Annotated in this window: 53 protein-coding genes (1 of these 53 running past the window's edge); 22 read left to right on the top strand and 31 right to left on the bottom strand. The window is 66.8% G+C overall.

The genetic code is table 11. The annotated features are described in order from the left end of the window. On the top strand, positions 1-59 hold the 3' end of the coding sequence (locus tag ACQ3HB_RS17835) for a D-alanyl-D-alanine carboxypeptidase family protein (protein ID WP_430921868.1). 1,222 nt of this gene lie to the left of the window's left edge; the window shows 59 of its 1,281 coding nt (coding positions 1,223-1,281); its start codon lies beyond the left edge, outside the window; the stop codon is at positions 57-59. 90 nt (positions 60-149) lie between these two features. Here the strand turns inward: ACQ3HB_RS17835 and ACQ3HB_RS17830 are convergent, their stop codons facing one another. After that, positions 150-809: a GntR family transcriptional regulator gene (locus ACQ3HB_RS17830; protein WP_430921866.1), complete on the bottom strand. Its 660-nt coding sequence runs from the start codon at positions 807-809 to the stop codon at positions 150-152. A 229-nt stretch (positions 810-1,038) separates the two neighbouring features. Between ACQ3HB_RS17830 and ACQ3HB_RS17825 the strand changes: the two genes are divergently transcribed. Beyond that, complete coding sequence (locus tag ACQ3HB_RS17825) at positions 1,039-2,283, top strand: sensor histidine kinase (RefSeq protein ID WP_430921864.1); 1,245 nt, start codon at positions 1,039-1,041, stop codon at positions 2,281-2,283. Between the two features lie 18 nt (positions 2,284-2,301). On the opposite strand, the gene ACQ3HB_RS17820 is transcribed toward ACQ3HB_RS17825, so the two are convergent. The 4 genes from ACQ3HB_RS17820 to galE form a co-directional block, all read right to left on the bottom strand. Next, positions 2,302-2,817, bottom strand: coding sequence for a GNAT family N-acetyltransferase (locus ACQ3HB_RS17820; protein ID WP_430921863.1), 516 nt, complete (start codon positions 2,815-2,817; stop codon positions 2,302-2,304). Continuing rightward, a complete protein-coding gene (locus tag ACQ3HB_RS17815) occupies positions 2,814-3,077 on the bottom strand; it encodes a hypothetical protein (RefSeq protein WP_430921861.1) in 264 nt (87 codons plus the stop codon). The genes ACQ3HB_RS17820 and ACQ3HB_RS17815 overlap by 4 nt, the downstream gene beginning before the upstream one ends. A 93-nt stretch (positions 3,078-3,170) precedes the next feature. After that, on the bottom strand, positions 3,171-3,986 hold the full coding sequence (locus ACQ3HB_RS17810; RefSeq protein WP_430921859.1) for a carbonic anhydrase: 816 nt from the start codon (positions 3,984-3,986) through the stop codon (positions 3,171-3,173). 45 nt (positions 3,987-4,031) lie between these two features. Next, positions 4,032-5,006: a UDP-glucose 4-epimerase GalE gene (gene galE / locus ACQ3HB_RS17805; protein ID WP_430921858.1), complete on the bottom strand. Its 975-nt coding sequence runs from the start codon at positions 5,004-5,006 to the stop codon at positions 4,032-4,034. 93 nt (positions 5,007-5,099) lie between these two features. On the opposite strand from galE, the gene ACQ3HB_RS17800 reads away from it, so the two are divergent. Genes ACQ3HB_RS17800 through ACQ3HB_RS17785 form a run of 4 tightly spaced genes read left to right on the top strand, consistent with a single transcriptional unit; the run spans position 5,100 to position 9,481 of the window. After that, complete coding sequence (locus ACQ3HB_RS17800) at positions 5,100-6,122, top strand: LCP family protein (RefSeq protein ID WP_430921856.1); 1,023 nt, start codon at positions 5,100-5,102, stop codon at positions 6,120-6,122. 53 nt (positions 6,123-6,175) lie between these two features. Beyond that, on the top strand, positions 6,176-7,330 hold the full coding sequence (locus ACQ3HB_RS17795; protein ID WP_430921854.1) for a glycosyltransferase: 1,155 nt from the start codon (positions 6,176-6,178) through the stop codon (positions 7,328-7,330). Between the two features lie 2 nt (positions 7,331-7,332). Beyond that, the gene (locus tag ACQ3HB_RS17790; RefSeq protein ID WP_430921853.1) at positions 7,333-8,763 is read left to right on the top strand and encodes a hypothetical protein; all 1,431 of its coding nucleotides are present in this window, start codon (positions 7,333-7,335) and stop codon (positions 8,761-8,763) included. Then, positions 8,651-9,481 (top strand): glycosyltransferase family 2 protein, encoded by an 831-nt coding sequence (locus ACQ3HB_RS17785; RefSeq protein ID WP_430921851.1) that lies wholly within the window; start codon positions 8,651-8,653, stop codon positions 9,479-9,481. The genes ACQ3HB_RS17790 and ACQ3HB_RS17785 overlap by 113 nt, the downstream gene beginning before the upstream one ends. A gap of 71 nt (positions 9,482-9,552) precedes the next feature. On the opposite strand, the gene ACQ3HB_RS17780 is transcribed toward ACQ3HB_RS17785, so the two are convergent. Genes ACQ3HB_RS17780 through ACQ3HB_RS17770 form a run of 3 tightly spaced genes read right to left on the bottom strand, consistent with a single transcriptional unit; the run spans position 9,553 to position 13,102 of the window. Beyond that, positions 9,553-10,440, bottom strand: a complete 888-nt coding sequence (locus ACQ3HB_RS17780; RefSeq protein WP_430921849.1) for a glycosyltransferase family 2 protein — start codon at positions 10,438-10,440, stop codon at positions 9,553-9,555. After that, entirely contained in the window at positions 10,437-11,555 is a 1,119-nt protein-coding gene (locus ACQ3HB_RS17775; RefSeq protein ID WP_430921847.1) for a polysaccharide pyruvyl transferase family protein, read from the bottom strand. Before ACQ3HB_RS17775 ends, ACQ3HB_RS17780 begins: the two co-directional genes overlap by 4 nt. A gap of 2 nt (positions 11,556-11,557) precedes the next feature. Further along, positions 11,558-13,102, bottom strand: a complete 1,545-nt coding sequence (locus ACQ3HB_RS17770; protein WP_430921845.1) for an oligosaccharide flippase family protein — start codon at positions 13,100-13,102, stop codon at positions 11,558-11,560. Between the two features lie 126 nt (positions 13,103-13,228). On the opposite strand from ACQ3HB_RS17770, the gene ACQ3HB_RS17765 reads away from it, so the two are divergent. Together ACQ3HB_RS17765 and ACQ3HB_RS17760 are read left to right on the top strand one after the other, a co-directional pair. Beyond that, entirely contained in the window at positions 13,229-14,677 is a 1,449-nt protein-coding gene (locus ACQ3HB_RS17765; protein ID WP_430921843.1) for a tyrosine-protein kinase domain-containing protein, read from the top strand. Beyond that, the gene (locus ACQ3HB_RS17760) at positions 14,674-15,246 is read left to right on the top strand and encodes an arsenate reductase/protein-tyrosine-phosphatase family protein (RefSeq protein WP_430921842.1); all 573 of its coding nucleotides are present in this window, start codon (positions 14,674-14,676) and stop codon (positions 15,244-15,246) included. The genes ACQ3HB_RS17765 and ACQ3HB_RS17760 overlap by 4 nt, the downstream gene beginning before the upstream one ends. Before the next feature lie 155 nt (positions 15,247-15,401). On the opposite strand, the gene ACQ3HB_RS17755 is transcribed toward ACQ3HB_RS17760, so the two are convergent. The 5 genes from ACQ3HB_RS17755 to ACQ3HB_RS17735 all read right to left on the bottom strand — a co-directional run bounded on the left by ACQ3HB_RS17755 (position 15,402) and on the right by ACQ3HB_RS17735 (position 22,438). Continuing rightward, positions 15,402-17,336 (bottom strand): Ig-like domain-containing protein, encoded by a 1,935-nt coding sequence (locus ACQ3HB_RS17755; RefSeq protein ID WP_430921840.1) that lies wholly within the window; start codon positions 17,334-17,336, stop codon positions 15,402-15,404. Between the two features lie 252 nt (positions 17,337-17,588). Continuing rightward, positions 17,589-19,559 (bottom strand): Ig-like domain-containing protein, encoded by a 1,971-nt coding sequence (locus ACQ3HB_RS17750; RefSeq protein WP_430921838.1) that lies wholly within the window; start codon positions 19,557-19,559, stop codon positions 17,589-17,591. 115 nt (positions 19,560-19,674) lie between these two features. Continuing rightward, complete coding sequence (locus ACQ3HB_RS17745) at positions 19,675-20,784, bottom strand: glycosyltransferase (RefSeq protein ID WP_430921837.1); 1,110 nt, start codon at positions 20,782-20,784, stop codon at positions 19,675-19,677. 72 nt (positions 20,785-20,856) lie between these two features. Beyond that, positions 20,857-21,657: a sugar transferase gene (locus ACQ3HB_RS17740; protein ID WP_476742053.1), complete on the bottom strand. Its 801-nt coding sequence runs from the start codon at positions 21,655-21,657 to the stop codon at positions 20,857-20,859. A 52-nt stretch (positions 21,658-21,709) separates the two neighbouring features. After that, positions 21,710-22,438: a GntR family transcriptional regulator gene (locus ACQ3HB_RS17735; RefSeq protein ID WP_430921833.1), complete on the bottom strand. Its 729-nt coding sequence runs from the start codon at positions 22,436-22,438 to the stop codon at positions 21,710-21,712. 165 nt (positions 22,439-22,603) lie between these two features. Between ACQ3HB_RS17735 and ACQ3HB_RS17730 the strand changes: the two genes are divergently transcribed. Then, entirely contained in the window at positions 22,604-23,743 is a 1,140-nt protein-coding gene (locus ACQ3HB_RS17730) for a UDP-N-acetylglucosamine 2-epimerase (RefSeq protein WP_430921831.1), read from the top strand. On the opposite strand, the gene ACQ3HB_RS17725 is transcribed toward ACQ3HB_RS17730, so the two are convergent. After that, positions 23,712-25,091, bottom strand: a complete 1,380-nt coding sequence (locus ACQ3HB_RS17725; RefSeq protein WP_430921829.1) for a GntR family transcriptional regulator — start codon at positions 25,089-25,091, stop codon at positions 23,712-23,714. The genes ACQ3HB_RS17730 and ACQ3HB_RS17725 overlap by 32 nt on opposite strands. A 112-nt stretch (positions 25,092-25,203) precedes the next feature. Between ACQ3HB_RS17725 and ACQ3HB_RS17720 the strand changes: the two genes are divergently transcribed. From ACQ3HB_RS17720 to ACQ3HB_RS17705, 4 genes are all read left to right on the top strand, one after another. Continuing rightward, on the top strand, positions 25,204-25,965 hold the full coding sequence (locus tag ACQ3HB_RS17720) for a GntR family transcriptional regulator (RefSeq protein ID WP_430921827.1): 762 nt from the start codon (positions 25,204-25,206) through the stop codon (positions 25,963-25,965). Then, positions 25,962-26,633, top strand: coding sequence for a GntR family transcriptional regulator (locus ACQ3HB_RS17715; protein WP_430921825.1), 672 nt, complete (start codon positions 25,962-25,964; stop codon positions 26,631-26,633). Before ACQ3HB_RS17720 ends, ACQ3HB_RS17715 begins: the two co-directional genes overlap by 4 nt. 377 nt (positions 26,634-27,010) lie before the next feature. Then, on the top strand, positions 27,011-28,117 hold the full coding sequence (locus ACQ3HB_RS17710; RefSeq protein WP_430921824.1) for a sensor histidine kinase: 1,107 nt from the start codon (positions 27,011-27,013) through the stop codon (positions 28,115-28,117). Continuing rightward, entirely contained in the window at positions 28,114-28,776 is a 663-nt protein-coding gene (locus tag ACQ3HB_RS17705; RefSeq protein ID WP_430921823.1) for a response regulator, read from the top strand. The genes ACQ3HB_RS17710 and ACQ3HB_RS17705 overlap by 4 nt, the downstream gene beginning before the upstream one ends. A 158-nt stretch (positions 28,777-28,934) precedes the next feature. Here the strand turns inward: ACQ3HB_RS17705 and ACQ3HB_RS17700 are convergent, their stop codons facing one another. Further along, positions 28,935-29,573, bottom strand: coding sequence for a GntR family transcriptional regulator (locus ACQ3HB_RS17700; RefSeq protein WP_430921822.1), 639 nt, complete (start codon positions 29,571-29,573; stop codon positions 28,935-28,937). Between the two features lie 204 nt (positions 29,574-29,777). Between ACQ3HB_RS17700 and ACQ3HB_RS17695 the strand changes: the two genes are divergently transcribed. Beyond that, positions 29,778-30,776 (top strand): SDR family oxidoreductase, encoded by a 999-nt coding sequence (locus ACQ3HB_RS17695; protein WP_430921820.1) that lies wholly within the window; start codon positions 29,778-29,780, stop codon positions 30,774-30,776. Positions 30,777-30,779: 3 nt separating this feature from the next. Here ACQ3HB_RS17695 and ACQ3HB_RS17690 read toward each other — a convergent pair whose 3' ends face one another. Together ACQ3HB_RS17690 and ACQ3HB_RS17685 are read right to left on the bottom strand one after the other, a co-directional pair. Next, on the bottom strand, positions 30,780-31,136 hold the full coding sequence (locus tag ACQ3HB_RS17690; protein ID WP_430921818.1) for an ImmA/IrrE family metallo-endopeptidase: 357 nt from the start codon (positions 31,134-31,136) through the stop codon (positions 30,780-30,782). A gap of 8 nt (positions 31,137-31,144) precedes the next feature. Continuing rightward, on the bottom strand, positions 31,145-31,639 hold the full coding sequence (locus ACQ3HB_RS17685) for a helix-turn-helix transcriptional regulator (protein ID WP_430921816.1): 495 nt from the start codon (positions 31,637-31,639) through the stop codon (positions 31,145-31,147). 194 nt (positions 31,640-31,833) lie between these two features. Between ACQ3HB_RS17685 and ACQ3HB_RS17680 the strand changes: the two genes are divergently transcribed. Next, the gene (locus ACQ3HB_RS17680; RefSeq protein WP_430921814.1) at positions 31,834-32,193 is read left to right on the top strand and encodes a hypothetical protein; all 360 of its coding nucleotides are present in this window, start codon (positions 31,834-31,836) and stop codon (positions 32,191-32,193) included. A gap of 214 nt (positions 32,194-32,407) precedes the next feature. Here ACQ3HB_RS17680 and ACQ3HB_RS17675 read toward each other — a convergent pair whose 3' ends face one another. The 3 genes from ACQ3HB_RS17675 to ACQ3HB_RS17665 form a co-directional block, all read right to left on the bottom strand. Then, on the bottom strand, positions 32,408-32,956 hold the full coding sequence (locus ACQ3HB_RS17675) for a YbhB/YbcL family Raf kinase inhibitor-like protein (RefSeq protein WP_430921812.1): 549 nt from the start codon (positions 32,954-32,956) through the stop codon (positions 32,408-32,410). A gap of 108 nt (positions 32,957-33,064) precedes the next feature. Continuing rightward, on the bottom strand, positions 33,065-33,586 hold the full coding sequence (locus ACQ3HB_RS17670; RefSeq protein ID WP_430921810.1) for a DinB family protein: 522 nt from the start codon (positions 33,584-33,586) through the stop codon (positions 33,065-33,067). A gap of 153 nt (positions 33,587-33,739) precedes the next feature. Continuing rightward, the gene (locus ACQ3HB_RS17665; protein WP_430921808.1) at positions 33,740-35,062 is read right to left on the bottom strand and encodes a serine hydrolase domain-containing protein; all 1,323 of its coding nucleotides are present in this window, start codon (positions 35,060-35,062) and stop codon (positions 33,740-33,742) included. Positions 35,063-35,180: 118 nt separating this feature from the next. Here ACQ3HB_RS17665 and ACQ3HB_RS17660 point away from each other — a divergent pair, with 118 nt between their 5' ends. From ACQ3HB_RS17660 to ACQ3HB_RS17645, 4 genes are all read left to right on the top strand, one after another. Further along, positions 35,181-35,489 carry a DUF2470 domain-containing protein gene (locus ACQ3HB_RS17660; RefSeq protein ID WP_430921807.1) on the top strand — a complete coding sequence of 103 codons (309 nt, stop codon included), beginning with the start codon at positions 35,181-35,183 and terminating at the stop codon, positions 35,487-35,489. 114 nt (positions 35,490-35,603) lie between these two features. After that, positions 35,604-36,011, top strand: a complete 408-nt coding sequence (locus ACQ3HB_RS17655) for a DUF4383 domain-containing protein (protein WP_430921805.1) — start codon at positions 35,604-35,606, stop codon at positions 36,009-36,011. Between the two features lie 202 nt (positions 36,012-36,213). After that, positions 36,214-36,807 (top strand): hypothetical protein, encoded by a 594-nt coding sequence (locus ACQ3HB_RS17650; protein ID WP_430921803.1) that lies wholly within the window; start codon positions 36,214-36,216, stop codon positions 36,805-36,807. A gap of 251 nt (positions 36,808-37,058) precedes the next feature. Then, complete coding sequence (locus ACQ3HB_RS17645; RefSeq protein WP_430921801.1) at positions 37,059-37,724, top strand: biliverdin-producing heme oxygenase; 666 nt, start codon at positions 37,059-37,061, stop codon at positions 37,722-37,724. Between the two features lie 192 nt (positions 37,725-37,916). On the opposite strand, the gene ACQ3HB_RS17640 is transcribed toward ACQ3HB_RS17645, so the two are convergent. After that, the gene (locus ACQ3HB_RS17640) at positions 37,917-40,274 is read right to left on the bottom strand and encodes an immunoglobulin-like domain-containing protein (protein ID WP_430921799.1); all 2,358 of its coding nucleotides are present in this window, start codon (positions 40,272-40,274) and stop codon (positions 37,917-37,919) included. 268 nt (positions 40,275-40,542) lie between these two features. Between ACQ3HB_RS17640 and ACQ3HB_RS17635 the strand changes: the two genes are divergently transcribed. Next, positions 40,543-41,250 carry an alpha/beta fold hydrolase gene (locus ACQ3HB_RS17635; protein ID WP_430921797.1) on the top strand — a complete coding sequence of 236 codons (708 nt, stop codon included), beginning with the start codon at positions 40,543-40,545 and terminating at the stop codon, positions 41,248-41,250. Between the two features lie 84 nt (positions 41,251-41,334). Here ACQ3HB_RS17635 and ACQ3HB_RS17630 read toward each other — a convergent pair whose 3' ends face one another. Further along, positions 41,335-42,594: an ATP-dependent DNA helicase gene (locus ACQ3HB_RS17630; RefSeq protein WP_430921795.1), complete on the bottom strand. Its 1,260-nt coding sequence runs from the start codon at positions 42,592-42,594 to the stop codon at positions 41,335-41,337. Between the two features lie 69 nt (positions 42,595-42,663). Here ACQ3HB_RS17630 and ACQ3HB_RS17625 point away from each other — a divergent pair, with 69 nt between their 5' ends. Then, positions 42,664-43,746 (top strand): hypothetical protein, encoded by a 1,083-nt coding sequence (locus tag ACQ3HB_RS17625; protein ID WP_430921793.1) that lies wholly within the window; start codon positions 42,664-42,666, stop codon positions 43,744-43,746. A 216-nt stretch (positions 43,747-43,962) separates the two neighbouring features. Here the strand turns inward: ACQ3HB_RS17625 and ACQ3HB_RS17620 are convergent, their stop codons facing one another. The 4 genes from ACQ3HB_RS17620 to ACQ3HB_RS17605 all read right to left on the bottom strand — a co-directional run bounded on the left by ACQ3HB_RS17620 (position 43,963) and on the right by ACQ3HB_RS17605 (position 50,994). Beyond that, a complete protein-coding gene (locus ACQ3HB_RS17620) occupies positions 43,963-45,933 on the bottom strand; it encodes a bifunctional copper resistance protein CopD/cytochrome c oxidase assembly protein (RefSeq protein ID WP_430921791.1) in 1,971 nt (656 codons plus the stop codon). A 61-nt stretch (positions 45,934-45,994) separates the two neighbouring features. Then, positions 45,995-49,357 carry an AAA family ATPase gene (locus ACQ3HB_RS17615; RefSeq protein ID WP_430921789.1) on the bottom strand — a complete coding sequence of 1,121 codons (3,363 nt, stop codon included), beginning with the start codon at positions 49,355-49,357 and terminating at the stop codon, positions 45,995-45,997. Then, positions 49,357-50,529, bottom strand: coding sequence for an exonuclease SbcCD subunit D (locus ACQ3HB_RS17610; RefSeq protein WP_430921787.1), 1,173 nt, complete (start codon positions 50,527-50,529; stop codon positions 49,357-49,359). The genes ACQ3HB_RS17615 and ACQ3HB_RS17610 overlap by 1 nt, the downstream gene beginning before the upstream one ends. A gap of 183 nt (positions 50,530-50,712) precedes the next feature. Next, the gene (locus tag ACQ3HB_RS17605; protein ID WP_422781559.1) at positions 50,713-50,994 is read right to left on the bottom strand and encodes an HU family DNA-binding protein; all 282 of its coding nucleotides are present in this window, start codon (positions 50,992-50,994) and stop codon (positions 50,713-50,715) included. A gap of 594 nt (positions 50,995-51,588) precedes the next feature. On the opposite strand from ACQ3HB_RS17605, the gene ACQ3HB_RS17600 reads away from it, so the two are divergent. Then, a complete protein-coding gene (locus ACQ3HB_RS17600; RefSeq protein ID WP_430921785.1) occupies positions 51,589-52,416 on the top strand; it encodes a hypothetical protein in 828 nt (275 codons plus the stop codon). Here ACQ3HB_RS17600 and ACQ3HB_RS17595 read toward each other — a convergent pair. From ACQ3HB_RS17595 to rpmB, 5 genes are all read right to left on the bottom strand, one after another. Further along, complete coding sequence (locus tag ACQ3HB_RS17595; RefSeq protein WP_430921784.1) at positions 52,406-52,708, bottom strand: hypothetical protein; 303 nt, start codon at positions 52,706-52,708, stop codon at positions 52,406-52,408. The two genes, ACQ3HB_RS17600 and ACQ3HB_RS17595, sit on opposite strands and share 11 nt — an antisense overlap. 212 nt (positions 52,709-52,920) lie before the next feature. After that, on the bottom strand, positions 52,921-54,327 hold the full coding sequence (locus ACQ3HB_RS17590) for an MFS transporter (protein ID WP_430921783.1): 1,407 nt from the start codon (positions 54,325-54,327) through the stop codon (positions 52,921-52,923). A 198-nt stretch (positions 54,328-54,525) separates the two neighbouring features. Beyond that, positions 54,526-54,831, bottom strand: a complete 306-nt coding sequence (gene rpsN / locus ACQ3HB_RS17585) for a 30S ribosomal protein S14 (protein ID WP_430921781.1) — start codon at positions 54,829-54,831, stop codon at positions 54,526-54,528. A 2-nt stretch (positions 54,832-54,833) separates the two neighbouring features. Continuing rightward, the gene (gene rpmG, locus ACQ3HB_RS17580) at positions 54,834-55,001 is read right to left on the bottom strand and encodes a 50S ribosomal protein L33 (protein WP_056010525.1); all 168 of its coding nucleotides are present in this window, start codon (positions 54,999-55,001) and stop codon (positions 54,834-54,836) included. Further along, positions 55,001-55,237 (bottom strand): 50S ribosomal protein L28, encoded by a 237-nt coding sequence (rpmB, locus tag ACQ3HB_RS17575; RefSeq protein WP_430921779.1) that lies wholly within the window; start codon positions 55,235-55,237, stop codon positions 55,001-55,003. The genes rpmG and rpmB overlap by 1 nt, the downstream gene beginning before the upstream one ends. Between the last annotated feature and the right edge of the window lie 322 nt (positions 55,238-55,559).

Below are 55,559 nucleotides of genomic sequence, written 5' to 3'. Positions count from 1 at the left end.
CGGACATCCCACCCGCCACCCCGTGGCATCGCCTCACCCACCCCGCCTTCTCCTCCTAGTCCCTCCGGATTCGCCGAGGTGAGGCTTCCGGTCGTTTTCGGGGTCCACGAGCAACCGGAAGCCTCACCTCGCGGAGGCAGAACAGGCGGCTAGGAAGACGGGGTCGCAGCCAGGCGGAAGACGGCCTCGACGGCGAGTTCGGCTGCGATCGCATCACCGGCGACGATCGCCGCACGCAGGAGCGGGTACCCGTCGTCGAGCTCGTCCCACGGGGTCAGCTCCTCGGAACCGGTGACCGACAACTGATAGGCGAGGGCGTCGATCATGTCGCGCGTCGCCGTCACGAGCACCGGGTTCCGGCATGCACGGACGAACTCGTCGACCAGCTGCCAGCGCAAGCGGCCGCTCTCCTCCGACTCACGCGCAGTGACGGCTGCGATCGTCTCGTCGAGCGCTGTGAGGACCGTCTTCCGCTGGTCGTCCGTCAGCGTCGGCACCGTCACGCGGACGACACCGCCGACGAGTGCGCCCATCGTCTGCAGCACCTGGGTCCGGTTCTCGGGGCTCGGCTGGGCCACCCGCGTGTACCGCTGCGGCGCCATCTCGATGAGCCCCACCCGCGCCAGATCGTTGAGCGCCTCGCGGATGGGCGTTCGAGAGACGCCCAGCCAATCCTGCAGCTCCTGGTCACTCAGCGTCTCTCCGGGCTGAAGCGTGCCATCAAAGATCGCGGCGCGGATCTGTTCGGCCGCAGACTCCCGGAGCGACTTCCGCTGGAACAGCGTTTCATCCTTGGGTGGGACCGGCATGATCTCCTCCTTCACATTTTAGACAACGTATGGTGTTATGAGCAGCGTACCGCGTGCCTTGCACCGGAATCGACGAACCTCCGCGGCCGTACGTTTTCGTCACGCGGAACGTGACTGACTCGTCCTGCGCTCACCACACCTCCATGCGGTGGGAAACGGCCAGCCGCGATATCACCGCTCCACGACCTCACGAACCTCACGAACCTCACGACCGAAAGCCGGCACTCCCATGAGCGACGCCTCGACGCCCACCCCGACAGGACTCCTGCGACGACGACGGATCACCGCGCGCACGCGACTGACGCTCGTCTTCACCGGCCTGCTCGTCGCCTGTGGTCTCGTGATGCTCGCGCTCTTGTTCGGCGTCATGAAATACATCCCGACGTACGCGTTCACGTCATCGAGCGCAGGCGGGGACGTCACGGTCAGTTCAGCACCGATCGACGGTTCCCCGGCGCCTCTGACCGATTCCTCCCCCGCAGCCGATGCCCCGTTGACGAACGCGCCTGCGACCCCCGTGCAAGCCGGGTCCATCATCGTCCGTAGCGAGGACGACGTGCTCAGGACCCTCCTGTCGAGCTCTGCGGTGGTCCTCTTGTTCGCGATCGCGATCGGCTCGTTCGCGAGCTGGGTGCTCGCCGGCCGGCTCCTCAAGCCGGTGCACGAGATCACCCTCGCCGCGAAACGCGCCTCAGAGGGATCGCTCGATCACCGCATCGGACTCGCCGGGCCGCGCGACGAGTTCACCGAGCTCTCGGACACGTTCGACACGATGCTGGACCGCCTGGAGCGGTCGTTCGGCGCTCACGAGCGGTTCGCGGCAAACGCCGCCCATGAGCTGCGCACGCCGCTCACCACCACGAAGACGCTGCTGCATCTCGCGAAGGACCGGCCGGACACGGTCGATGTGCACCGGCTGGTCACGAGCCTCTCGGACACGAACGAGCGCAGCATCGGAACGGTCGAAGCCCTGTTGAACCTTGCGGAGACCTCGCACCATGGCATCGCCCTGGAATCGGTCGATCTGTCGGCGGTCGTGGAGCAGGCGGCACGGGCACTGACCGAAGAGGCCGCCGCGGCCGATGTGACGCTCACGATGGAATCGGAACCGGGCCTGCTCGTGAACGGGGATGACGTCCTCCTCGAGCGTCTCGTCACGAACCTCGTTCAGAACGCGATCCGCCACAACCGCCGACCGGGCACCGCCCAGGTCGCGCTCGTCCAGGATGTGGAGTCGGCGACGGTCGTTCTGAGCGTGACGAACACCGGCGTGCTGATCAGCGACGCAAGTGCGATGCGGCTCACGGAGCCGTTCTACCGAGTGGCGGGTCGCATCGCGAGTACGGGACCGCGCGGACACGGCCTGGGCCTGGCGCTCACCGCGAACATCGCTCGGGCGCACGACGCCGAGCTGCTGGTGACGCCGAACGAGCCGGGCGGCCTCACGGTCATGGTGCGGTTTCCCACCCTCTGATCCGGGGAGAAACCTGACTCAACCGCGGAATTCGTAGTGGGCGAGGTGCACTCCCGGGGCGGCTTCCGCATCGCCGAGGTGCACGAATCCCGCTGACTCGTACAGCCGCCTCGCCGGTGGGTTGTCGCGGCCGGTCGAGACGGCCACCGGCCTCCCATCGGCCAGGCGCAGTGCTTCACCGACGAGCCGCCGCGCGATGCCGCGGCGGAAGTGGTCGGGTGAGACGACGAGTCGTTCGATCTCGAACGCGTCGTGGCGCGCGGACCAGGCGAGCGCGCCCAGGACAGGGGACGAGCCCGACGCCGCGGAACCCTCAAGCGCCTCCAACGCCTCGAACGCTGCGATCCAGCCGAGCCCGCTCGAGGCGAGTCCGGCGGCGTCCTCGTGGAGCTGCGGAATCGTGTCGACGCCGATGAGCTCGGCCTCGATGCGATACGAGGCGTGCTGCACCGAGAGGAGTTGGGCGGCCAGCCGGGGGTCAGCGGACGGGTCGACGGCGGCGATGCGGATCGGACGCGACGCGGAAGTCGTCATCGCATCCACGGCAGGCTCACACCGACGACGAACGCCCCGAGAAGGATCACGAGGATCCAGCCGGCCATCGCGATGAGGTTGATGGCGATGCCCCAGCCGGCGCGGCCACGCGCTTCAGGTTCGTTGTTCCGGGACGAGATGCCGAGGATCAAGCCGACGATGGGGACGAAGAACGTCCAGCCGGCGAGGAGGGAGCAGATGCCGAGGACGAGGCTCGCGGTGCCGCGAGCCGTCCCTGATGGTGAGGATGTGTAGGTCATCGTTCGAAACTACGGCGATCCAGCTGATCATGAATCCATCTGGAGTGCGAACTCGCGTGGTACCGAGGGAGGAGGAAGGGCATTCGGACGACGCTACTCGGAGCGGGTGACGGTTCGTCCGTCGAGGCTCTGCACGGGACGGTTGTTGGCGTGGTAGGCGGAGCTGAGGCGGTCGATCTGGTCCTGACCGAGGACGACGGGGGTCGCGAAGACGACCCAGCGGACGCCCTCGGTGCACGGAGGCGTCGTGAGGCTTCGCGCGTACGAGGAGTGCGCGGTGTCGGCGGGGAGCAGGGCGCTCCAGTCGACTCGTTCGAGCACGGAATCGCCCTCCGCCATGGACGCGGCATCGACGAAGCCGTCCCAGTTCGCGTTCGACGCACCGACGACGCCCATGACGGCGATCACGAGCCGATTGCCGTCGGCGTCCTCGTGCACGAAGTGGAACTCCACATCGGCCTGTTCGCCTCCGACGAGGTGCTCGGCGGGCGCATGGAAGTGCATCTGCTTCAGGGCGTACTCGACCCCGCCGCGAGTGACGGTGTTGTGCTTTGGCGACGTGGCCTGGAGGCTGTGCCCGTTGTTCTGCACCTGCTCGTCGACCGCGGCGTAGGAGATCGAGACCGGGTCTGGGCGCAGCATCGCATCGGCTGGGATGTCGATCGGCGACTGCTCCATGCCGGACCCGCAGACGGCGTACTCGGCGGACAGCGTGCCCCAGTAGCTTGGCCCGGAATCGCCGACGTAGGACCAATGAGCCGTACCACCGTCCAGCGCGGGAGGACGCGCTGCGCCCCCCGCGGAGCCCAGGGGTGATGGCGGTCCTCCTGCCGCACAGCTGACCAGCAACAGCGCGAGACTGCCGAGGGTTGCGGCGGTCGCGGAGAGGCGAAGGGGTTTCAGACGCATTGTGTGTCGTTTCGTCGAGGGCCGGCAGAGGAGGCGAGCAAGTGCCTATGAGACGGTGCTGAGAACACGCGCCTCCCATGCGGAGCGCACGATGTCTTCCAAGGTGTGCGCCGCTTCCCATCCGAGCACCCCTCTGGCAAACGATGCATCCGCAACGACACTGGCGGGGTCGCCATCGCGGGCCGCCGTCACCTTGGGCGTGACGGGGCGGCCAGAGATGGCGGCGACGAGATCGACGACTTCAAAGACGGACGCTCCAGAACCCGTTCCGATGTTGAAATCGGTGGCCGAAGCTTCACCGAGATTCAGGAAATCGAGGGCGGCGAGATGCGCGGCAGCAAGATCTGCGACGTGTATGTAGTCACGAATGCATGTGCCATCTGACGTCCCGTGTTCCGCACCGAACACGAGCGGCGAACGCCCCTCGAGCACGGCGTCGATCACAATCGGGATGAGGTTCTGGGCGACGATGTCCACGAGGTCGGGGTCCCCTGCGCCCGCCACATTGAAGTAGCGCAGGTTCGCGACGCGCAATCCCCAGGCCTGATGGGCGTTCTTCGTCATCCACTCGCCGATGAGCTTGGTCTGACCATACGGATTGATCGGCGCGCACGGCACATCTTCGCGGATCCCGTCGCCGTCCGGCATGCCGTAGACGGCCGCGGACGAAGAGAACACGAGGCGATCGACGCCGCGCGATTCCATTGCACTCAGAACGTTCACGAGTCCGCCGACGTTGTGGCGCATGTACCCGGTGGGGTCGGCGACCGAGTCGCCGACGTGCTTCTGCGCGGCGAAGTGCAGAACGGCGTCGACGCTCCAGTCATGGCACACCTGCACCAGGGTGTCGTGCGCCTCGGCGCTGGCGAGATCGAGTCGCACGAGCGGCGTCGAGGGCACACGCGAGGCGATGCCCGTGGAGAGATCGTCGACGATCACGACGCGCTCGCCTCGCTCTTCGAGCAGGCGCACAACATGCGACCCGATGTAGCCGGCACCGCCGGTAACGAGAACACTCAAAGCATCTTCCTCTCAAATCAGTTGACATCTGAGATATTAGATGGCTTAATGGCTGTAGTCAACTGATCACAAACATTTACGAGGAGAAACCGCATGAGCACCGAAACCCGACGAACGAGACGCGGAAGCACGTCGCCGCGTACTTCGACGATCGCGGTGCTCAGCGTCGCGGGGCTCCTCGTCACCACGCTTGTGACTGCGGCCGTGCTCGGCCTCAGCTACGTGTCGAGCCTCGCCAACACCTTCGAAACGAACACCACGAAGATCGAGAACCCCTTCCCCGAAGGGCCTCGCCCCGAACCGCTCGAAGACGGCACGATGAACATCCTGTTGATGGGTTCGGACTCACGAGGCGACGAGGCGATCGTCGGCGAGACGGACATGAGCAACCAACGCTCAGACGTGCTGATGCTGCTGCACATCGACGCGGCGCGGAAGAGCTTCTACACGATGTCGATCATGCGCGACAGCTGGGTTGAGATCCCCGGCCACGGCATGGCAAAAGTCAATGCGGCATTCGCATGGGGCGGAACTCCGCTCACCGTCGCCACGGTCGAGAACCTCCTGCAGACGCGCATCGACCACGTCGCCTTGATCGACTTCCAAGGGTTCGAAGAGATGACGGACGCGCTCGGCGGCGTCGATATCGAGGTCGCGGAAGGGTTCAAGCACGAACAGTTCACCTACGCGACCGGCCTCAACCACCTCGACGGCCAGGAGGCACTCGGCTTCGTCCGAGAGCGCTACGCCTTCGCCGACGGAGACTACCAGCGGGTGAAGAACCAGCAGCTGTTCCTGCAAAGCATCGCCAACAAGGCGTTCAGTAAATCCACTCTCACCGACCCGGTCCGTCTCTCCGCCTTCATCAACGCAACGACCAAACATCTCTCGGTCGATGCAGGGTTCGACGCGAAGACGCTCCTCGACCTCGGCATCAGCCTGCGGGAACTCCGCTTCGAGAACGTTCACTTCTTCACCATGCCCGCCAGCGGCAGCGGCACTTCAGAGGACGGTCAGCAGTACATCACCCTCGACCAGGCACGCCTCACCGACCTCCAAGCGGCGCTCTCGAAGGACACGATGGACGCCTTTCTCGGCCTGCCGCCGCGCAGTTGAATGAACCGCTGTCCGCGCAAGAGCCATCCGCCCAGACGATGCAGAGGATCACGATGAATATCCCCTCCACGGTCGCATCCCTCAGCGATGCCGTACCCCGCAACGACCTTCCCCCCGTCCTGTTCGTCACGCACAGCGCGGCATGTTCGGGTGCGGAACTGTTTCTCCTGCGGGTCGTCACGCGAGTCAGTCGGATCGCCCCGTTCGTGCTGCTCGGCGAACACGGACCACTCGAGTCGCTCCTGTCAGAAGCAGGCATCCCCCACGCCGTGGCCGGCTCAGAGCACCCACGATCGACGACGAGGCTCCCACTCCTCCGCGCGACACGCGACCTCATCGCCGAGCTCCGGCCTGCCGCCGTCTACACCCACTCGGCGAAGGCGCACATCCTGGCCGGAGCCGCAGGCCGCCTCAGTGGAGTCCCCGTGATCAGCCACGCGCACGACCTGCTCCGCGGTGGTTCGCTCTCCCGAATCAACGCAGCAATCCTGCAGGCGGCGTTCAGCATGATCCCCACCGCCATCATCGCGAACTCGCGGACGACGAAGCAGTCACTCATCTCCTCTGCACGCCTCAAGACCCGCAACGTCATCGGGTGCCCCGTTTCCATCGAGCAGCCGTGCTCGACGCGAGCAGCCACCGATGCACCCGTCTTCGGCCTCGCCGGCCGGCTCGCTTCGTGGAAGGGCCAGCGGCTCGCAATCGAAGCATTCGCAGCAGCGCGTTCGACCGGACTCCACGAGCGCACGAAACTCGTCCTCTTCGGAGCAGCGCTGTTCGGTGCTGATACCGCATACGAGCAGGAACTGCACGAGCTCGTCTCGGAGCTCGGCCTCACCCCGCACGTCGAGTTCGCCGGACACCAGTCGGACATGGTCGCCGCACTGGAACGATGCGACATCATGCTCCACACGAGCATCACACCGGAACCGTTCGGCCAGGTCGTCATCGAGGCGATGGCTGCCGGGCGCCCGGTCATCGCTGCCGACCAGGGCGGACCGTCCGAGATCATCACCTCCGGCTTTGACGGGATTCTCTTCGAGAGCGGCTCGTCGACCTCACTGGCGTCCGCCATGCTGACTCTCGCCGAGCAGCCCGAGACCCGCCTCAATCTCGCACGCAATGCTCGCCAGAGCGTTGCGCGCTACGACGCCATGGGCATCGTCGCACAGCTCGAGACCGCCCTCCTGCAGACGATCGGGCGCTGACCATGACGTCGACCGTCGCCCCGCAGCTCACGAGCGCCGCCGCCGCCCCCATGCTCTGGCGCATCGCGTCCATCCTCTTCGCCGTGGTGCTCCTCGCATCCACCGAGCAGCTCGGCCTCCCCGTCAGCGTCATCGTCTGGTCCTGCTTCGTAGTCGTGCTGACCGTGCGCCCGTCGACCCGCGCAACCGGACTCCTCTTCCTCACCCTTACCGCGTACTCGGTGACAGCGTGGCTCGCCGCCGCCTACGGGAACCACTACTTCCTCCCGCTGCCCCGCCTGACGGACATCGAGATGACGACGATGATCGACCTGCGGTGCGTCGTCGCCGCTTATCTCGGGGCGGAAGTCGTGTTCGGCGCAGCCCGCATCGACCGTGCCGTGCGCAACGCCTCGCGGCTGGTTCGGTCGAAGATCATCGCGATGTCGGGCACAATCGTCCGCCCGCTGGCGCTCATCGTCCTCTTCGCCGTGGGCGCATTGGACTGGATCGCACTCTTGCGTGCCGGTCTCGGGTCCGTCCTGAGCGGCACACGTCGTGAATACGCATCACTCTTGCTCCTGGGCAGCGACCACAACGTCCAGTTCGTCGTCATCGCCCTGTCGGTCCTCGCCGGGGTGTTCCTCATCTTCTGCGACCGTAAGCTGCCCGTCGCCATCGCCCTCGCGATGTGCTGGTCTCCATTCATCCTCGCCGGCAGCCGCAAGGAGCTCCTCCTCGTAGCCGCCGCGATTGCGCTCGTCATGGCGACGAGCGCGGCGCGGCGCAAGCTCGCCATCGTCGGCGGCCTCGTCGCGTTCATGTTCGTCCGTCCGGTGTTGTCCACTGGAGACGTCTACGACGCCCTGCACGAGTTCATCCTTCCCCAGTACCTGCACTTCGCACTCACGATGGGGATCATCCGGCCCGACTTCGCCGGGTCCTTCTTCGACCGCGCACAGTTCCTCCTGCCCGGCCCGCTCCGCGTTTCGGAGCCGGTCGACATGGCACTCGCGTTCTACAACACGGGAGCTGCGAACGTCGGCGTCGGAGCCAACCCGTTCGCCGAAGCGGCGACGGCGGCCGGCTCGCTGCCGGTCGAGCTCGTGTTCGCCCTCATCTTCAACGGGCTGCTCGCGATCATCGTGGCATCGTCGTCAGCCCTCCCCTTCCTTTCCGTGATGGCCTACTCGCAGCTCCTGACCTTCGGGCGAAGCGACACCTGGATCGCCATGTTCTTCATCGTCTACACCGCCCTCACTCTTCACGCCCTGTCCTTCCTCACCCGAAAGCGAGCCACCCATGAACACGCCAGTTCCCACGCACACCTTCCACTTCGTCATGAGCACGATCGGCCGGCCGGAAGCCCTTCAGCGATTCCTGACCTCGCTGGAGCAGCAGAACGAGAGCTACTTCGTCACGCTCGTGGAGCAGTCGGCCGAACGCTCGTGTGAGCCGCTCCTGGCAGGGCTCGTGGCAGCGGGCAACGCCGAGTACATCCACGAACCCGTTGTGCGCGGCTTGAGCCGTGGACGCAACCGAGGCCTCGAGACGGTCCGCGGTCTCTACGTCGCCTTCCCCGACGACGACTGCTGGTACCCGGAGGACGTCCTCTCCGACATCGCAGCCCACCTCGCGTTCGCGGCCCCCGCGATCGATGGGCTCTCCGTCATCCTCACCGCCCCGGAGGGCAAGGCCAATCTCCTCCGGTGGCTGGACGTCCCCGCCGACATCACCCCGCAGCTCATCCCGCGCACGGTGACGAGCGCAACCCTCTTCTTGAGCGCCGCCGTCGTGGAAGCCGTGGGCGGGTTCGACGTCGAGCTCGGCTCAGGCTCCGGAACCGAATTCGGTGCCGGCGAAGAGACCGACTTCGTCCTGCGCGCTCTCGCAGCGGGCGCGCGACTGCGCTACACACCTGAGTACGCCGTCTTCCATGCCGAGTGGCGTGACGAAGGGCCGGTCGACGCCATCCGGGCGAAAGTTCGCCGCTACAACCGTGGCTTCGGCCGCGTCCTGCGCAAGCACGACCGCCGTGGGGAATTCCTCTACTGGAGCGGCCGGTCCCTGGCCGGCGTTGTGATCTCCTCCGCACGGCTCGACCGCCGAGGGGCGCAGCACCAGTTCGACCAGCTCGTCGGACGCGTGCAGGGCTGGTCGGCCCGCCGCTGACCAGATGGCACGACACGAAGAGGCGCCCTCCTGCAGGAGGGCGCCTCTTCGCTTGGATCGACGGTTCCGATTCAGTCGACCGGCGCCATTCGCCTTCGGCCCTGCAGACGCCCGATGACGGCGCCCGAACGCGCAGCAGCACGGAGCCTTGCGGCCGATGACAGCGGGCTCACCAGCAGAGCCCGAGCAGCCGACAGCACTTCCCGCGCACTGTCGCGCGTGGTCCACACCGCGCCTGCCGCGCGGTGCTTCTGCAGGAGGTGGATGTCGTCTCGCCCATAGTCGCGAGCTTGCTCATACACAGCGCGCACAGATGCACGAAGCCGGTAGTGGACGATCGCCTGGGGTGCGAACCGGAGGACGTTGCCGCTCTGCGCCGCCCGCCAGCAGAGATCGATGTCCTCACCGCAGAGCAGGTCTTCGTCGAAGCCGTCGAGTGCCACGAGCACTGAACGGCGCAGCGCGAGATTGCAGCTGGGGCTGAACGGGAGGTAGGAGAACTTCGTGGGGAGTCCCTCGGGGCCTGAGCCGAACACGGCTGCGGCGGCAGCCGTGTTGAGGCGCGAGAGCTCCAAGGCTCCGCCGACGATGTCGTCGCTTGCGAGCGCTTCAACCATGGCGGCCATCCAATGCATCTCGACGAGGTCGTCGTCGTCGCAGAAGAGGATCAGCTCAGAGTGGGCTGCCCTCCAACCGACGTTTCTGGCGTGACTCGGCCCGCGAACGGAGGACGAGTCCACGGTGCGGGCGGTCCAGCCATGGGCGCGAACGGATGCGAGGAGCGGCTCGACGTCGTGGACGCTCACGCCGTTGCAGCTGACGATGAGGTCACGCGGCCCTTCGTAGGACTGGTTGGTGAGCGCATCGAGCTGCTCGCTGAGCCGGTCGACACTGGACCCGACGGGGATCACGACGGAGACCGTCGTCTCCGCGGGGCTGGGGATCACATGGCCGCTCATCGACCTGGTGTCCTGGCAGCGATGTCGGAATCGATCGACGCCGACGTCGTCTCGAGCAGCGCCGCGGTCGGTGCGCTCCCGACGAGCCACGCATTGATCCGTGCCGCAGCAGCGAGCAGACGCTCCTGGAGCCGCTCGAGGTTGCCGTTCACGAGTGCTCGACGTTCGGGCATGAGTGCCGCACCCATGGCCGACACGAGTTCGTCGGCGGTGTGGCCGACGGTGATGTCCGCGCGGGCGCCGGCGACGCTCAGCCAGAAATCGTCGCATTTGGACGCGTAGGACAGCGGGACGGTCGGCACGCCGAGCGAGACTGCAGCAACTGCCCCGTGGAGGCGTTCTGAGACGAACAGTCCGCAGCTCGCGATGTCGCGCATCGTCGCTTCGACATCGCCCGTGTATGCCACCACGTCGGCGACGCCTCCGATCCTTGCCGCGAGTGCTTCGGCTTGAGCGACGTCGCCAGGTGAGAGCGCGAAGACGTGGACAGCGGCGATCGCGTGCGAACGGACGTGCTCGCACACCGCTTCCGCGATGACGTCGACGTCGAACCTCGACGCCGGGTCAGCGCCGATGCACACACCGAGCGTCGCCGGATCCGAGCTGATCCCGCTGAGGTCGACGAGTGCCGGATATACGAGGGCCGGGTCGCCCAAGACGCCCGTGGGTCGCCAGCCGAGCTCGCATTCGCGAACGGTCAGCGGTCCGCGCACCCCGAAGAGCGCGATGTCGCGTTGCTCCGCCCACGCAGCCCAGTCCTGCGGCTGGAGACCGACCGCGAAGGCGTCGACCGCTTCTGCGGCGCCGGCGCCGGGAACAAGCACTCCAGATGCGCCGAACGCCTTCGCGGCGAGACGGGTGTGGCCAGCCCAGTTCCCGAATCCGATGGTGGTGCCTCCGCCGAGGAGCACCAGCCGCTCGGCACCGAGCATGCCCAGCCTGTCGCGGATGAACTGCGGCGCACGTTCGACGTAGTCGCGGCGGGAGAGCGGCGCGGACACCGTCAAATCGGCGTCGAGAGCCGCCTGCCAGCTGGCGTGCAGCAGGTCGTCACCGAAGTTCTGGAAGCCGTGCCAGCCGAGATAGACGAGGCGACGGGTGCGGATGGGGGTCATGACTACTCCTTGGGAGAGGAAAGAGGCGAGGGTCGGGTGGGGGCGGGATGAGCGGGTTCGGGACGAGCGGCTGCAGCAGGAAGGTCAGGCGCGCGGACGGCCGAGGCGAGTTGCCGAAGGAGCCGACGCGCTGAGGGGATCGCCGCAAAGCCGACGAGGTAGACGATCGCGGCTGCGCTGCCTGCGACGAGGAGTTGGAGCCAGCCTGCGTCAGGGATGAGGAGGGTCCCGCCGAAGGCAGCCGCGCCGGACCCGACGGCGAGCAACGCGGGCCATCCGAGTGGGAGGAACACGTCCCGCATGCGCAGGCCCGTCCCCGACCTCGCGACGAGGAAACCGGGGACGACGAGTGCGGCGGAGCAGATCGAGAACGCCCAGGCCACCCCGTGCACTCCCCAGGGAAGGCCGAGGAAGAAGGATCCGAGGACGATCGGACGACTGATGACGGCCCAGGCGACCTGCTTGCCCACGTTGCCGGAGGCGACGAAGAGCCAGACGTTGACGTAGCCCAGTGCTTGCGCGATGCCTGCGACGACGAGGATCTGGAACAGCGATGCCGTGTCCGCCCATTCGTGCCCGAAGAGGACCTCGACGATGCTGACGGCCAGGACGCCGAGGACAGCGAACACCGGCCACAGGACGTACCCGACGATCGACACGATGAGTCGGAAGGAGCGCGCGAATCGTTCTCGTTCATCCCGCACCCGGCTGAGGAGGGGCAGAGCGATGCGTTGCAGCGGACCGTTGATCTGTTCGAGCGGAAGTGTGAGCAACTGGGCGGCCTGCGCGTACAGGCCGGCTGCAGCAGGCCCGAACATCCCGCCGACGATGACGCGGTCGACGTTGCGCGTGACCCCATTGAGCGCTTGCACCGAAGCTACCGCGCCTGCGAATCGGAGGGAACCAGCTGCGTCTCGCCAGGCGGTGGGACGACCGGGACGCCAGGGACAGGCGAGCACGGTGATGAGCGCGAGGACGACGGCGTAGACCCCGGCCTGCCAGACCAATGCCATGGCGCCCGCACCCGCGAGGGCGGACGAGAGCGCAACGGCGCATCCGATGGCCATTGCCACGATCTCGGCGATGGCGATCACTCGCAGCTCGAGATTCCGGTTGAGCAGCGCAGCGGGGACTCCCCCAGCGCCTGCTGCGAGGAACACGACGCCGAGCAATGCGCCGGCGAGCATGTCCTGCCCTCCGACGAAGGGCGCCAGCGTGGGAGAGAGGAGCAGCATCACGGCCCCGGCGAGCACGCCCGCAGCGAGGTTGATCCAGTGCAGCGTGGAAGCGATAGGACTGGTGAGCGAGGAGGACTGCACGACGGCCGTCGCGATGCCCTGCGAGCGAAGGAGCTCCGCGAGGGTTGCGACGAGGAGGACCACCGCAGCCGCCGCGTACTCGGTCGGACCGAGGACGCGGGCGACCACGACGACTGTGCCGAGCTGCAGCACGAATCGCAGCCACGTCCCACCTGCGGTGACGAGACCGCCGCGGGTAGCTCGGCGCGCGAGGTCGAAGTCGTGGTGCCAGTCCACAGAACGCTGCACGATTTTCCTTTCCACATAAATGCATGAAATAATCTAGACATCTAATATCTCAATAATATACACTGAGGTCAACCCCGAACCCAGATCGGCCGTCACGAGCGGCGATATCCGAAAGTTGAGCAACGCATGGACCTGAAGGACTACTTCCTCGTCATCCGGCATCATTGGCTGGTCATCTCCGCGATCGCCGCCCTCGCCGCAGGCGCCGCCTTCGGCGTTTCAGCGCTGATGACTCCGAGCTATGAAGCGAGAAGCCAGCTCTTCGTCGCCGTTCGAGGAGGCGACTCCGTCACCGACCTCGCGCAGGGCAACAGCTTCTCCGAGCGACGCGTCTCCTCGTACGTGACCCTCGCGACGAGCTCGAAAGTTCTGAACCAGGTCATCGATGAACTCCACCTCGACATGACCACGGCTCGACTGAAGCAGCTCATCAAGGTGAGTTCACCGGCCCAGACCGTCCTGATCGACATCGCCGTGGAGAACGGCGATCCGAAGCTCGCCCACTCCATAGCGAACGCGGTCGCGGAGAACCTCATCGATGAGGTGGGCATCGTCGAGGGATCCTCCGCGGACGGTTCTTCCCTCGTCACGATCTCGGTCGTCGAGGACGCCGCCACTCCCAGCACGCCGGTCTCGCCCAACATCCCCCGCAACACGGCGCTCGGGTTCCTCGTCGGCGGCCTGGTCGGCATCCTCTTCGCGATCTGCCGGAAACTCTTCGACACCCGAATCCGCGATCGCGCCGGTCTCGCGTCAGTCACCGACATGAGCGTGCTCGGCTCCATCCTCGCCGAACCCGAGCTCGAGAAACGACCCCTCGCCATCCTCACCGAGCCACACGGCGTTCGTGCCGAGCACTTTCGTCAGCTCCGCACCCAGTTGCAGTTCACCAACCTCGACCAGGAGGCGCAGAGCGTCCTCGTCACCTCGTGCATCCCGGGGGAAGGCAAGTCCTCGACCTCCATCAACCTCGCGCTCATCCTCGCCGAAGCCGGGGGGCGAGTCCTCCTCATCGACGCCGACTTGCGACGGCCCCGAGTGGCCGACTACCTCCATCTCGAGGGCGCCGTCGGCCTCACCACCGTGCTCTCCGGACGGGTCGACGTCGACGACGCCATTCAGACGGTCGGAACGGTGAGTCAGCTGCACGTCCTGACCGCCGGCCGCATTCCCCCGAACCCGAGCGAGCTGCTCGGTTCAGCCGCGATGGACCGACTCCTCGAAACCCTCGGCGGCCGGTACGACACGATCATCATCGACGCGCCTCCCGTCATCCCCGTGACCGACCCGGCGGTACTCGCCTCGAAGGTGTCCGGCGTCATGCTCGTCGTCAGCGTTGACGGCCGCTTGCGTCGCGAACAAGTCACCGAAGGCGTCGAGAAGCTCTCCCAGGTGGGCGCGCGCGTGCTCGGCTTGACGCTCAACCGCGTCACCGCCAAAGCGAGCGCGTACAGCACGTACGAGTACCGTGCGACAGAGAAGCAGACTCGAATGAGCAAGCGGGAACGCCGCAAGCGTGTTGCAGCAGGGCCTCGTCGAACCAGTCGCACCACCCAGAGGAGCGTCGAAGCATGAGCCACGTGTCCGTCTTGATCGTCTGCACCGGCAACGTCTGCAGATCCCCCTTCGCTGAGCTCGCCCTCGAGGCGGCACTCCATGCCGCGGCTCCCGGCATGTACTCGGTGTCGAGCGCGGGCACGCAGGCTCTCGTCGGCGAAGACATGACTGAACAGACGGCATCGTTGCTCCGCGCCAATGGGATCACGATGCACGCTTTCTCCGCTCGACGCCTCGACCAGAGCGTGATCGACGATGCTGACATCGTCCTCACCGCCACACGAGCCCACCGGAGTACCGTCGTCGACCTCTCTCCCGCGGCACTCCGGCGCACGTTCACCCTTCGCGAATTCGCGGGCATGCTCGGCAGCGTCGAGCTGGAGCCGACGGGAACAAGCGAGCTGTGGCAAGCGGCCCTCCCGGAGCTCCTGCAACTCCGACCTTGGCGCCGTCCCGCACTGCCGGAGGACGACGACGTGGCGGACCCGTACCGTCGGGGCGATGCGAGCTACACCCGGATGGCAGCGGAGATCCTCCCAGCAGTGGATTCGATCGCCCGCTTCGTCCGCTCGCACACGATCAGCTGAGTCTCATGGCCCGCCTGACGGGGATCTCAGCCGACGGCATGTCGTTGACGGCCCGCGTGGTCACATCAGGTTGTCCTCGGGAGATATCGAGGTCGGTGAAACGCCGAGAGGCCCCGGCCTGATCGACCGGGACCCCTCATGCACTCGTGTCGCGGTTAGGCCTTGACGTAGACAGCGAACGCGACCGCGGCGGCCTGCTGCTCCTCGTTCACGTCGACCTGCTTCACCTGGAACTTGTAGTCACCGTTGGGGAGATCGACACGCGCGGTCGTCGACCACGTGCCATCCGGCTTGACCGTCGCGGTCGCGACAGTCTTCGTCGTGCCCGAGATCGTGATCGTGGCACCCGCCTCACCGGTGCCGCTGAACGCCGGACGCTTCGCACCGACGGTGGAACCATTCGTCGGGGAGCCCACCTTCACGTCGGCTGACGCACGGAACGATACCTGGAACGTTGCTTGATCCGTGGTCTGCGCAGCACCGTTGGCCGGCGTCTGCACCGACGTCAACCGGTAACCGGCCTTGTCGCCCAACGCAACGGTCGACTTCACCGACCAGGTCCCATCGGGCTTGACCGTGGTCGTCGCGAGGTCCTTCGTGGTGCCGTGGACTCGAATCGCCGCACCAGGCTGACCCGTGCCCTTGAACACCGGCTTCAGACTCGTGACCGTGGACCCGTCAGCAGGCGCAGTGAACTTCACATCGATCGCCGCCTCCGCCTTCACCGTGCGCGTGAACCGGATCGGGGCAGTCGTCACACTCGAACCACTCGTCTGCGTCGCGGTGAACGCGTAATCACCGGCAGGCAACGCGATCGTTGCGTCGCACGACCAAGCGCCATTGCCCCCGACCTCGGCCTCGCAGATCTGCTTCGTCGCACCAGCGACGACGACCTTCGCACCCGGCTGACCATCGCCAGAGAACGACACGACCTTGCTGTCGACAACCGCACCGATCGCCGGGGTCGTCACCGTGACCGGAGTCACCGGCACCTGCGCACCATGGGTGAAACGCACCGGAGCCGTCGTCGGCGTCCCGTTGTACAGCTGCGTGGCGGTCGCCTCGTGGGCGCCCTTCGCGAGCGTGTACAGCGACTGCTGCCTCCAGTCACCGTTCTCGTCGACGAGCGTGTCGACGAGCTTGGCGTCGTTCGCGTTGTTGAGGATCGTGACCTGCGCGCCGGGCTCACCCTTGCCGGAGAACACCGGGCGAGAGACGTCCACGGTGCCGTCCAGTGACGGGTACGTTACGGAAACGCCCTGGACGACGCGGTAGGTGAATTCGTACGCGACGGTGGTCGCGACGCCATTCAGGATCTGACGGACCGTTCCCTTGTGGAGACCCTGAGCGATCACTTCGGTGACTTGCTTCGACCACTTGCCGTCGACCACGACGGTGCGAGCCAGGAGGTCGCCGTTCTCGTCGAGCACCTCGATGGTGCCGCCGCTGGTGCCAACGCCCGAGAAGGTCGGCTTGTCCTCGCGGATGAGTGAACCGTTCGCGGGCGAGTCGAGCGTGAGGCGGCCTTCGACCACGGCGGAGCCTACGGCGCCTGTGAAGTCGGAGCTCGTGGAACCGGCGATGAAGGACTGCGGGTACGTCTCGGGCTGGATGCTAACGTACGAGCTCTTCGCGTCCGTGCCGGAGCGGAGACCGTTCACCCCGTTGACGGTGTCCCAGTAGTAGTTCTGGTCCGCTCCGCCAGTACACGTCTTGAAATCGCCCCAGTACTTGTTGTTGTGGCCCGTGACCGGACGGATGACGAGGCACTGGCCAGCGTCATTCACAATCGGCGCCGTACGACCGATTTTCGGCACGGTGAGCGTTGACGATGCGGCCTCGGCCTCAGCCTGTGTGGCGTGCGTCTTCGCTTCGAGCCAGACGTTCGTCGTGGAGGTGGAGAGCGAATAGAAGGTGCCACTCTTCTGGAGGACGAGCTTGCCGGTGGCCGAGTCGCCTGCAGCAGCGGCCTGGACGTCCTGAACGCTGTTCGGGTCGGCGGCGGCGAATGCGGCGACCGGTCCGGTCGCGAGGGCGGCGACGGCGACCGTGAGAACGCCGAATGCCGACAGGGTTTTCGTGAGCTTCATCGTGAGGAAGCTTCCTTTCGAGTGAGTGGATCGGGAGTTCTGGGACGCCAAGTGCCAACCCAGAGGTGTAACGACATCGCAAGTCATCTAATGTCAATCGAGCATAAACAATTTCTGTATGTTTTATGACTAGATGGGCGAACAATGTAATATACTTCGCAACGCTCGCCCACAGCGAAAAAGGGCCCCAACCGCGAACGGTTGGGGCCCTTCCAGCACGGCGTCTCGCGCCGATACCAGGGATGTTGGGTGTTACTTGGTGGTCTTGACGGTGAAGGTGACCGCGGTCTCCTTCAACTCACCGTTGACGTCGACCTGCTTCACGGAGAACTTGTAGTCACCGTTGGCGAGATCGATGTCCGACGGGGTGGACCAGTTGCCGTGCTCGTCGACGTGCGCGATCGCGATCGTCTTCGTGGTGCCCGCGATCGTGATCGTCGAACCAGCATCACCAGTACCGGTGAACACGGGCTTCTTCTGAGCAACCGTCGAACCATTGGCCGGCGTGGTCACCTTGACGTCCTCGGACAGGCGGTAGTTCACCGTGAACAACACCCGGTCGGTGGACTTCGGAGCCTGGTTCGTCGGCGTCTGCGTCACCGTCAGCTCGTACTTCATCTTGTCGGTCAGCTCAACGGTCGAGGTCGCCTCCCACGTGCCATCGGGCTTCACCATGGTCGTCGCGAGATCCTTCGTCGTGCCGTGGACACGAATCGCAGCACCAGGCTCACCCGTGCCCGTGAAGATCGGCTTCAACGACGTGACGATCCCGTTGTTCGCCGGAGCGGTGAACTTCACATCCTGAGCCGTGTTCGACTTCACCACACGAGTGAAGTTGATCGCCGCGTGGCTCACACTGGCACCACGAGTCTGCGTGGCAGTGAACGCGTAATCACCAGCAGGCAGATCAATGGTCGAGTCACACGACCACGAACCATCCGTACCAACCTCGACCGAGCAGATCTCCTTCGTCGCACCAGCCACGACAACACGAGCACCCGGCTCACCAGTTCCCACGAAACGAACAACGGTCGAATCAACAACCGAACCATTCGTCGGCGTCGTCACCACAACCGGCGTCGCGGGAGTCTCATACGAGAACCGGACCGGAGCCGTCGTGGGAACACCATTGAACGTCTGCGTCGCAGTCGCCTCATGAGCGCCCTTCGACAGCGTGAACAACGACTGCTGCTCCCAATCACCGTGCTCGTTGACCGTCGTGTCGACCAGCTTCTGATCGTTGGAATCCACGACCGTCACCGCAGCACCAGGCTCGCCCTTGCCCTTGAACACCGGACGAGCAACATCAACGGTGCCATCAAGCGCCGGCGCGGTCACCGAAACACCCTGGACAACGCGGTACGTGAAATCGAACGGAACCGTCGACTCGGTGCCGTTGCTGACCTGACGGATCGTGCCGATGTGACGACCCTGCGCGAGGGCATCAGTCGGAACAGCCGACCATTTACCGTCAACGACCGTGGTCGCCGGAGCGAGCAGGTCACCGTTCTCATCCAGCACCTCAATCGAGGCACCCTCATCGCCGGTGCCGGAGAACGTGGGCTTGTCCTCGCGAACCAACGCACCCGAAGCCGGCGTCTCAAGCACGAAGTGCGACACCACGGACAAGGCCGCTTCCGCCGAAGCGGACGACGATGTGTAGCCGGCGACCGGCGTGTAGTCCACGACCACCTTCGCGTTGGTCGAAAGACCTGCGGCAGCCTTGACATTGAAGGTGAAGGGCGTTCGACCAGACCACTGTGCGCCAGGCTCGGCGTTGCCGGTACGAGTGATCTTGTAGGTCACGATCGTCTGCCCGGCCGCGTTGACGACCGACGTGCATGTGTAGCCCCAGAATCCATTGTTGGAATCGGCGCAGTTGCCCCCCGCCTCAAGACTGAGGCCCTTGGGCAGAGTGATCGAGAACTGGAAGAACGAGTTCTTAGGCATGATCGCACCCGTACGTGAGCCCGTCGCCGGTTGCAAATTGAATGTCGCCTTGCCGACCGAGCCGATATCGAACGCGGCACCACTGTTGGGCTTGACCAGCAGGTCGTAGACACCCATGGTGGACGCGATCGCCTGCGGGGCGACAGATTCGACGACCGCTCCGTTCGAGTCTGAGGGTGCGGAATCAAGGGCGAAGGCCGCAGGGCCGGTCGCGAGGGCGGAGACGGCGATGGTGACGACACCGAAGGCGGTCAGACTTTTCTTGAGCTTCATCGGGAAGCTTCCTTTCATACGGGTGAATCGGGAGGAGATGGGAACGCAGTGTTCGTCGCGTTAGCGCAACCGTACACAAATATTAGATGTATTGCAACTACATGGGTAGATGTTTTTATGCGACCCCCGTCCATGCCTGGATTCGCGCAGCGAAACGGCGCTCGGAGAACTCGGCGGCACGGATGTGCGCACGCCGGGGATCGACAGCGATCGCTCGTGTGACGGCATCAGAAAGCGTCGAGGGATGGAAATCCGGCAGGTGCGCACCGGTGAAGCCGTCGAGGACGGACTCCGCCGCACCGCCCTGCGCATTGACGACGACGGGGGTGCCGAGCGCCATCGCTTCGACGGGCATGATGCCGAAGTCCTCCACGGGCGGGAACACGTAGACGAGCGCGCGCTGCATGAGTGCGGCGAGCAGCGCATCGGACGGGGAGATCACGAAGTGCGTGTCCGTCGAGCGACCGAGCGCATGCTCGCGCAATCGTTGCTCCTCAGGACCGTCGCCGGCGATCACGACCGGGACGCCGACGGCATCACCGGCGTCGATCACCACATCGAGTCGTTTGTACGGAACGAAGCGGGAGGCGCCGAGGATGAATGTCTCGGGCAGGTTGTCGAAGATCAACCGGTCATGCTCGTCCAGCACGGCCCCCCAGTCGTCGGCCGCAGTCAGCCTGCCGACATCGACGGGAGGGTGGATCACGGTCGACTCGACACCCCACGCCTCTCGGATGCGATCACTCACGAACGAGCTGTTCGCCGCGACATTCTGGAGAGCACGGCCTCGACGGCCGTCGAGCGCCTTGAAGATCGGGGCGACGGCGCGCACTGCGAGGGAGTTGCCGCGCTCGTCGAGCTCCGGCGTCCAGATGTAGCGGGCAGGCGTGTGGACATACACGAACTTCCGAGCAGGATCCAGCTTCGGGACGCGCGCATGATGGGCGAACAGGTGCGAGGAGACGAGCATCCAGTCGTAATCCTTGTCTTTCCGGCTGATGTCGTTCCACACGGCCGGCATCGTCGGAAGAGCGGCGGCTTTCCGCCCGCGCATCGGCGAGCGGGCGAGGCTGCTCTCCCGCACGACACGGTCGCCGTAGCGGTCAGGGGCGTCGTTCCAGAGGCAGAACAGGTCCGCTGTCGGGTAGAGCTCGGCAAAGGAGTCGAGCACGCGCTCGGCGCCGCCGATCCGTTCGATCCACTCGTGGGCGATCAATCCGTTCATGCTGGGCATCCGTTTCGGGTTCGGTGGTGCTGGGTCGGGTTCGAGGTCGGGGAGAACTCGGCGGAGACGGGGTCAGTACGCACCGCTCGAGCCGAGGACACGAGGGATGGTCCGGGCGAGGATTTTGAGGTCGCGGCCGAACGAGCAGTCGTCGACGTAGTCGAGGTCGAGAGCAAGTCCTGACTCCCAATCGAGGTCGGAACGACCGCTGACCTGCCAGAGCCCCGTGATGCCGGGAAGGACGAGCAGACGACGGTGTGCGTGCGGCTCGTACGCAGCGACCTCGGACGGAAGACCGGGGCGGGGCCCGACGAGGCTCATATCGCCGCGGAGCACGTTCACGAGTTGCGGAAGTTCGTCGATCGAGAGCTTGCGCAGGACACGACCGACGTGAGTGACGCGAGGATCGGCCTTCATCTTGAAGAGCGGGCCGGCCCCCTCATTGAACGCCTGCAACTCGGCGACGCGGGACTCCGCATCCTGTTCCATCGTTCGGAACTTGAGGATCGAGAAGCCTTCGCCGTTCAGGCCTACTCTGGTCTGGCTGAAGAGGACCGAGCCGCGGCTGTCGAGCTTGACGAGCAGCGCAACGACCAGGAGAACCGGCGACAGCACGAGGAGACCGACAGCGGAGGCGACGACGTCGAACACTCGTTTGGCGATGCGACGGGGCTGGCGAGCCACCGTGTCGGCCGACGCAGTAACGCCGCGAGGCGCGGCGGGTGGGGTGAACGCCGGAAGAACTGCCACCGGCGCGCCGGGCGCGAGAGCGACCGGCAGTCCCGGCGAGGCGACACGGTGATGGCGGGCGCGGGATGAGGAACCTTCCGATTCCGGCCAGCGTCGAGCGACGGGCTGCAGGGTGGCAGTCATGTGGGTGCTCCAGGGGTGCGTAGGGGAAAGGGTTCGGGTGAAACGGGGACGGTTACCGCGATGCGCGAAGCGCGGAGGCGCTTGCGTGACCGAACGACAGGACGGCATCGCCGACGCGCGGAGCGAGCCCTGCGGCGAGCGCGACCACATAGGCCGCGAACAGCCGCTCAGTCTCGAGGCGGTTTCCCGTCCGCGAGACGTCGACGGCGTCTGCGAGCAGAGCGGCGCGCTCGTCACGACGAGACAGGAGGTCGATGTCGTGCTCGAAGAGCACCGCGTCGGCCAGGAAGAGGCGAAGCGGGGAGACGAGCTCGCGCAGGACGTATGCGGCAACATTGTTCGCGCCGTCGCGCACCATGGCCTCGACGACGTCCAGGAAGCGATGCGCGTCGCCCGCGACACCCGACTCGAGCGACGCAGGCGACAGGGGTTCGCCGAGCCCGCCGAGATCGAAGCGACGATCCGCAACAGTGAGACACACCAGCGACCCGACGACCTCCAAGCGGTCGCGAATGTCGCACACGGTCCACGCGGACACCTGCGTTCGACTGTTCCGCACGACCTCGACGAAGCCCGATGCCGACAGGAGAATGAGGGCCTCGCGGACCGGGGTGCGTGAGACGCCGAACTCCTCCGCGATGCGATCGACGTTCAGGCGCTCTTCGGACCGATAGCGGCCTCCGATGATGTCGCCGAGGAGGCGGTCGTAGACAGCGTCCGCCAACAGCCCTTTGTTGATCTCGCGGCCGTGCAGCGGCGTAGGGGCGGTGGGCACCGGCATTCGAGGGCTCCTTCAGTTCCAGTCAGATGAGATTCTTCCCATCTAATATTTCGTAATGACTGAAAGTGTGCCATACTCATTGCGTAAGCGCAACACCATCTAATATTTACGCAGCGAAGGTCGGGAATCATCCGCATTCCTGCCGCAAACGAGAGGGAGCCGCACATGAGCAAAGACATCGCCGTCGTCCTCGACACCCGTGAGGACATCGCCAGGCTTGCAGGAGTCATCGCGGAGCTCGGAAGCCGCGCACGGACCATCCACACACATCTGTCCGACGACGACCGTTGCCCCGCGCGCGCCCTTGAGGAGGCTGGATTAGCCCCGCCGGATACCACGCTCGGCAGCATCGACGGCCCGGCCCGCGGTACCCGAATCGCAACCGCCCTCCACGCCTTCGCAATCGAGTTCGAGCGAGAGCGCCCCGCAGTCGTCATCGTGCACGGCGACTCCGACGCGACCTCCGCCTGCGCTCAAGCGGCGAACTACGCGGACATCCCCCTCATCCACGTCGGGGCGGGGCTCCGTTCCTACGACCGCGCGACGCCCGAAGAACTCAACCGAGTCCTGACCAGCGTCCTGGCGGACGTGCACTGCGCGGCAACACCCCACAGTCAGGCGAACCTCCTCGCGGAGGGCGTCAACCCGCTCCGAATCGCCGTGACAGGCACGCCGGTCGTCGAGTCGACCCTCACCTCACTCGAACACGGCGACGGCCTCATCGCGAAACACTTCGCCGAACACCGCGCACCCGAGCACTACGTCCTCGCAACCATCCAGGACCCGGAGAACATCGGCACGAGACGAGCGCTCCGCCGCGTCCTCATGGGGCTCATCGGCATCCACGCCCCTGTCGTCTTCGAGCTGCGGCCATGCACACACGCGGCGATCGAACAGTTCGGCCTCACCCCCTACCTCGACGCGCTCACCGTCGTGAGTACGAGCGACAGGGCCGAGCTGCTCGACCTCGCACTCAACGCCGACCTCCTCATCTCGGACACCGCTGCGGCACAGGAGGAATGCACCGTGCTGAAGAAGCCGCTCCTCGTCGTCCGCCGCAGCTCTGAACACCCCGAAGCCATCAACGCCGGCTTCGCCCAACTCGTCACTCCCGCGCGAGACATCACGACCGTCGCCAATGTCACACTCGCGGACCCCGACCGCGCGAGGCTGCTCGACGCCACACCGTCCCCCTACGGCGACGGCAGCGCGAGCCTCCAGATCGCACTCATCGCCGGCCGCATCGCCGACGGCGCGAGCCCGGCCGACGCCATCACCGGCGTGACGGAGTCGGCGATGGCGTGACCAGCAGCGGCATGAACGTACGCGGCTCGTAGAGGGCGCTAACGGCGCTCTCCGCCGTCGCCACATCTCCATCCTCGATCGCATGGCGCAACACGCGCACCTCGACGAGCAGACGGAGAAGGTCGAGCGGCGGCTCGAGTTCGACTCGCTTGAACAGCCTCGGGACCACCCGCTCCTCGATGATCTCAAGGGTTCGATTTCCCGCAGCGTGCGTGATCGTTCGGACGAAATCATTCGTCGCGAGCAACGCCTCCGTGACATTCCCATCATCGACCGCCGCGGCGAGCGCGTCGATCGACGCGTCGAGACACGCCAGGTGCGACGCCTCGAGTCGCGCCATCCCCAGCCGCACCGACAGCACGCCGAACACGGTCATCGCTTGGAATGCGTCGACGATCGTGTCGGGATCAGCCGGCGTCACTCGTGTGAACCGGCCCGGCAATGACTCGACGAGTCCCACCTGCTCGAGCGTGACGAGCGCCTCGCGCAGAGGAGTGCGTGAGACGCCGAGCCACTCCATGAGCTCCTCCTCCCTCAGGCGTTCCCCCGAGGCGAATTGGCCCCGGGCGATCGCGTCGAGCAGCGCCGCGTGCACCTGCTCGCGCAGCAGACCGCGTTTCACTGCAGGCTCGACCGAGTCGTCGTGGGAGGCGCAGATCGAATCCGGCTGCTGCGACTCCCGCCGCAACGCATCAATGTACGGTCCGATCGCCTCGTCACAGTACTGACCCACGATTCGAAGGACCAGCTCAGCGTCACGCCGCTCGCATGCGAGCACGAGTTCGTCGAGCAACCCCGCCCTGGCCATGAGGAGACGCGCCAGACGGTGATCGGCGCCCACCGCCCACCGGAGTTGCATGTTGATCGCGCGCGCCGCGCGGAGCAGCGTCCGATTGCCATAGGCGCGGAGCAGCATCCCGGACACACCGGCGAACGATTCTCCGCTCCACAGGAGTTCGAACTCGTTGCCGGGGTTGGCAACGACCGCATCCCGATAGGCGCGGATGCGGCAGAGATCGCGCTCGGTCAAGCGCGGAACGGCCATGGGTATCACGGACTCGACGATGAAGCGCTCGACTGCGAGCGCCTCATCGAGGAGCGCTGGGGCGATCTTCCGCACTCGCGTCTCTCGCTGCGGCAGCACATCGACGAAACCGTCGGCTTTGAGTCGATTGATCGCCTCGCGTACAGGGGTCCTCGACGCGCCGGTCGCCCGCTCGATCTCCGCTTCGCGGAGTTGCGTCCCCGGCGCTCTCACCCCACGGAGGATCTCGTCGCGGAGATGGACGTACACGTCGTTCCGGAGCAACGTTCGCTGGATTCGAGGTGAAGTATGAGGTACTGGCATGCTCATAGCATATGATTAGATGACCAAAATTAACAGTCCTCGCTTTCGGGGACCGCGTAACACCCCGAGTGCATATTAGATATTCACCTTGTTTGCCGGTTAGTATGCGGCTATGCCCATTCCCACAGCACCCGCCCAGACCCCGCGCCCCCTCTTGCGCGACCAGGTGCACGACCGACTGCTCGAAGCCATCGTCGACGGCGAGCTCGAACCAGGTCAGGCCCTGTCCGACAAGGACCTCGAAACCTGGCTGGGAGCCTCGCGGACACCGATTCGTGAAGCGCTCAACCGCCTCGCGAACACGGGACTCGTCGAAGTTCTCCCCCAGAAGGCGACCCGCGTCGCCCTCGTCGACCCGAAGCAGTTCGCGCAGATCACCGAAGTTCTCGGCGCTCTCTACGCGGCAGCCGTCACGGAGGCCGTCCCGCTGCTGACCGACGGTGACGTCACCGTCCTCCGCGGCTTCGAGAAGCGCGTGCTGGCGGACGGAGCCCGCGCCAAGGAGGCCGCGCAGATCAGCGTCCCGCAGGAGATCTTCCACGTCTTCCTCGCCCGCTACGGCAACCGGCTCCTCCTGCACCTGCCCGAGAAGTTCACGCCGCACATCCAGCGCACGCTCAACGTCTTCCACGACAGCATCGATGCGAAAGCCGGATTCCCCGCGCTCCGCGAGTTGATCGATGCCGCCGCCGACCGCGACGCCGCACGTGCGAGCACGGCCGTCACCGACTACTTCACCGGCGCCGTCGCCGCATTCAACGAGGCGATCGTCATTGCGGCCGGCACGACGCCCGGCACGACCTCGGCAACCGCCTCTGCCACCTCCACCGCATCCGCCACGACCACCACGACCACGGAAGAGGCCGCACGATGACGTACCCCGCAGGCCAGACCGGCACCCTCAGCCGCCGCCTCCTCCGCGACGAGATCTACGACACCCTTCTCGAAGCCATCCTCAAGGGCACCCTCGAGCCGGGCGAGATCCTGCACGACGAAGCCCTCATCACCTGGCTCGGCGCATCGCGCACCCCGGTCCGCGAAGCGCTCAACCGCCTGGCCGAAGACGGCGTCGTCGAACTGGTCCCCCACAAGCACACGCGCGTGGCCCCGCTCGACTTCCGCGCGATCAACGAGGCGCTCTACGTCTCGGGCGTCCTGCACGAGCACGCCGCGCGATCGATCGTCGCCGACATGACCGATGCCGACCTCGCCGAACTGCAGAAGTACAGCGATGCCGCCGAGGATGCGCTTCGTCGTGAGGAACTCGGCGATCTCGGCCCCGCGATCCGCGACTTCTACCTCGTCTTCGAACGATCCACGCCCAATCGCGTGCTCGTCGAGACCGTCGAATCGCTTTCGCTGCAGCTGCTCCGCTTCCTCACCCCTCGTGAGGGACTGACGGACACGTCGGAAATCGTCCGCCAGATCGTCGAGATCAACGCCGCCGCCCACAAGCGCGACGCGAAGCTCACAGGCGACCTCATCCACGCCGTCTACGAGCCGACGAGGCAGAACTTCCTCACCACCTACCGCGACGCGTAACCCGGCCCCGCCCACCCTGCCCTACTCGCCGAGGTGAGGCTTCCGGTCGTTCGGCAGCCCCCGAAACAACCGGAAGCCTCACCTCGACCGGGTCGCCCACCCAGGGGGCGGCGGTTCACAACTCAGGACGCGCTCGGCGTGTCGTTCCAGCGCCCCGGCGTGTCGGCCTCGACACGCCGGGGCGCTCCTGAGTTGTGAACACAGCAAGCTCGCAGACAAACGCACTCCTGTTGGACATCTTACATATCAGATGGCATAATGGGCATGTGCGTCCACTTGAGACACCCGTTCCAGCCGCCCGGCCACTCCCGACGGCCGATGCGCAGCACCCGCTCCCCACACAATGGTCACGGGTCCTCACGACGATGTTTCCCACCGTGCGGCGACTCGCCCTCGCCGGAGCCCCCATCGCCCTCATCGTCTACAGCGTCTCCTACGAACGCGCCATCCCGACAGAAGTCCTCGGCTCGTTCCCCTGGTGGACGAATCTGTTCACCTACCTCGCCGCCGCGGGCGCACTCTACGCCTCGAAACGATTCCCTCTGCTCGCAGCCGTCGTCGCCGCCGTCTGCTGGTGGGCGACCGGATCAGCACTCTTCGTCATCGCGGTCACCCTCCTCCTCGGCTATCGGCAACCGCGCGGGTGGATCGTCTACCTCGTCGGGCTCTCGATCCTGCACCCCATGGCGATCGTCCCTGACCCGCTCAGCTTCCTCACCGGGCAGGTCCTCCTGCCCTCCTGGAGCGTCCCCCTCTACAGCTGCTTCCTCTCGGCGCTCGGCGGCGTCGCACTCCGCACAGCTCGCAACGCAGCGGTCGAACGCGAACGAGACCTCAAGCGATCAGTGGCCGAAGCGGAAGCCCGCGCTGAACTCGCCGTCGCCGAGGACCGCCTGCGGATGAGTCGAGAGATGCACGACATCCTCGGTCACCAACTCAGCACCATGGTCCTCCTCTCCACAGCACTCGTCGCACAGCCGGACACAGCGCGGGCGAAATCGATTGCGGAGCGGATCGCAGACAACGGTCACCAGGCCATCGACGACCTCCAGTACGTCCTCCGGCTCCTCGACAGTCCACGCAATGAAATGGATCCGGACCGACCGGCACCGATGCAACGGATCTGCGACGCGGTCGAGTCCGCTGAGCACTTCGGGCACGAGGTGCGGATGCTCGGCGAACTCGACACCACCGACGCCGGACCGCACCTCGAACTCGGCGTCGACGCGATCGTCGAAGCCATCCACAACGCGATGAAGCACGCCCCGGGCGCAGCCATCGACATCAGTACCGCGAGCACTCCCGAAACCCTGCGCGTCACCATCACCAACGAGTGCGCGCCGCGCCCCACCCCCGAACACCCCCTCGGCACCGGCCGAGGACTCCGACTTCTCGCCGCCCGCGCCGTCGCAGCAGGCGGCACCTTCGCCGCAGGCCGCACCGACGGCGGCGGCTACCGACTCACCCTGGAGGCCCCCCGATGACCGATCCCACCCGTGTCATGATCATCGACGACGACGACGCGATCCGCGAAGGCCTTCGTCTGATCATCGACATCGAATCCGACATCTCCGTGGTCGCCGACGCCGCCTCGCCGGAGCGCGCAGCGGCCATCGCCACCCGCCTCAAGCCGGACGTCGTGATCACCGACCTCAACATGCCCGGCATGGACGGCGTCGACGTGACGACCGCCCTCATGGCCCTCGACACGCCACCGCGCGTGCTCATCCTCACGAGCTTCCACCTGCACGACCGAGTCCTCGACGCGCTCGAGGCCGGCGCGACCGGCTACCTGTTGAAGAACATCAGGCCAGGCGAGCTGCCCGAGGCGATCCGCGCCGCGGCATCAGGAGGGAGCCCACTGTCGCCGGAGATCGCGCGTGCCGTCATCAACCGGGCAGTCGCGCCCGCCCCCGTCGCCGCCGAAACGGACGACTCGATGCTCGATCTCCTGACGCCACGCGAGGTCGAACTCGCCGCGGCCGTGGGGCGGGGGCTGTCGAACGCCGACATCGGCACGGAGCTCGGTCTGAGTACGCCGTCGGTCAAGACCTACGTGTCGCGCACGCTCGCGAAGCTCGGCTTCACGAATCGGACGCAGCTCGCGCTGCTCGCGTACCGGGCCGGCCTGCTCGACGAGTAGCGGCCGCGGTCTCGGCCGGCCCCTGAGCGACCCGGCCCCGTTCCTTGAGCAACAGCGCCCCGGTCCACGAGCCTGTCGAGGGGCGCACTTCGACAGGCTCAGTGACCGGATTCCACGCACGCAGCGTCCGGAACCCGGTCCACGAGCCTGTCGAAGGGCTACAGGCGGAAGACCGTCTCGATCGCGAGCTCCGCAGCGATCGAATCTCCGGACACCACGGCTTCGCGCAGGCGCGGGTAGCCGTCGTCGAGCGTCTCCCAGTTCGTGCTCGTCTCCGTGCGCGTGACGGACAGGCGGTATCCAAGGGCGTCGATCGTGTCGCGTGCGGCGGCGACGAGGATCGGGTTCTGGCACACGTCCGCGAAGTCGTCGACCATGGCCCAGGCGAGCTTGCCGTGTCCGTGGGTGTCGCGCTTCTCGACCGACGCGATCGTCGCATCGATCGACTTCAGGAGCGACTTGCGCTGCGGCTCCGTGAGGGTCGGGACGGTCACGCGGATGACGCCGCCGACGAGCGCGCCGAGCGTCTGGAGGATGTCGGTGCGGTCCTCGGGGCTGGGCTGCGCGACGCGGGTGTAGCGCTGGGCCGCCATCTCGATGAGGCCGACGCGGGCGAGGTCGTTGAGGGCTTCCCGGATCGGCGTGCGCGAGACGCCCAGCCACTCCTGCAGTTCCTGGTCGTTCAGCGTTTCGCCCGGCTGCAGCGTGCCATCGAAGATCGCGGCCTTGATCTGCTCGGCAGCGCTCTCACGAAGCGACTTGCGCTCGAACACACTCTGTCCGGACGGAACTGGCATGGAAGACTCCTCGGGTGGTAGATGCTGACGTGTACTGCGAGCGTACCGCTCACCTCCAGCTTCCGCCCACACCTGTCGGTTTCTGCCCCAGCTTGCTAGCGTCGAGTGCATGGCACCCCAGGAGTGAATCCGCAGGCGACGTGACGCCGCGGATGCAACAGAGACCCGACCTCATCCGGCCTCTCCATCCTTGGGAGTATCACCATGACCGCACGACCTGAGTTCACCGCAGGCGCCACCGGCTCGACCGGCACCCGCATCGCCACCGATCGGCTCCCCCTCCTCGGCAAGACAGCCCTCGTCACAGGTGTCTCTCGGCGTCGCGGCATCGGCTTCGCCATAGCGGCCCGCTTCGCCACACTCGGCGCCGACGTCTTCATCCAGCACTACGCGCCGCACGATGCCGAACAACCGTGGGGCACCGACGACCTCGATGCCGTTCGCGCCGACATCCGCGCAGCCTCCGGCTCACTGGGAGGTCGTTTCGGTGACACCTCCCTCGACCTCTCGCTCGCCGACGCGCCGCGACGGCTGATCGATGCGGCGAGCGCCTTGACCGGACGGCTCGACATCCTCGTCTGCAACCACGCGAAGAGCGGCGGTGACGGCTCGATCCTCGACATGACCCCGGAACGACTCGATGCGCACTGGCAGGTGAACGCGCGGTCCACCCTGCTCCTGACGTCGGCGTTCGCGAAGGCGTTCAGCAGGGAGCAGTCGGCGGATTCGCCGGACTCTCCCGATTCGACGGGTGCAGCAGAGTCGCCAGGTGCCCCTGGCTCGCCGGACTCGCCGCTCGCACCGGGGCAGCTGACGCCGGCCACGGGCCCGTTCGACGAGCACCGGACCGGCCGCGTGTTCTGGATGACGTCCGGGCAGCAGGACGGGCCGATGCCGGGCGAGGTCGCCTATGCGACCAGCAAGGCGGCTCTCGCGGGGATCACGCCGACCGTCGCGAAGGAACTCCTCGGCTTCGGGATCGTGCTCAACACGATCAACCCGGGGCCGGTCAACACCGGCTATCTCGACCCGGAGACGACAGATCGGCCGCTCGACGACCTCCTCGCGTTCATCCGGACGACGCCGTTCGGCCGGTTCGGGACGCCGGACGACGTCGCGCGACTCATCGGTTGGTTGGCAACCGACGAGGGCCGCTGGATCGTGGGCCGCGTCATCGCATCGGACGGCGGCTGGAACCTCTGACCTTCACGCACGACGGAGGTACTCGGCGACGAGGCGCTCCGTGACCTCGAGCTCATTGGCGATCTCCGGCAGCTCCTGGGTCCAGTGCAGGACTTCGTCGAGCCGGACGGGATCGATGAGGCGCCTCGCGGCGAGCAGATCGGCCTGCCGCTCGTCCTTCGGCGTCGAGGTGCGGTGCCCGAGTTCCACGTGCGCCAGCTCATGGGCGAGGACGGACCGTTCGTGCACCCGGCGCAGACGCGGCTGCACGAACACGACGCCGAGGTCCGGCACCCACAGCCCGTTCGCCGAGCGCAAGGGGCGAGAGACGATCCGCACCCCCAGTTCCGCCGCGTGCGCGTGCGGCTCGTATCCGGTCACTCAGCCCCCTACCCGTTGGGGTACTCCCCCTGGCCTCCGTCGTCGTCCGTCGCGGCGAGGTCGTACTCGCTCAGGTCGATCCGTTGGAGGTCTTCATCATCCAGAACACCCCCGACATGCGATGCTGCGCTGACCGTCGCGCCCACCGGCCCGCGCAGGAGCGCGTCCGCCGAGAGCACCCGGACGGCGCGGTCGACCGCGGCCAATCGGCGCTCGGGCGGCAGCGATTCGATGATGGTCCCGATCATGACGAGCCAGGTCTCCGTCTCGGCGCTGAACGAGGACCGGTCCGGCTCGACGCCGAGCGAGGTCAGCACGGCGCGAAGCGTCTCACCCTGCGGGACGGTGCCGCGCTCGAGGTTCGACACCGTCTGCCGCGAGACGCCGGCCAACGAGGCGAGTCCGCCCTGCGTGAGCCCGGCGGACTGCCGAAGCGACCTCACGTGGCGAGCGAGCTCCTGCCGCTCGGCACCGGTCGTCGGAGCGCTTCCCGCAATCTGCATGACGTCATCCATTCCATACTCCCCGCCCAGAAGTCTATGCGCGTTCGGGACACATTGTCAAAGAAATGGCCTAGACGTTGACGGAAAGTTGGCACTCATGTCACAAACATGGCACAGTTCTTGACACGCCGATCGCACGGGGCGAGCGGATCCACGAACCGGTGGGTCGACGACGAACACGGCAGGGGGAACCGATGGGCGCACAGCAGGTACAGGTCACGCTCCACCTGCCCGCGGAGCAGTACCGCAGAGTCGCAGCGGTGGCCACGGCGAAGGGCGTCAACGCGCACTCGCTCATCGAGCACCTGGTCCAGGCGGCGCTCACGCCGAAGCCGCCCACGCCGCGGCCGAGCACCATCCATCAGCAGTCCGACCGGGTCGTCGTCACGGAGGCGATGCTCGACCGCATCCGTGAGTTGAACGCCGCCTGCTGCTCCGATGCGACGATGGCACGCGTGCTCGGCATCTCGAAGGCAACGGTGGCCGTGCACCGCCGGCGACTCGGCCTCCCACCGCGAGGCAAGGCGGGGCGCCCGCCTGCTGCCGGCCGCTGAGCCTGTCGAAGTGCGACACCGCCACCACCCGGTCACTGAGCTTGTCGAAGTGCACCCCCATCGGTCACTGGGCCTGTCGAAGTGCACCCCTTCGACAAGCTCAGGGACCGGATCACCTGAGGGACCGGAGCACCTCAGGGACCGGAGCACCTCAGGGACCGGATCCGACCAGTGCACCTCGGTGACCGACCGGATCGCCTCGAGCGCCGCGCCGTCAGCGTTCGTAGGTCCCCGTCAGGCGACCCCGCGCGATCACGTGCCCTTCCATCGCCTCGAAGACCGTGCCCGGCATCGCCCCGCTCGGCAGCACGAGGCTCTGATCGAGCGCGAACAGTTGGAAGACGTAGCGGTGCGGCCCGTGCCCGGCGATCGGCCGGGGCCCTTGGTATCCCGTTCGTCCGAACGACCCCCGCCCGGTCCCGTGCAGTTCGCCGGCGTTCAACTCCCCGGCGCCGACCCCGGCGTCGTTGGGCGCGAGCCCCGTCACGACCGCGTGTTGGATCGCGGCGGGCAGCGGCACATCGGGATCCTCGATGACGAGGACGAGTTCTTCCGCTTCGTTCGGAACGCCCAACCACTCGACGACTGGCGAAACGTTGTCGCCGACACCCTTCCCGGCCGTCCGTGCGGGCATCGGTGCGCCCTCGACGAAGTCCGGGGAGGTGAGCTTGAGCACATCCGGCGAATCGAACCCGGGCCGGTTCCAGGCGAGCGCGTCATCCCCCGCGTGCCGCTTGCGCAGCATCCTGCCGAGTGCACTCACGATGTCCTCCGTCCCCACCAGCGGTCGGCGCACGCCTGTACGCCCGGGCCACGTTACGCCAGGGCCGGCCGATCAGGGAACCCGCTCTGGGATGCACGGGGCTGACGCTCAGGCGTGGGTGACGTCCCAGAGGTGGTGCACGGGATCGTGGATGAGGTAGCGTCCGAGCGATTCGACCGTGAAGGTCGCGCCATCGCTGCGGCGTCCGGTCCGTCCGAGTTCGGTCTCGGGAACCGCCTCGAACGCTGCGGCGAGCGCCGCGCCCGCGACGACGAGTTCGCGCCCGACGAGCACAGGGTCCTGTTCGCCGTATCGCTCGGCGACGGCCGTCGCATCCTGGTCCCAGTTCTCGAAGAGCGGGTCGTCCTCGGTGCGGATGCGCCCGAGACGGACGCCGAAGATCCGGAAGACGTCGCGGACGTGCGCCGCATACTCGAGTGGGGACCACGTGCTGTCATCGGGCCGCACCCGGACGTCCTCGCGGGCGAGGACCGGCTCCCACGCGGCGGCGTTGGTGCGGATGAGCTCCGGGAGGTCGTCGATCGCGACGGTGGACGCATCGAATCCGCACTCCTGGCAGGCGCGGTCGAGGACCCAGGTCCAGTTCTTGGTGTCAGGCGTGATGGGCATGCCCTCACCCTATGGAGTGGATGTCCCGCGCGGCAGACCGGAAACGGTCACGGTGCCGCGATCCCCCGCCAGACCTCCGTTTTCGTGCAAGAAGTGCCCTCGAAAACGGGCGGATTGCACGAAAACGGAGGTTTCGCGAGACGGGCACGGGAACTAGCCCGCGGCGGGCGCTTCCGGCTCCGCAGGAGCAGCGGGCGGCGCGCACACCATGGCCGATGCGGCGAGCGCCTCGGCAGCCTGCTGCTCGGACCACGGCAACTGCACGTCGGGCTTCTTCTGACCGGAAGCCGGAGCGGCCTTCGACCCGATCGATGCGAGCTGCATCGCGAGTTCCTTGGCGAATCCGGCGCCGACGGTCGAGTTGTTGAGCATCACGACGACCGTGAGGCCGGAGGTCGGGTCCGAGAACGCAGCGGACAGGTACCCGGGGATCGACCCGGCCTGGCCGCGCATCGGGCCGAGCTGCATGGCGCCGATGCCGAAGCTCTGCCACGTCGGAGCGTCCGGTCCGATCGGGACGGGGTTCGCCCACTGCTTCTTGTACGTCGACTTCGTCAGCAACGATCCCGACGCGAGTGATTGGGTGAACGCGCGCAGGTCGTCGACGCTCGAGACGACACCGCCGGCCGTCCAGGCCATCGACGGCGACAGCTCGCTCTCGTCGACGGGGGTGTCGCACTGGTAGGTGCCGTCGGGCAGCCTCGTGGTCGTGTACCCATGCGGGTGGGAGGTGCCGGGGAGGACCGTGGTGGTCGCATCGGGGAGCGCGGACTGCTTCATGCCGAGCGGGGAGAAGAGGTACTCCTGGTAGAGCGACTGCCAGGACTGACCCGTCAGCTGCTGGATGGCCATGCCGAGGAGGATGTAACCGGTGTCGCTGGAGCCGAAGAGTGCGCCGGGCGCCGTGCGGGTGCCGGATGCGAGACCGTTGGCGAGGATCTCGGCCATCGACCAGTTGCGGGTCGGGTTCGCGATGAACTGCCCCTGCAAGGTGGTGCTGTAGCTGCCGAGACCGGACGTGTTCTGGCAGAGCTGCCCGAACGTGATGCCGTCGATGCCCTGCACCTGCGGAACGACATCGTTCACCTTCTGGTCGAGTTTGACCTTGCCCTCGTCGACGAGCTGCAGGAGGACGGTGCACGTCATGGGCCTGGTGGTGTCGCCGATGCGGTACGCCATACTCGGATCCATCTTCGTGGACCCGCCCGGCTCGGTCGTTCCGACGCCGGCGACCATGCTGCCGGCCCACGGCGCCCAGACGCCGACGACGGCGCCGGAGGAACCGGACTGGGTGACGGCCGATTCGACGGCCGCGGTGATGGACGTTCGGACGTCCTTCGGCAGCTCGCCCTCGACCTGCTTCGGGAAGTTCGTTGCGGAGACGGTCGGGCCGGAACATGCGGCGAGCGCGACGGCCAGCGTCACCGCTGTGATGAGAGCGCCGATGCGGCGACCCCTCGAAACGTTCTCAGTCATTCATCCCCCTGATGAAGCGGGCATGGCTTGCCCCTGCGATTCTAACCACGCGCTTCGTTCTGAAGCTGTCGGCTGGCCCGGAGAGACGCCAAACGCCAGATGGTGTTATCTAGGAGTTATGAACGCACAGGTTTTCGCCCCCGCAGTCGTCGATGCGGTGCTCGCACACATGAACGGCGACCACCCGGATGACAACGTGCTCATCGTCCGTGCGTTCCACGACGATGCGGCGACGGACGTCGTGATGACGGCGCTCGACGGGGATGGCGGCACGTGGACGTGGACCGTCGACGGGACGCCGAAGACAGGCGATGTCGCGTGGCCAGCTGGCGCGATCACGGAACGCGCGGAGATCCGTCGTGAGATCGTCGCCCTGTACGACGCGGCCTGCGCACGACTCGGCGTGGAGCCGCGCCCGCACGCCTGACCGCCCGCCGTCGGATCGCCGACGAATCACCGAATCGACCAAACCACTCCCCGCTCGCCTCCGAACACTCTTGTGAACACGGCACATGCCGTCGTCGAGCAAGGAGGCAGCATCATGCGTCAATCACCCAACCGTCTGCTGGCGACCATCTTCGGAGCCGTGTACGTGCTCGTCGGTCTCCTCGGATTCGCCGTCACGGGCGGCGTCCAGTTCATCGCAACGCAGGGCGGTCTGCTCCTCGGCATCTTCGAGGTCAACCCGCTGCACAACATCGCGCACGTGCTCATCGGGGCTGCGCTGCTCATTGCGGGCGTCTCGAACGTCCAGGCAGCGAAGACCGTCAACACCGTGGTCGGTGCCGTCTACCTGTTGCTGGGTGTCGTTGGATTCTTCATCGTCGGTTCGGCGCTGAACATCCTGGCCCTCAACACGGCCGACCACTTCCTGCACCTGGCCAGTGCAGTCGTTCTGCTGGGAGTCGGTCTCGCAGCGGACAAGCAGGCTAGAGCCGTCACGGCCTAGCCAGGGGGCGCCCGGGGGTCGGTTCACGACGCCGGCCCCCGGGCATCAATCCCACGCGCGACGCCTGGACCGGTGGTCCCTGAGCCGAACCCGGCCCCAAAGCGCTACCCGGTCCCTGAGCACTACCTCGGCCCCAAAGCGCTACCCGGTCCCTGAGCCTGTCGAAGGGCAGTCCTCATCACAACCACGAGCGGAGCACCCCATGACGACATCACTCGGCAACATCCTGCTCGCCTTCGCATCGCTCGGCGCCGGCCTCGTCTACACGGCGGTCGGGGCAGGGTCCGCCCCGGTGTCCGCGACCGTGCTCGTCGCAATCGGCCTGGCATCGATGGCGTGGGCGATCCTCGTCCTCGTCCGCGACCGCGTCCCGGCCCCGAGAACGTCGCTCACCGCATCGATCGCCGCGATCCTCGCGTGGGTCGCCCTCGCCGGCCTCTCCTCGATCTTCCCCGAAGCGGTCGGCGGGCTCCCGCTCGTCCCGCTCCTCGCATCGACCGTCATGCTGCTCTACGTGTCGATCGTCCTCGCCGTTCGTTTCCGCGCAACACAGGCGGCAGCCGCAACTACAACCGCGACTACAACCGCGACCGCGACCGTCGATGCAACCGTGGCTGAACCACCATCCGAGCCGACCACCACCCGCCGCACCCCTGCAGGCCGCTTCCTCGTCGGCGTCGCCGCGGGCGGCTTCATCGTCGCGGCGCTCACCACTCCAGCGCTCGCCCTCACCAACGCCGGCGAACACGCCGTCCCGCATGGCACGCACGGCTTCTCTCAGCACGCCGGTCACTGACCGCGCCCCAAACCGTCCCTGGACCCTTTCGCAGAACGGGACGACCGCGGGCACCACCGTTCTCTTGGTGGTGCCCGCTTTTCCGTCCTCCTGAGGTCACTCACCGGCGGACGAACGGCGTCCCTTCGCCGTCTCATCGCCACCTCTGGGGTGATGCGCAGGAAATTCCCCGTGAGAATCACCGAAAACTGGCTAGACTAAGGCAACCCTAACCACAAGGCATCATCCCGCCGATCACCACGGAGTCCGACATGAGCAACGTGATCCCCTTCTCACAGGCCCTGCGCGAGCGCACTTCGTCCGGCCACTCGTCCAGCGAGGGCGCCGACTTCATGAGTGATCTGATGACGGGCAAGGGCACCAAAGAGGACTACGTCGCGCTCGTCGCGCAGCACTTCTTCATCTACGAAGCCCTCGAGGCGGCAGCGGACCGCATGCGCAAGGATGCCATCGCGGCACCGTTCATCAGCGACAAGCTCACCCGTCTCCCCGCCATCGAGCAGGATCTCGAGTTCCTCATCGGCGCAGACTTCCGCGACCACATCTCGCCGCTCCCCACCACGCAGCGCTACGTGGCCCGCATCAACGAGGTCGGCGCCGTCTGGGCCGGTGGATTCGTCGCCCACCACTACACGCGCTACCTCGGCGATCTGTCGGGCGGCCAGATCATCCGCACGCTCATGCAGCGCCAGTTCGGCTTCGACACGAACGGCGTCGGCTTCTACCTCTTCGGCGACATCGCCAAGCCCAAGGAGTTCAAGGACGTCTACCGCGAGCAACTCGACTCGGTCCCCTGGGACGAAGCCGAGCAGGCGCGTGTGATCGATGAGGTCATGGTCGCGTACCGCTTCAACACGGACCTGTTCCGCGACCTGGCCGATGCGAAGGCCGGAGGGTCCTCGACCGTCGTCGCCTGACAGCACCCGGACACCTCACCTCCCGGCCCGTGACCTGCCACCTCGGCGGATCACGGGCCGTTCTGCGTCTCCCCCCACACGCGTAACTCCTTCGATCCGCACCGGCCGGTCGCGCCGAACCCCGGAATTCCGGGGTTCGGCGCGGCCGGCATGTCGCAATCGAAGGAGTTGTGCGCGACGGCGGCGCGATGCTCAGACCGAGGTGTCCGATCCGGCGCGGTCGGCGGCCGATGACGCCCCACGCTTCGAGAGGCGCTTGCCCGCGATGAGCGCGCCACCCGCGGCGAGCGCTGCAGCCGCGGCAGCCACGAAGCCGCCCGCATTCACGCCGGTCGAGGCGAGGTCCTTGCCGCCCTTGCCGCCGGCAGGCGCACCCGCACCCGTGCCCGCACCAGCGCCAGGTGAAGGCGTCGGCGTCACCACGCCTCGCGCGTTCACCGTCACCACCCGATCGACCGATGCGGCGTTCCCGGCGGCATCCGACACCGAGTAGGTGAGCGTCGTCTTCCCGGCCTTCGACGGGTCGACCGCCCCTGCCACCGTGATCTTCGACGTCAGGTCGCCGTCGCGGGCATCGGCGGCAGTCACACCGGCCATCGGGTCGAACGCGTCACCGACCGTGAGCGTCGTCGATGCGGGGGCGGTGATGACGGGAGCGACCGTGTCAGGCTTCTCCAGACGCACCTCGTCGACGACGGTCAGGTCGGACACGCGGTACGTCGTGAGGGTGATGGCATCGTCCGTCACCTGCACGTTCGTCATGTTCGGGATGTGCTCCTGGTTCTCCACGTCGGCCCAGAAGAAGTCCTGACCCTCCTGGATCTCGTAGAACTTGCTGCCGCTCGACGAGTTCGCCGTCAGGTACAGGACGTCGCCGTCCTTCGGGACGACCGTGCCCTTCGCTTGCTGCGCGACGCTCTGGTTGCCGTTCATCAGGTACGAACGCGTGTAGACGTGGTCGTGGCCCATGACCACGAGGTCGACGCCGATCTCGCTGAATCCGGCGGGGAAGACGCCGCGACGCTCGATGATGTCCGCATCGGTCGCGTGCGAGGCGACGCTGAAGATCGAGTGGTGGAAGTGCACGACGATCCACTTCTTGCCTGCGCCCTGCTCCGTGACGATCTTCGCCACGTACTCGACGTGCCTCGCGTTCTCGCGGTTGTTCGAGTTGAAGGAGATGAAGAGGACGTCGTTGTAGACGAACCAGTAGTTGCCGCCCGACTGACCCGCGTTGCCCTGGCCGAACGTCTCGTCGATGTTCGGCATGTTGAAGTGCTGACGGTAGGCGAGGCTCGCGACGTCGTGGTTGCCGATGTTGGTGATGAGCGGTGTCTTCGTCAGCTGCTTCGGTGCGAGGAAACCCGCGTACTGGGTCTCGTTGGCGGCGGAGTCGACCTGGTCGCCGACCGAGAGGACGAAGCGGCTCTCCGGGAGGAGCGTCTCCGCTTTCTGCAGCGTCGTCGCCCAGCCCGCGGCATCGTTCGTCGCATTGCCGGAGGCGCCGATCTGCGAGTCGCCGATGAGGAGGAAGCTGAAGTCGCCCGTGAACGCGCGCGTGGAGAAGGAGAAGGTGTCCGACCAGACGCCCTCGGCGCTGCCGACGCGGTAGCTGTAGGCGGTGTCCGGTGCGAGGCCCGTGAGCGTCGCGTGGCGGTACTCCTGGCCGTCCGTCGACTTCGCGCCCGACGCCGGGAACGAGGTCGCGGTGTCGAACGAGCCGCCGGCCGTCATCAGCTGCGCGACCTCGGCGATGCCGGACGTCGTGTACCAGGCGAGGTTCAGCTGGGTGACGTCCGCACCGATGTTGAGCACGACGTCGGAGACCTGCGCGGCGACCGAGGTGGTCGTCGCGGTCAGGCTCGTGAGGTCGAAGTAGATGTCGGAGCTGCCGGCGTCGCCCTGGTACAGCGCGACGGCGACGGTGTTCGTCCCCTCGCGGAGCAGCGTCTTCGCCACCGTGAACGCGGCCACCTGCGGGTCGCTCACCGATGTGCCGGAGAACTGGAGGTTCTTCGTGGGGTCGATCGCGGCATCGGAGAAACCGGCCGCCTTCTGCCCGTTGACGTAGATCGTGAACGCGTCGTCGTACACCGCGGACCCGCTGAGCGCCTGCACCTGGGCGAGCTGCTGGGCAGTGAGCTCGAAGGTGGTGCGGAAGAAGTACGTGGGGATGTCCTCACTCGTGCTGCCCGCGACGTACTGCGTGAGGAGGGTGTTGATCGCGTAGCCGCCGCCCATGCCGGTGGCGAGGCCCCGCTTGGCGCCGAAGCCGCCCTTGCCGCTCTTCCAGGAGGCGTCGTCGTAGCCGGCCTTCGCCCACACGAGGAGGTCGGCGTTGCCCGCTGCGGGGTCGGCGTTCGCGTCGGAGTAGCGCCAGGTCGTCGTCGCAGTGCTGAGGAGCGGGATCGCCGTCGCTTCAGCAGCCTGGGCGATGTTCCGGCCGAACGGGTCGGAGAGCACGACGGCACTCGCTGCGGCGGCGGAGCCGAGCAGGACGAGCGCCTGGCGACGGGTGAACGAACCGGGGGCGTCGGATGACGGGGTCACAACATTCCTTCTGTCTGGGGATGGTGTGGCCCGGACGACGCAGAGCCACGCGATGCCGCCGCGAGCGCCCTGTCCGGCGCCGGTCGGCCTCAACGAGGGTCGCCGATCCAGTGAACTCGGAACCGACGTCCGGATGAACGTCCGGCGACCTCCGCGTGAACCCCGCCCTCGCAGCCCGCGAGGTGTCACGTATGGCTCGTCCGGCACACCCGCAACGAGCCATTTGCGAACCCTCGCGAGCCGAGAAGGACGGGAGTAGGGTCTCGGCATGGATGTCGTACTGGTTCCCGGATTCTGGTTGGACGCGTCGTCATGGGACCGCGTCAGGCCGGCGATCGAGGCGGCCGGTCACCGCGTGCACGCCGTGACCCTGCCCGGGTTGGAATCCGTCGACGCCGATCGCACCGACATCGGTCTCCGTGATCACATCGATGCCGTCATCCGTCTCGTCGACGAGATCGGAGCACCCGTGGTCCTCGTCGGCCACTCGGGCGGTGCGCCGGTCATCCAGGGAGCGATCGATGCTCGGCCGGATCGCGTCGTCCGCGGCGTCTACGTCGACAGCGTGCCGGTACCGGAGGGCGGGGTCGTCAACAACGAGCTGCCCGTCGTCGACGGCGAGATCCCGCTGCCCGACTGGAGCGAGTTCCCCGACGAGGACCTCGTCGACCTGAGCGATGACATCCGCACCGAGTTCCGCGCCCGCGCCATCCCTCAGCCTCGCGGAGCCGCGTTCGACCAGCAGCACCTGCACGACGATCGCCGCTACGACGTCCCCGTCACCGTCATCGCGTGCGAATTCCCCTCGGCCATGATGCTCGAGTGGATCGCCGCGGAGTACGCGGAGGTGGCGGAGCTCGGTCAGGTCCGGCACGTCGACTACATCGACCTGCCCACAGGGCACTGGCCGCAGTTCACCCGGCCGGTCGCGCTCGGCGCAGCCATCCTCGCCGCCGTCCAGACCCCTGCCCCGTAGCTCGCGAGGTGTCACATATGGCTAGTCCCGGGCATCCAGACTAGCCATATGTGACACCTCGCGAGCCGGAAGGGCGGCAGGGCGCTAGCGCTCGCGCATGAAGCGCTCGACGTCGGTGTCGACGATGATGTCGCTCGGACGCAACGGCCGTGACAGGTACAGGCCGTCGAGGGTAGAGATGCGGCTGAGCGCGACGTAACTCTGCCCGGGACTGAACGCGCGCGTGCCGAGGTCGACGATCGCTCGCTCGTACGTCTTCCCCTGCGATTTGTGGATGGTGACGGCCCACGCCAATCGCAACGGGAACTGGGTGAACTCGGCGACGATGTCGCGCTTCAGCTGCTTGGTGGCCGACGAGTACGAGTACTTGTGCTTCTCCCACGTGGCGGGTTCGACCTCGAAGAGCTCCCCGTCGACGTCCACCCAGACGGTCGAATCGATCTTCACGACCGTCCCCAGCGTCCCGTTCACCCACCGCTGTTCGCTGTCGTTGCGGAGGAACATCACCTGCGCGCCCACTTTGAGGTCGAGCGCTTCGTCGGCGGGGAACGCACGCCCGCCGAAGTCGCCGGAGACCTCCGCTTTAGCGGTGAGGACCTTCCCGCCCAGTTTCGCGAGGGCGGCGGCGTTGATCCGGTTGACGGTGTCATTGCGACTCGCGAGCGTGATGATGCCGTCGTCCGGAGGCGTCCGCGCGCCGGTCCCGTTGAGGCGGCCGGCCATCTCGGCGGTCACCTGGCCGTGCCGCACACCGTTCAGCAGGTACTTGAACTCGGCTTCGTGCTGCCGGTGGATCTCGGTGAGCTCGATGATGCGCAGCGGCACCTCCTGCCAGATCTTCGCGTCGAAGAACCAGAAGGAGCGGTAGGTGTCCTTGATGTAGGCGCGCTCGTCCGGGCTGCCGGGAACGGGGGCGAGCTGGTACGGATCGCCGAACAGCACGACCTGCACGCCACCGAACGGGTCGTTGGGACGCTGCCGCGCCTGGCGGAGGCTGCGGTCCATCGCATCCATGAGGTCTGCGCTCACCATGGAGACCTCGTCCACGACGAGCGTGTCGATCGCGTTGAGCAGTTTGCGGGTCTGGTCGTTCTGCTCGATGGCGTGATCCGCGATGAGGCCGATCGGCAACCGGAAGAGGGAGTGGATCGTCTGCCCGCCCACGTTCAACGCAGCGACACCGGTGGGCGCGCAGATGACGAGCTGCTTCGACGTGTTCCACGCCAGATGGTTGAGGAGGGTGGACTTGCCCGTCCCGGCACGACCCGTGACGAACACGTGTTCCCTGGTGCCCTCGATGCGATCGAAGACCGCCTGCTGTTCGGCGGTGAGGGCTACGCTCATGAGTGGGATGGTCTCCTTGCGGATCGGCTCTCATATCTTACGCGGAAGCCTCCACCCTAGGATGGCTGGATGACCCATGTCGCGACGCGGGAAGAGCGCCACGAGGCGGAAAACGCCTCGGGGCGACGACCCGGGGCCTTGGCACGGGCGATCGTCCTGTGGCTGTGCGTCGCCGCGCTCCTCGTCTCGGCGGTCTTCGCCACGTGGGGCGCGCTGTCCCGCGAGGTCTACGGAGCGGGAGCGTTCGTCCGGGAGTACCTCGATGCGCTGTCGGCGGGCGATGCCGCAGCGGCGCTCGCGCTTCCCGGAGTCAGCATCGACCGGGAGAAGTTGGCCGATGCCGGACTCCCCGCCGGCAGTTCCGACGCGCTCCTCCGCAAGGAGGCGCTGGGGAAGCTCACCGACGTCCGGTTCGTGTCCGACGTCGCCGAGTCCGACGGGTCGCGCAGCATCACGTTCGAGTACGTCTCCGGCGGCAAGCAGGGCCGCAGCACGTTCTCGGTGTCGAGCGCCGAAGCGACGTTCGGGCTCTTCCCCTCGTGGCGGTTCGAGCGGAGTCCGCTCAGCAGCGTCTCGCTGACGGTCGTGCACTCGACGTCGTTCCGCGCGAACGGCTTCGAGCTGGACACCCGGCAGGTCGCGCCGACGGATCAGGCGGCGGCGTTCACGAACACGGTGTCGTTGCTCACCTTCACCCCGTCGACGATCGATTTCGATCTCGACACGACGATGCTGCGCGCACCGGTGCAGACGGCACGCGCGACCGACCCGCGATCCGTGGTGACGGCATCGGTCGACACGACACCGACGAAGGCGTTCGTGACGGAGGTGCAGACGCAGCTGAACAGCTACCTGGACGAGTGCGCGACGCAGGTCGTCCTGCAGCCGACGGGGTGCCCGTTCGGGCAGTTCCTCCGCGACCGGGTGAAGACCACACCCGCGTGGTCGATGGTGACGTACCCGACGGTGCAGATCCAGCCGGGCGAGACGACGTGGGTCATGCCGGCGACGGTCGGCACCGCGCATCTCGTGGTCGACGTGCAGTCGCTGTTCGACGGTGAGGTGACGACGCTCGACGAGGACGTCCCGTTCACGCTCTCCGCGTTCGTGACGGTCCGCGAGGACGGCTCCCTCTACATCGACCTGCGCTGACCCAACCGCTGCCTGCCCCGATGCCCCGGCTCGTCGCCCTGCCCCTCGTCCCCTGGTGGTTGCACAATTCAGGAACATCTGCACAATTCAGGATGATCTCGGGCGCCGCGCCGGGCGATTGTCCTGAATTGTGAAAATCGTCCTGAATTGTGAAACCCCGGTGGGTGAGCGGCAGGTGCGGGGTCGGCGAAGAGGCAGGTGCGGGGTCAGCCGCGGTCAGTCGTTGCTGCGGGCAGCCATGCGGGCGAGCCGCTCGTTGTACTCGTTGAGCTCGGCGTCGTTCGTCCGGTCGGCGTTGCGGTCGAGGCGCTTGGCCTCCTTCTCGTCGTTCCGGCTCCACTGGATGGCGACGGCGATGGCCAACGCGACCGTCGGGATCTCGCCGACGCTCCACGCGATGCCGCCGCCGGTCTGCTGATCGCCGAGCGGCGTCTGCCCCCACGTGCGGCCCATCGCGCCGAACCAGTCGGCGAGGAACAGTCCCGTCGACGACATGATCGCGAGTCCGAAGAAGGCGTGGAACGCCATCGTCGCGAGGAGCACGAGCAGCCGCATCGGATACGACAGCCGCTTCGGGACCGGATCGATGCCGATGAGCGACTGCACGAACAGGTACCCGGTGATCGTGAAGTGGATGACCATCCACTCGTGCCCGATGTGGTCCGTCATCGACCAGCGGAACAGCGGCGTGTAATAGAACACCCACAGCGATCCGGCGAACAGCACGGCCGCGACGATGGGGTTCGCGATGACGCCTGCGAACTTCGAGTGCACCGCGAGGAGCACCCATTCGCGGCCGCCGCGGGAGCCGTCGTCGCGTTTCTTGACGGCGCGGGCGATGAGGGTCACGGGCGCACCGGGGACGAGCAGCACGGGCACGAGCATCGTGAGCCCCATGTGCCCCAGCATGTGCACGCTGAACAGATACGGCTGGTACGCGTTGATGCCGCCGCTCGTCAGGTACATGAGCACGAGGAGGCCGAGCACCCAGCTGATGGTGCGGAGGATGGACCAGGAGTCGCCGCGCTTGCGCAGCCGGTACACGCCGGCGAGGTAGAAGAAGATGCCGAACGCGCACGCGAGCACCCAGAGGAGGTCCATGTCCCACTGGGTGAAGTAGCGCTCGAAGGTCAGTTCCGGTGGGAGCGCTTCGCCTGTGAGGAGCTGGGCGGGCGTGGCTGCGACGGGAACCGCCTGGTCGACGGGCGGAGCCGTCTTCGCGAGCGCCGCTGCGGCACCGGAGGCGAGTCCCATGAACGCGAGTTCGAGGGCGACGAACCACCAGAACGGCTTCCGGGACGGCTTGAGGTTCGTCTCGAGCTTCCGGATGAGCACCCGTCGCTGTACCGCGCCGAACAGGCCGAGCGCGAGGAGCGCGAACACTTTGACGAGCACGAGGATGCCGTACGGCGAGCCGAGCCGGTCGAGCGAGCCGATGCGCAGTTCAGCGCTCACATACCCGGATGCGGCGACGACGACGAAGGAGATGAGGGCGACCGTCGAGTATCGGAGGAGCACGGGGACGATCCGGCCGTCGTCGAGGGTGCGGCGGATGAACACGATGGTGACGAGCCCGCCGAGCCAGATCGCGGCGAAGACGAGGTGCAGGCCGAGTGCTGTGACCGCGGCGTTGTGTCCGCTCGCTTCAGCGGAGTGGCCCTGTTGCGCCATCGGGAGCAGCGACAGCAGTGCGAGCCCGGTGACGAAGATGAGCACGGTCTGGTTGCGGACCGCGAAGCACAGCACGGTGACGGCGGCGGCGATGAGCGTGGTGTTGAGCCACGCCTGTCCGGCTTCGATGCTCGTGAAGAAGAGGCTGAGCTTGGCGCCGAACGCGTCGTCGAAGGCGAGCGGCACCTGTGTGACGTTGAGGAAGGTGAAGAACCCGGTGATGCCGGAGGCGACGGTGAACACGGCGGCAGATGCCGCAGCGACGTCGAGAGCCGCGCCGTACTCCTTCTGCTGCGGGCTGAGCGCCCAGCAGGAGAGGACGAGCGCACCGATGGTGCCTGCCGCGCTGATGTTGACGAGCAGCGTCGCGATGGGCAGTCCGTAGCGGACCACCGCACCGGGGTCACCGAGGAGTTGGGCGTTGGCTCCCCCGCCGAAGGCGAGTCCGGCGAGGAGGGAGGCCACCGCCACGAGCAGGAGCAGGGCTGGTCCTGCGAGGCGGGCGACACGATTCACGATCCCAGCCTACGCGGGTGCGCTGGGAGCTCCGTCCGCGACCGGTCCCGGGTTTTCGGCCCTACGCGCGGACGAGGAGGGTGGAAGAACCGTCCGCGAGTCGACGCACTTCGATGCGTTCACCGATCCGCTGCTTCATCTCTTCGACGTGGCTCACGACGCCGACGACCCGGCCGCCGGCGGACAGGCGTCCGAGCTCCGCCATGACCGTGTCGAGCGTCTCGGGGTCGAGGCTGCCGAAGCCCTCGTCGACGAAGAGTGTGCCGAGTTCGACGCCGCCGGCTTCGCCCGTCACGACGTCCGCGAGACCGAGTGCCAGGCAGAGCGATGCGTAGAACGTTTCGCCGCCGGAGAGCGATTTCGGATCCCGGCGAGTGTCGGTCCGATGGTCGTGGACGGTCAGGGAGAGGCCGATGCGCTGTGCCCTGGACGCGCCTTCCTTGACGTCACTGCGGACGAGTTCGTACCGGCCGCCCGACATCGCCTCGAGGCGGGCGTTGGCCGCGGCGACGACGTCCTCGAAGCGGCGGAGGAGGACGTAGGTGCCGAGCGTGATCCGCTTGACGTTGTCCGCGCCGGTCGCGGAGACCACGTCAGCGAGCCGGATGACCTCTGCGGCGTCGCGCACGGCTTCCGCGTTCTCCGCGATGGCGTCGTCGAGGTCGGACTGGGCCGCTTCGGCCTGGTCGGCGCGTCGCTTGGCAACCGCTGCCTCATCGGCGACGATGCGTGCCGTCTCGCGCACCTGGGCGAGCCGCTGTTCCGCAGCATCGAGGTCGATGACCTCATGACCGGTCAGCTCCCTGATCTCCGGGGAGGCCAGTCCGTCCGTGACCTGTTGAGCCCGCCGATGGTGCTCGGCGATCGCCGCCTCGTGCCTGGCCCGGTCGCCGCTCTCCAGGACGGCCGCTTCAGCTGCTTCGAGGTCTGCGAACCCTGCCGCTTCGAGCGCCGATACGAGTTCCGCCTGCCGTTCTGCGAGTCGTGCCGCGCGGTCCACAACGGCCGCGTGGGCTGCGGCGAGCGCCACGATTCGCTCCCGTTCCTGCGCCAGTCGATTGTCGAGTTCTTCCAAGGTGTCGCCGAGCTCGCCGAGGGCGGCCGCGATGTCCGCACGCGCGGCCGCGACGGCCTCCCGTTCACCCTTCCGCCGTTCGGTCAGCGTCGCGAGGGTCGGGGTGAGCTCGGCGCGTTCGGCGGCGGCCGCGGCCGTCGCTGTTTCGATCGTCCGGAGCGTTTCCGCGCGTGTCTCCGCTGCAGCGAGCGCCTCCGCCGTCTCGCTCAGGCGCGTGATCGCCTGTTCCGCGGCATCGGTCGCTTCGTCCCGGAGGGCAGTGACATCGATGTCGGGGGTGCTCTCGATGTCGGGGGTGCTCTCGATGCCGGCGGCGGTTTCGGAGTCGACCGCGGCCGGGACATCCCCGGCCGCCGCGACCAGCTCGCTCACCAGCACGGCCCGTTCGGCGAGGATCGCTTCGTGAGCGCCCCGAGCGCTCCGCACGCGTTCCTCGGCGGTCTCACGGGCGGAGGCCGCCTCCTCGATCGAGTGCTCGGAGGGATGCTCTCCGGACAGCGACGCCGGCGCAGGGTGCGAAGCGGACCCGCAGACGGGGCAGGGTTCGTCGTCCTGCAGGGCGGCGGCGAGTTCTCCGGCCATCCCGTCGATCCGTTGGCGGCGCAACGCCGCTTCTGCATCGACGGAGGCTTTCGCCCGGGAGACGGCGGAGCCGAGCGCGTCGGCGGTGGCCGCTCGTCGTTCATCGAGGGCGTCGATGCGATCGAGGACGGCGATGCGGGCCCGCACGTTCTCGGCGGCGAGGCGGGCGGCTGCGACTCCGGTCCGGCACTCTTCCACCGTGCTCGTGCCATCGCCGAGCTCCTTCCGCTGAGCCGCACGCGCGGCATCGTCGGCCGAGAGTGCTGCCAGGCGCCGCTCGGTGTCGTCGATGCGTCTTCCGAGCGACGCGATCTCCGCCTCACGGCCGGCGAGCGAGCGTTCGAGGGTGATGCGGGCGGCGAGGCCGACGCGTTCGGCGGTGATGGTCTCGCGGCGTTCGGCGAGCTCGTCGAGGCTGAGCCCCGCCGTCTCGGATCCCGCGTCGGCGAGTGCCGCGACGAGAGCAGTGTCCGCCCGCTCGAGCCCGATCGTCGCGGCCCGCGCACCGGACGCCGACGACGTCACCGTGTCCGCCCGCTGCGCCGCGGCGACCTTCGCCGTGAGCTGTGTGATCCAGTCGTCGTCAACGGCCAGCTGCTCCTGCTTCGCGAGCAACGCGATGCGGCGCTCCAGGCGCTGCTGCAGCTGCACGGCTGCGTCTCTGGCCACACGGGCGTCGTCGAGCTCCGCGGCGGCTGCGGCCGCAGCCGCACGCTCGGAGCGCGAGCGGAGGACGTGGACGATCGCGGCGGCATCGGCCTCCAGCGTCGGCGAATCCGGCTCCAGGCGGCTGGCGAGGATGTCGTCCTCTCGCGCGCGTTCGACGAGCGCCTCCGAGGCTGTGGCAGTGGCAGCGTCCACGGTGACGACGGCGGCATCGTCGGCCGCTGCCCCACCCAGGTCATCGGGTCCATCCGCACCCGGAGCCTCGGTCGCATCCGCCGGCCCTCCTTCGAGAGCAGCAACCGCAGTAGCTCCAGCCGCATCGGCATCGGCATCGGCAGCACCAGCACCAGCATCGGCATCGGCATCGGCATCGGCATCGGCATCGGCATCGGCACGACCCTCCACCCGCGCCCGGACCTCCGCGAGCTGTGCTGCTCCGCTGAACCGCGCGACCGCCTCTCCGAGCGTCCGTTCGGCAGCCGCGACCTCTCGCCTGGCGTCCTGGCGCAGCGCGACGAGGTGTTCGGCGAGTCGTTCGTAGTGCTCCGTGCCGAACAGGGATCGCAGCAGCGCGCTCCGGTCCTCGCCGTCGGCGGAGAGGAACTTCGCGAACTCGCCCTGCGGCAGCACGATCGTCTGCACGAACTGCGCGCGGGTGAGTCCGACGATCCGGGTGATCTCCGGCCCGATCTCCTGCGTGCGCGTGGAGAGCGTCTCCCCGGTCTCGGCGTCGGGATCGGTGAGTCGCATGAGGGTGGCGCTGGCCGGTTGGTCGGTGAAGCCGCCGCCGCGCTGCTTCGGGCGCCGGTGGGCCGGCGTCCGTCGTACCCGATAGACGCCGGATCCCGTCTCGAAGACGAGCTCGACGAACGGGACGACGCCTGGCGCCGCGTGATGCGAGTGCAGCCGGTCCTTGCTCGCGCCGGTTCCGGCGAGCTCCCCGTAGAGGCCGAACACGATGGCGTCGATGATGGTCGACTTGCCCGCGCCCGTGGGACCTTCCAGCAGGAACAGGCCCGCACGCCCGAGCTCGACGAAGTCGATCGCGTGCTCGCCCGCGTACGGCCCGATGGCCTGCAGGGTCAGGGAGTGGAGTCGCATCAGGCGCTCACCTCCGCGGCGAGGGCCGCTTCGTGGGCCGTCCTGATCAGTTCCGCCTGACGAGCGGTCGTCGGCGAACCCGTGACGAACTCGACGAACTCGGACGCGACCTCCACCGGGTCGGACACCGCGGTGACCGCACGCGCGACGCCCGTCTCCGCCCGGTTCGCGGGTGCGTGCAGCCACACGAGCAGGCCAGGGAAGCGTCCTCTCAGGGTCGCGTACAGTTCGGCCGGACGGATGTCATCGGTGACCGTCGCGCGCACCCAGGCATCGGTCGCGTCGTCGAAAGCACTGCCGAGGAGTTCCTCGAGCGTGCCGCTCACGTCGACGAGTCGCTTCGGCACAGGTGCGGGAAGGAGTTCGATCGTCGTCGATCCGTCTGCCGCCAGTTCGACGAGCACACTCGACTTCGCCTGGTTGCGTTCGGAGAAGGAGTAGGCGAGGGGTGACCCCGAGTAGCGCATCCGGTCCTCGACACCTGCGCGCCCCACTCGTTGCGCTCCATGGAGGTGACCGAGCGCGACGTAGTCGAACCCTTCGAAGACCTCCGAGGGGACGGCGTCGACCCCGCCGATCCTGATGTCGCGTTCACTGTCGCTCGAGGTGCCGCCGATGACGAATGCGTGCGCGGCGACGACTGCGCGGACGTTCCCCGCCTCCCGCCGTTCAGCGAGGTCGGCACGCACCCGGCCGAGCGCAGCGCCGACGACCGCTTCGTGGGAGCGCGCGAGCGGCGGCTCCCCCGGCAGGGCGAGCGTGCCGCGGGTGGTGTCCGGATCGAGGTACGGCAGCGGGTAGAACGCGACGTCGCCGTCGTCGTCCGCGACGATCACGGGCTCCTGCAGACGGTCGACTTCAGCACGGATGTGGATGCCGTCACGCAGCATCGACGCCCCGAAGCCGAGGCGGATGGCCGAGTCGTGGTTGCCCGGAGCGAGGATGACGGTCGCGTGTTCGGCGAGGCGGGTGAGCGCTGTGGAGAGCGCGGTGACGGCTTGCACGGGAGGGATCGCCCGGTCGTAGACGTCGCCGGCGACGAGGAGGACGTCCACTCGCCGTTCGACGACGACCTCGAGCAGGTGATCGAGGAACGCTTCTTGGTAGGGCAGCAGATCGACACCGTGCAGGGATCGGCCGAGGTGCCAGTCCGAGGTGTGGAGGATCCGCATGCGGCCATCGTATGCGGCCCCACCGACAGCGCCGGACCACCCCGCGGCGCACCCGGCAACCCGCGCGTTCGGAGGCCTCCTGGAAACGAACGAGGGGCACCACAGAACTGTGGTGCCCCTCGGGACGTGTATTCGAGAACCGACGAGCTCAGCTCGCGGTGCTCACTCCTTGCGGAGAGGAGACTACTTGACGGAAGCCTTGAGCTTCGAGCCAGCGGTGACCTTGACGCGCTTGCCGGCCGGGATCTGGATCTCGGCGCCGGTCTGCGGGTTGCGGCCGGTGCGAGCAGCGGTGTCGGTCTGCTCGAAGGAGATCCAACCCGGGATCGAAACCTTGCCACCCGTGGCGACGGTCTCAGCGACGGTCGAGAACAGGGCGTCGACGACGCCGCCGACGGTTGCCTGGCTCTGGCCGGTGGCGCTGGCGATTGCGGCGACGAGCTCAGTCTTGTTCAAATTTGCCATTGTGAGGGTCCTCCTCGGACGATGCTGCAGAATCACAGCTGTTTTGTTGGTATCGAAGGTGTCGCTTGATACGGCACCAACTGGTCTTTCTGACCGCCTTGAATGTACCAGCATTCCGCGAGATTCCGCGGATATGTAGGCTGTTCGCGGACATTCAGGCCCGCGTGTCGGCCAGATGACCCCTGTTTTCACGTTTCAGGCCGTTTTCGACCCGTTTCGGCGACTTTTCCGCGTGTTTCCGGGGAACCTGGCCACCCCCCTTGCGCTCGGCGCCAGCACCGTCCAGCTCGATGCCACCAACGCCACCTGGAGCCTTCTGTCGTTGATGCACTGAACTTGCCTGCGATCCGGTGTCGCGTTGGGTTCATGATTCCGACGAGCGCACGTTTCCGCCTTTCAGCGTTCGGGACAGCGAGATCGCTGTCGTTGCCGATCGCGCCCTTCCCGCGCCGCACCGTGAGCGACCATCGGCCCGCAGTAAGCACGGCAACACGAGCGACTCGAATCGAGTCTCAGTAACCCCTTCCCCGCAGACTTGGCGAGCGCTAACGTTACTTCATCATCTATCTATAGACCATTGGAGCTCTAAAGTTTATGTCTGCTACATTTGCAACTGCGCTGATCTTTGCCGCCGCCCTGGCGGCTCCCAACACATTGGCGAACGTGCCGCACGTGCACCAGTCTTATGCAGGTGGAGCGATCTGCACCGATGCCGACTACGCAGCCGGCCTTTGCCTTGCGGGCGCATGGCCGGAGGATGCACTCGATCCCCTCCCACATCTCATCCATCAGGCAATGGACCGAGGTGACGTCGCCCAAGCAAGGTCCTTTGTGCAAAATCGCGCACGGGGAGCACGGGATAGCACGCAGTCGACGCTCGAGAAGATCGTCGAGGATCCTGACGCCTGGCAGACAGCCTCAGGATCACGATGGGCCGGGGACGATGGATACATCGCAAATGCCTACCAACACGAAGTGAGCGACATCGTTGCATACGGAGTCTGTGGCGTCTCAATCGGAGGTCTCGACTGTGATTTTCAGGGATCTTACGCGTTGGAACTGCACTATTCGTTCTACTTCTACCCGGGTGTGACGCTAGACGGCTACCTCGGCTACGGCGGAGGAAAGCCCGTTCAGTTCACGGATGTCCAATGTCGAACCCGACTCGACGAGGATCCGTTTTTCGACACCACCGTCGCGACCTGGAACAACTGCGAGGACGTTGAAAGCTACGCACCGATCGCCTACGGTCAGAACATCTTCCCCCAAACCTGGCACCAGGGCGGGATCCCGGGGAGGACGTACCACATGGACTACACGGTCACCATCGACGCACCCTGCTGGCCGAACTCTGCCACGATGGTTTGGACCACTCATCCTTACAAGATCACTGGCGTGGGAAGCGCGTCCTTCAATTACTAGGCCGCTTGGGCTGGCGTAGCAGTGCGACGTGCGCCAGGTTCGCGTCGAGCTCAGCTCTGAGGCGCGCCTGCCGATACCCTGTCGCGAGGAGTTCGACGGTGGACGAGAGCAACACGTTGGCCGCCACTTCGGATATGCGTAGATCTCGCGCCAACGTCGTCACCGCTTCCTCACGGCTGTCGCAGGTACCGAGCGAGCGGAACGCCCCGATCAATTCAGGTCCTGCTCCGAGCACGGCCTGAAGAACTTCGTTTCGCAACACGAGACGCTCGATCTCCGCGCTGTCGTTCATCTGCCAGCCTCCTGCCATAAAGACGCCTCGATCCGTGAGCGTGTGGCGGTCGTAAAGTCCATCGAGCCGAAATCCCGCTGCGCAAAGCAAGCCTAGTATGCCAGATGTGCCTGTGGTCGGCCGTTGGAAGGGGTCAGTTTCGAGAGCGAGGAGGGAAGGACGCGGCCCAACGGGAGACTCCTGCCCGTCGCTCACTCCGAGGTTCGGGAACGTCAACCCTTGGGTGCTGGGGCGGGAGCACGCACGATGACACCGCTCCCGGCGGCGCGGGAGAGCGCGAGCGCCTCGAGCGTCGGGTAGAGGGTGAGGACGGCGATCGCGATGAACGCGAACTGATACGGGAGCAACGGCCCGCCGTGGACGGCATCGTCGACGGCGAAGCCGGAGGACAGCAGGATCGCACCGACGGCGACGCCGAACCCGCTCGCGACCTGCTGCAACGTCGAGTTGAGCGTGTTCGCGCCCGACATCTGCGACTGCTCGACATCGGCGAAGGTGATCGTGTTGTAGGCCGTGAAGCCCACCGACCGCGCGACGCCGCTGAGGAAGAGGAGCGCGGCCATCAGCACGATCGACGTCTCGGCGGTGAGGAATGCCATCGCCACCATGCACAGGGCTCCGACCGCGCCCGATGCGACGAGTAGCACCTTGAATCCGAAGGCGTGCAGCATCCACGTGGTCGCCGGCTTGATCGCCAGATTCCCCGCGAAGAGGAACAGGACGACGGCGCCGGCCTGCACGGGCGTCCACCCGAACGCATCCTGGAAGAGGAGCGGCAGGAGGAACGGAACGGCGCTGATCGTCAGCCGGTAGACGGACCCTCCCGCGTTCGCCAAGCGGAACGTCTCGACGCGCAGCATCCGCAGATCGACGAACGGATGCGGTGCACGCAGCAGGTGCCGGACGGCGAGTCCGAGGAGCGCCAGCCCGATCACCAGCGACACGATGAACGGCACCGCTGCGAATCCGACGCCCGACACGAGCGCCGACGCGTAGACGAGTGCAGCGAGCCCGGTGCAGGCGAGCGTGAGCCCCAGCCAGTCGAGTGGCGGGACCTCCGCTCCTGCCAGGTCCGGCACGATGCGGAGCGCGATCACGAACGCGATGACGCCGACGGGCACGTTGATCAGGAAGATCCAGTGCCACGACGCGTACGTGGTGATGAGGCCCCCGAGGAACGGGGCGATGATCGGAGCCGCGAGAGCCGGCCACGTCAGCAGCGCGATCGCCTGGATGAGCCGATGCTTCGGTGTGACGCGCAGCACGGTCAACCGCCCGACCGGCACCATGAGCGCACCGCCGACCCCCTGCAGCACCCGCATCGCCACGAGCATCGGCAGGCTCGAGCTCACCGCGCACAGAACAGAAGCGATCGTGAAGACCGCGATCGCCGCCGCGAACACTCGCCGCGCACCGAATCGCTCCGTGAGCCAGCCGCTCACGGGGATGAGCACGGCGACCGTCAGGAGGAACGCAGTGACAGCGAGCCCGACGGCCGTCGACTCGGTCGCGAAGTCACGTGCGATGCTCGGTGCCGCGGTGGTGAGGATCGTCCCGTCGAGGTTCTCCATGAAGAAGCACACGGCCACGAGGAGCGCGATTGCGCGTTGGCGTTGCACGTCCAGCGACGATCACCTGCTCACTCTCGGGATCCCGGGATCGGAAGAGCTCCGTCGGGATCCCTCCAGTATGCCGCCCTGCCCGTAAACGACCGAAGGGGATGTCCGTACAAGACGGACATCCCCTTCAGGATGAAACTGTGCTGTGTTCAGCTGTCGGAAGAACCGACCGCAGGAACAGTCGCGAGCGGTGAGTGACTACCAGCTCGACTTGGTGATGCCGGGCAGTTCGCCCTTGTGAGCCATGTCGCGGAAACGGACACGGCTGATGCCGAACTTGGTGAGGATACCCCGGGGGCGTCCGTCGACGGCGTCGCGGTTGCGGACGCGGATCGGCGATGCGTTGCGGGGAAGCTTCTGCAGGCCGAGGCGAGCTGCTTCACGCGACTCGTCGGTACCTGCGGGGTCCACGAGGGCCTTCTTCAGTTCGAGGCGCTTCGCGGCGTAGCGGTCAACGATCACCTTGCGCTGCTCGTTGCGGGCGATCTTGCTCTTCTTAGCCATGTTTAGCGCTCCTCTCGGAATTCAACGTGCTTGCGCACTACGGGGTCGTACTTCTTGAGTACGAGACGGTCGGGGTTGTTGCGACGGTTCTTCTTCGTCACGTAGGTGTACCCCGTGCCGGCCGTAGAACGAAGCTTGATGATCGGACGGACGTCCTGCTGCTTAGCCACTAGATCTTCACCCCACGAGCGAGAATGTCCTTGACGACGGATTCGATGCCACGTGCGTCGATCACCTTGATGCCCTTGGCGGACACCTTCAGGGTGACGTTACGACGAAGCGAAGGCACGAAGTAGGTCTTCCTCTGCACGTTCGGGTCGAAGCGGCGCTTCGTCCGACGGTGCGAGTGCGAGATGTTGTGTCCGAAGCCGGGAACGGCTCCAGTCACCTGGCACACTGCTGCCATAGTTGTTCTCCTTCATTACCGCAGGACGAGTGCCCTGCCCAAGATCTCTTGTCGGCATGCGCGTCCCCCGGATCTTGCTGGAGGGGGATGCGCGTACGGCGTGGACGATAGAGGACGCCCAGCCAAAGGTCAAGCTTATGCGCTCCACGACGGGAACGCAAGTCAGCTCGAGCTCTTTCACCTGATGAGGTGCTGTTTCGGATGTTGCTCTGTTAACGCGAAATGGCCACCCAAGAATCTTGGGTGGCCATCTCAACGAAGAAGTTCGGCGGTGTCCTACTCTCCCACAGGGTCCCCCCTGCAGTACCATCGGCGCAAAGAG

Source organism: Plantibacter lichenum (assembly GCF_050587525.1).
Classification (GTDB): domain Bacteria; phylum Actinomycetota; class Actinomycetes; order Actinomycetales; family Microbacteriaceae; genus Plantibacter.
Note: the sequence above shows the minus strand (reverse complement) of the source record. Positions and strands in the feature narration are given on the sequence as shown.

What these genes read in the sequence shown, in the direction of transcription:
- ACQ3HB_RS17825 (WP_430921864.1), top strand. Translation starts at nt 1,039, where the DNA reads ATGAGCGACGCCTCGACGCCCACCCCGACAGGACTCCTGCGACGACGA.
- ACQ3HB_RS17730 (WP_430921831.1), top strand. Translation starts at nt 22,604, where the DNA reads ATGAGCAAAGACATCGCCGTCGTCCTCGACACCCGTGAGGACATCGCC.
- ACQ3HB_RS17725 (WP_430921829.1), bottom strand. Translation starts at nt 25,091, where the DNA reads ATGCCAGTACCTCATACTTCACCTCGAATCCAGCGAACGTTGCTCCGG.
- rpmB (WP_430921779.1), bottom strand. Translation starts at nt 55,237, where the DNA reads ATGGCAGCAGTGTGCCAGGTGACTGGAGCCGTTCCCGGCTTCGGACAC.
- ACQ3HB_RS17655 (WP_430921805.1), top strand. Translation starts at nt 35,604, where the DNA reads ATGCGTCAATCACCCAACCGTCTGCTGGCGACCATCTTCGGAGCCGTG.
- rpsN (WP_430921781.1), bottom strand. Translation starts at nt 54,831, where the DNA reads ATGGCTAAGAAGAGCAAGATCGCCCGCAACGAGCAGCGCAAGGTGATC.
- ACQ3HB_RS17810 (WP_430921859.1), bottom strand. Translation starts at nt 3,986, where the DNA reads ATGCGTCTGAAACCCCTTCGCCTCTCCGCGACCGCCGCAACCCTCGGC.
- ACQ3HB_RS17610 (WP_430921787.1), bottom strand. Translation starts at nt 50,529, where the DNA reads ATGCGGATCCTCCACACCTCGGACTGGCACCTCGGCCGATCCCTGCAC.
- ACQ3HB_RS17695 (WP_430921820.1), top strand. Translation starts at nt 29,778, where the DNA reads ATGACCGCACGACCTGAGTTCACCGCAGGCGCCACCGGCTCGACCGGC.
- ACQ3HB_RS17645 (WP_430921801.1), top strand. Translation starts at nt 37,059, where the DNA reads ATGAGCAACGTGATCCCCTTCTCACAGGCCCTGCGCGAGCGCACTTCG.
- ACQ3HB_RS17795 (WP_430921854.1), top strand. Translation starts at nt 6,176, where the DNA reads ATGAATATCCCCTCCACGGTCGCATCCCTCAGCGATGCCGTACCCCGC.
- ACQ3HB_RS17605 (WP_422781559.1), bottom strand. Translation starts at nt 50,994, where the DNA reads ATGGCAAATTTGAACAAGACTGAGCTCGTCGCCGCAATCGCCAGCGCC.
- ACQ3HB_RS17615 (WP_430921789.1), bottom strand. Translation starts at nt 49,357, where the DNA reads ATGCGACTCCACTCCCTGACCCTGCAGGCCATCGGGCCGTACGCGGGC.
- ACQ3HB_RS17785 (WP_430921851.1), top strand. Translation starts at nt 8,651, where the DNA reads ATGAGCACGATCGGCCGGCCGGAAGCCCTTCAGCGATTCCTGACCTCG.
- ACQ3HB_RS17670 (WP_430921810.1), bottom strand. Translation starts at nt 33,586, where the DNA reads ATGCCCATCACGCCTGACACCAAGAACTGGACCTGGGTCCTCGACCGC.
- ACQ3HB_RS17745 (WP_430921837.1), bottom strand. Translation starts at nt 20,784, where the DNA reads ATGAACGGATTGATCGCCCACGAGTGGATCGAACGGATCGGCGGCGCC.
- ACQ3HB_RS17765 (WP_430921843.1), top strand. Translation starts at nt 13,229, where the DNA reads ATGGACCTGAAGGACTACTTCCTCGTCATCCGGCATCATTGGCTGGTC.
- ACQ3HB_RS17740 (WP_476742053.1), bottom strand. Translation starts at nt 21,657, where the DNA reads ATGACTGCCACCCTGCAGCCCGTCGCTCGACGCTGGCCGGAATCGGAA.
- ACQ3HB_RS17815 (WP_430921861.1), bottom strand. Translation starts at nt 3,077, where the DNA reads ATGACCTACACATCCTCACCATCAGGGACGGCTCGCGGCACCGCGAGC.
- ACQ3HB_RS17720 (WP_430921827.1), top strand. Translation starts at nt 25,204, where the DNA reads ATGCCCATTCCCACAGCACCCGCCCAGACCCCGCGCCCCCTCTTGCGC.
- ACQ3HB_RS17635 (WP_430921797.1), top strand. Translation starts at nt 40,543, where the DNA reads ATGGATGTCGTACTGGTTCCCGGATTCTGGTTGGACGCGTCGTCATGG.
- ACQ3HB_RS17600 (WP_430921785.1), top strand. Translation starts at nt 51,589, where the DNA reads ATGTCTGCTACATTTGCAACTGCGCTGATCTTTGCCGCCGCCCTGGCG.
- ACQ3HB_RS17760 (WP_430921842.1), top strand. Translation starts at nt 14,674, where the DNA reads ATGAGCCACGTGTCCGTCTTGATCGTCTGCACCGGCAACGTCTGCAGA.
- ACQ3HB_RS17685 (WP_430921816.1), bottom strand. Translation starts at nt 31,639, where the DNA reads ATGCAGATTGCGGGAAGCGCTCCGACGACCGGTGCCGAGCGGCAGGAG.
- ACQ3HB_RS17750 (WP_430921838.1), bottom strand. Translation starts at nt 19,559, where the DNA reads ATGAAGCTCAAGAAAAGTCTGACCGCCTTCGGTGTCGTCACCATCGCC.
- ACQ3HB_RS17625 (WP_430921793.1), top strand. Translation starts at nt 42,664, where the DNA reads ATGACCCATGTCGCGACGCGGGAAGAGCGCCACGAGGCGGAAAACGCC.
- ACQ3HB_RS17630 (WP_430921795.1), bottom strand. Translation starts at nt 42,594, where the DNA reads ATGAGCGTAGCCCTCACCGCCGAACAGCAGGCGGTCTTCGATCGCATC.
- ACQ3HB_RS17650 (WP_430921803.1), top strand. Translation starts at nt 36,214, where the DNA reads ATGACGACATCACTCGGCAACATCCTGCTCGCCTTCGCATCGCTCGGC.
- ACQ3HB_RS17660 (WP_430921807.1), top strand. Translation starts at nt 35,181, where the DNA reads ATGAACGCACAGGTTTTCGCCCCCGCAGTCGTCGATGCGGTGCTCGCA.
- ACQ3HB_RS17800 (WP_430921856.1), top strand. Translation starts at nt 5,100, where the DNA reads ATGAGCACCGAAACCCGACGAACGAGACGCGGAAGCACGTCGCCGCGT.
- ACQ3HB_RS17735 (WP_430921833.1), bottom strand. Translation starts at nt 22,438, where the DNA reads ATGCCGGTGCCCACCGCCCCTACGCCGCTGCACGGCCGCGAGATCAAC.
- ACQ3HB_RS17790 (WP_430921853.1), top strand. Translation starts at nt 7,333, where the DNA reads ATGACGTCGACCGTCGCCCCGCAGCTCACGAGCGCCGCCGCCGCCCCC.
- ACQ3HB_RS17680 (WP_430921814.1), top strand. Translation starts at nt 31,834, where the DNA reads ATGGGCGCACAGCAGGTACAGGTCACGCTCCACCTGCCCGCGGAGCAG.
- ACQ3HB_RS17595 (WP_430921784.1), bottom strand. Translation starts at nt 52,708, where the DNA reads ATGAACGACAGCGCGGAGATCGAGCGTCTCGTGTTGCGAAACGAAGTT.
- ACQ3HB_RS17700 (WP_430921822.1), bottom strand. Translation starts at nt 29,573, where the DNA reads ATGCCAGTTCCGTCCGGACAGAGTGTGTTCGAGCGCAAGTCGCTTCGT.
- ACQ3HB_RS17830 (WP_430921866.1), bottom strand. Translation starts at nt 809, where the DNA reads ATGCCGGTCCCACCCAAGGATGAAACGCTGTTCCAGCGGAAGTCGCTC.
- ACQ3HB_RS17665 (WP_430921808.1), bottom strand. Translation starts at nt 35,062, where the DNA reads ATGACTGAGAACGTTTCGAGGGGTCGCCGCATCGGCGCTCTCATCACA.
- ACQ3HB_RS17780 (WP_430921849.1), bottom strand. Translation starts at nt 10,440, where the DNA reads ATGAGCGGCCATGTGATCCCCAGCCCCGCGGAGACGACGGTCTCCGTC.
- ACQ3HB_RS17820 (WP_430921863.1), bottom strand. Translation starts at nt 2,817, where the DNA reads ATGACGACTTCCGCGTCGCGTCCGATCCGCATCGCCGCCGTCGACCCG.
- ACQ3HB_RS17775 (WP_430921847.1), bottom strand. Translation starts at nt 11,555, where the DNA reads ATGACCCCCATCCGCACCCGTCGCCTCGTCTATCTCGGCTGGCACGGC.
- ACQ3HB_RS17755 (WP_430921840.1), bottom strand. Translation starts at nt 17,336, where the DNA reads ATGAAGCTCACGAAAACCCTGTCGGCATTCGGCGTTCTCACGGTCGCC.
- ACQ3HB_RS17715 (WP_430921825.1), top strand. Translation starts at nt 25,962, where the DNA reads ATGACGTACCCCGCAGGCCAGACCGGCACCCTCAGCCGCCGCCTCCTC.
- ACQ3HB_RS17705 (WP_430921823.1), top strand. Translation starts at nt 28,114, where the DNA reads ATGACCGATCCCACCCGTGTCATGATCATCGACGACGACGACGCGATC.